Annotated in this window: 55 protein-coding genes (2 of these 55 cut by a window edge); 17 read left to right on the top strand and 38 right to left on the bottom strand. The window is 42.2% G+C overall.

All coding sequences use genetic code 11. From position 1 onward, the window contains the following. The 14 genes from rpsM to OIZ54_RS18185 all read right to left on the bottom strand — a co-directional run. On the bottom strand, positions 1 to 144 hold the 5' end (the start) of the coding sequence (gene rpsM / locus OIZ54_RS18250; protein ID WP_004589200.1) for a 30S ribosomal protein S13. It extends 213 nt beyond the left edge of the window; 144 of the gene's 357 nt are visible here — the first part of the coding sequence; its start codon is at positions 142 to 144; its stop codon lies off the left edge, out of view. A gap of 125 nt (positions 145 to 269) precedes the next feature. Further along, the gene (gene rpmJ, locus OIZ54_RS18245) at positions 270 to 383 is read right to left on the bottom strand and encodes a 50S ribosomal protein L36 (protein ID WP_002959476.1); all 114 of its coding nucleotides are present in this window, start codon (positions 381 to 383) and stop codon (positions 270 to 272) included. Between the two features lie 22 nt (positions 384 to 405). Then, positions 406 to 1,734, bottom strand: a complete 1,329-nt coding sequence (gene secY / locus OIZ54_RS18240; protein WP_004589201.1) for a preprotein translocase subunit SecY — start codon at positions 1,732 to 1,734, stop codon at positions 406 to 408. A gap of 10 nt (positions 1,735 to 1,744) precedes the next feature. Further along, positions 1,745 to 2,179, bottom strand: coding sequence for a 50S ribosomal protein L15 (rplO, locus tag OIZ54_RS18235; protein WP_004589202.1), 435 nt, complete (start codon positions 2,177 to 2,179; stop codon positions 1,745 to 1,747). Positions 2,180 to 2,183: 4 nt separating this feature from the next. Then, positions 2,184 to 2,366, bottom strand: coding sequence for a 50S ribosomal protein L30 (gene rpmD / locus OIZ54_RS18230; RefSeq protein WP_004589203.1), 183 nt, complete (start codon positions 2,364 to 2,366; stop codon positions 2,184 to 2,186). A 2-nt stretch (positions 2,367 to 2,368) separates the two neighbouring features. Further along, positions 2,369 to 2,875 (bottom strand): 30S ribosomal protein S5, encoded by a 507-nt coding sequence (gene rpsE, locus OIZ54_RS18225; RefSeq protein WP_004589204.1) that lies wholly within the window; start codon positions 2,873 to 2,875, stop codon positions 2,369 to 2,371. A gap of 9 nt (positions 2,876 to 2,884) precedes the next feature. Continuing rightward, positions 2,885 to 3,235, bottom strand: coding sequence for a 50S ribosomal protein L18 (gene rplR / locus OIZ54_RS18220; protein ID WP_004589205.1), 351 nt, complete (start codon positions 3,233 to 3,235; stop codon positions 2,885 to 2,887). Between the two features lie 9 nt (positions 3,236 to 3,244). Then, positions 3,245 to 3,778 (bottom strand): 50S ribosomal protein L6, encoded by a 534-nt coding sequence (gene rplF, locus OIZ54_RS18215; RefSeq protein ID WP_004589206.1) that lies wholly within the window; start codon positions 3,776 to 3,778, stop codon positions 3,245 to 3,247. Positions 3,779 to 3,791: 13 nt separating this feature from the next. Next, positions 3,792 to 4,184 carry a 30S ribosomal protein S8 gene (gene rpsH / locus OIZ54_RS18210; RefSeq protein ID WP_004589207.1) on the bottom strand — a complete coding sequence of 131 codons (393 nt, stop codon included), beginning with the start codon at positions 4,182 to 4,184 and terminating at the stop codon, positions 3,792 to 3,794. A gap of 21 nt (positions 4,185 to 4,205) precedes the next feature. Continuing rightward, the gene (rpsN, locus tag OIZ54_RS18205) at positions 4,206 to 4,511 is read right to left on the bottom strand and encodes a 30S ribosomal protein S14 (RefSeq protein ID WP_004589208.1); all 306 of its coding nucleotides are present in this window, start codon (positions 4,509 to 4,511) and stop codon (positions 4,206 to 4,208) included. 10 nt (positions 4,512 to 4,521) lie between these two features. Next, positions 4,522 to 5,061, bottom strand: coding sequence for a 50S ribosomal protein L5 (rplE, locus tag OIZ54_RS18200; RefSeq protein WP_004589209.1), 540 nt, complete (start codon positions 5,059 to 5,061; stop codon positions 4,522 to 4,524). Between the two features lie 16 nt (positions 5,062 to 5,077). Then, positions 5,078 to 5,392 (bottom strand): 50S ribosomal protein L24, encoded by a 315-nt coding sequence (rplX, locus tag OIZ54_RS18195; RefSeq protein ID WP_004589210.1) that lies wholly within the window; start codon positions 5,390 to 5,392, stop codon positions 5,078 to 5,080. A gap of 10 nt (positions 5,393 to 5,402) precedes the next feature. Next, on the bottom strand, positions 5,403 to 5,771 hold the full coding sequence (gene rplN / locus OIZ54_RS18190; RefSeq protein ID WP_004589211.1) for a 50S ribosomal protein L14: 369 nt from the start codon (positions 5,769 to 5,771) through the stop codon (positions 5,403 to 5,405). 278 nt (positions 5,772 to 6,049) lie between these two features. Then, positions 6,050 to 8,020, bottom strand: coding sequence for an AsmA family protein (locus OIZ54_RS18185; RefSeq protein WP_264391006.1), 1,971 nt, complete (start codon positions 8,018 to 8,020; stop codon positions 6,050 to 6,052). Positions 8,021 to 8,330: 310 nt separating this feature from the next. On the opposite strand from OIZ54_RS18185, the gene OIZ54_RS18180 reads away from it, so the two are divergent. Further along, a complete protein-coding gene (locus tag OIZ54_RS18180) occupies positions 8,331 to 9,494 on the top strand; it encodes a hypothetical protein (RefSeq protein ID WP_024033871.1) in 1,164 nt (387 codons plus the stop codon). 277 nt (positions 9,495 to 9,771) lie between these two features. Further along, complete coding sequence (locus OIZ54_RS18175) at positions 9,772 to 10,458, top strand: TorF family putative porin (RefSeq protein WP_264391005.1); 687 nt, start codon at positions 9,772 to 9,774, stop codon at positions 10,456 to 10,458. A 272-nt stretch (positions 10,459 to 10,730) separates the two neighbouring features. Here the strand turns inward: OIZ54_RS18175 and OIZ54_RS18170 are convergent, their stop codons facing one another. Both OIZ54_RS18170 and OIZ54_RS18165 read right to left on the bottom strand, forming a co-directional pair. Next, positions 10,731 to 14,309, bottom strand: coding sequence for an ABC transporter permease/M1 family aminopeptidase (locus tag OIZ54_RS18170; RefSeq protein ID WP_264391004.1), 3,579 nt, complete (start codon positions 14,307 to 14,309; stop codon positions 10,731 to 10,733). Positions 14,310 to 14,318: 9 nt separating this feature from the next. Then, positions 14,319 to 15,200, bottom strand: a complete 882-nt coding sequence (locus OIZ54_RS18165; RefSeq protein WP_104643598.1) for an ABC transporter ATP-binding protein — start codon at positions 15,198 to 15,200, stop codon at positions 14,319 to 14,321. A gap of 185 nt (positions 15,201 to 15,385) precedes the next feature. On the opposite strand from OIZ54_RS18165, the gene OIZ54_RS18160 reads away from it, so the two are divergent. After that, positions 15,386 to 16,063, top strand: coding sequence for a nitroreductase family protein (locus OIZ54_RS18160; RefSeq protein WP_029773143.1), 678 nt, complete (start codon positions 15,386 to 15,388; stop codon positions 16,061 to 16,063). Between the two features lie 6 nt (positions 16,064 to 16,069). On the opposite strand, the gene OIZ54_RS18155 is transcribed toward OIZ54_RS18160, so the two are convergent. Beyond that, positions 16,070 to 16,378 carry an ArsR/SmtB family transcription factor gene (locus OIZ54_RS18155; protein ID WP_024033876.1) on the bottom strand — a complete coding sequence of 103 codons (309 nt, stop codon included), beginning with the start codon at positions 16,376 to 16,378 and terminating at the stop codon, positions 16,070 to 16,072. A gap of 99 nt (positions 16,379 to 16,477) precedes the next feature. Between OIZ54_RS18155 and OIZ54_RS18150 the strand changes: the two genes are divergently transcribed. The 3 genes from OIZ54_RS18150 (at position 16,478) to OIZ54_RS18140 (ending at position 18,855) form a co-directional block, all read left to right on the top strand. Continuing rightward, positions 16,478 to 16,666 (top strand): DUF2892 domain-containing protein, encoded by a 189-nt coding sequence (locus OIZ54_RS18150; protein WP_004589221.1) that lies wholly within the window; start codon positions 16,478 to 16,480, stop codon positions 16,664 to 16,666. Further along, positions 16,666 to 17,010 carry a rhodanese-like domain-containing protein gene (locus OIZ54_RS18145; protein ID WP_004589222.1) on the top strand — a complete coding sequence of 115 codons (345 nt, stop codon included), beginning with the start codon at positions 16,666 to 16,668 and terminating at the stop codon, positions 17,008 to 17,010. Before OIZ54_RS18150 ends, OIZ54_RS18145 begins: the two co-directional genes overlap by 1 nt. A 66-nt stretch (positions 17,011 to 17,076) precedes the next feature. Continuing rightward, positions 17,077 to 18,855 (top strand): alkaline phosphatase D family protein, encoded by a 1,779-nt coding sequence (locus tag OIZ54_RS18140; RefSeq protein WP_264391003.1) that lies wholly within the window; start codon positions 17,077 to 17,079, stop codon positions 18,853 to 18,855. Here the strand turns inward: OIZ54_RS18140 and OIZ54_RS18135 are convergent. Then, positions 18,852 to 19,391 carry a PH domain-containing protein gene (locus OIZ54_RS18135; protein WP_055255299.1) on the bottom strand — a complete coding sequence of 180 codons (540 nt, stop codon included), beginning with the start codon at positions 19,389 to 19,391 and terminating at the stop codon, positions 18,852 to 18,854. The genes OIZ54_RS18140 and OIZ54_RS18135 overlap by 4 nt on opposite strands. 227 nt (positions 19,392 to 19,618) lie before the next feature. On the opposite strand from OIZ54_RS18135, the gene OIZ54_RS18130 reads away from it, so the two are divergent. Then, positions 19,619 to 20,368: a MipA/OmpV family protein gene (locus OIZ54_RS18130; protein WP_264391002.1), complete on the top strand. Its 750-nt coding sequence runs from the start codon at positions 19,619 to 19,621 to the stop codon at positions 20,366 to 20,368. An 86-nt stretch (positions 20,369 to 20,454) separates the two neighbouring features. Here the strand turns inward: OIZ54_RS18130 and OIZ54_RS18125 are convergent, their stop codons facing one another. The 5 genes from OIZ54_RS18125 to OIZ54_RS18105 all read right to left on the bottom strand — a co-directional run bounded on the left by OIZ54_RS18125 (position 20,455) and on the right by OIZ54_RS18105 (position 29,201). Further along, positions 20,455 to 24,759, bottom strand: a complete 4,305-nt coding sequence (locus OIZ54_RS18125) for an alpha-1,6-glucosidase domain-containing protein (RefSeq protein ID WP_264391001.1) — start codon at positions 24,757 to 24,759, stop codon at positions 20,455 to 20,457. Positions 24,760 to 24,781: 22 nt separating this feature from the next. Continuing rightward, the gene (locus tag OIZ54_RS18120) at positions 24,782 to 27,655 is read right to left on the bottom strand and encodes a TonB-dependent receptor (protein ID WP_264391000.1); all 2,874 of its coding nucleotides are present in this window, start codon (positions 27,653 to 27,655) and stop codon (positions 24,782 to 24,784) included. A gap of 166 nt (positions 27,656 to 27,821) precedes the next feature. After that, the gene (locus tag OIZ54_RS18115; RefSeq protein ID WP_004589230.1) at positions 27,822 to 28,439 is read right to left on the bottom strand and encodes a LysE family translocator; all 618 of its coding nucleotides are present in this window, start codon (positions 28,437 to 28,439) and stop codon (positions 27,822 to 27,824) included. Further along, positions 28,440 to 28,622: a hypothetical protein gene (locus OIZ54_RS18110; protein WP_126008475.1), complete on the bottom strand. Its 183-nt coding sequence runs from the start codon at positions 28,620 to 28,622 to the stop codon at positions 28,440 to 28,442. Positions 28,623 to 28,802: 180 nt separating this feature from the next. Beyond that, entirely contained in the window at positions 28,803 to 29,201 is a 399-nt protein-coding gene (locus tag OIZ54_RS18105) for a DUF3224 domain-containing protein (RefSeq protein WP_029773150.1), read from the bottom strand. Between the two features lie 91 nt (positions 29,202 to 29,292). Here OIZ54_RS18105 and OIZ54_RS18100 point away from each other — a divergent pair, with 91 nt between their 5' ends. Then, on the top strand, positions 29,293 to 31,071 hold the full coding sequence (locus tag OIZ54_RS18100; protein ID WP_264390999.1) for an ABC transporter transmembrane domain-containing protein: 1,779 nt from the start codon (positions 29,293 to 29,295) through the stop codon (positions 31,069 to 31,071). On the opposite strand, the gene OIZ54_RS18095 is transcribed toward OIZ54_RS18100, so the two are convergent. From OIZ54_RS18095 to OIZ54_RS18085, 3 genes are all read right to left on the bottom strand, one after another. Further along, entirely contained in the window at positions 31,068 to 31,700 is a 633-nt protein-coding gene (locus OIZ54_RS18095) for an OmpA family protein (protein WP_004587548.1), read from the bottom strand. The genes OIZ54_RS18100 and OIZ54_RS18095 overlap by 4 nt on opposite strands. A gap of 219 nt (positions 31,701 to 31,919) precedes the next feature. Further along, positions 31,920 to 32,477 (bottom strand): hypothetical protein, encoded by a 558-nt coding sequence (locus tag OIZ54_RS18090; RefSeq protein ID WP_264390998.1) that lies wholly within the window; start codon positions 32,475 to 32,477, stop codon positions 31,920 to 31,922. Beyond that, entirely contained in the window at positions 32,470 to 33,534 is a 1,065-nt protein-coding gene (locus OIZ54_RS18085; RefSeq protein ID WP_264390997.1) for a hypothetical protein, read from the bottom strand. Before OIZ54_RS18085 ends, OIZ54_RS18090 begins: the two co-directional genes overlap by 8 nt. Positions 33,535 to 33,901: 367 nt before the next feature. Here OIZ54_RS18085 and chrA point away from each other — a divergent pair, with 367 nt between their 5' ends. Next, positions 33,902 to 35,056: a chromate efflux transporter gene (gene chrA / locus OIZ54_RS18080; RefSeq protein ID WP_264390996.1), complete on the top strand. Its 1,155-nt coding sequence runs from the start codon at positions 33,902 to 33,904 to the stop codon at positions 35,054 to 35,056. On the opposite strand, the gene OIZ54_RS18075 is transcribed toward chrA, so the two are convergent. From OIZ54_RS18075 to speA, 4 genes are all read right to left on the bottom strand, one after another. Further along, complete coding sequence (locus OIZ54_RS18075; protein WP_004587546.1) at positions 35,016 to 36,272, bottom strand: mechanosensitive ion channel family protein; 1,257 nt, start codon at positions 36,270 to 36,272, stop codon at positions 35,016 to 35,018. The genes chrA and OIZ54_RS18075 overlap by 41 nt on opposite strands. Continuing rightward, entirely contained in the window at positions 36,269 to 37,189 is a 921-nt protein-coding gene (locus OIZ54_RS18070) for an acetyltransferase (protein WP_264390994.1), read from the bottom strand. Before OIZ54_RS18070 ends, OIZ54_RS18075 begins: the two co-directional genes overlap by 4 nt. A 28-nt stretch (positions 37,190 to 37,217) precedes the next feature. Further along, on the bottom strand, positions 37,218 to 38,096 hold the full coding sequence (locus OIZ54_RS18065) for an acyltransferase (RefSeq protein WP_054983342.1): 879 nt from the start codon (positions 38,094 to 38,096) through the stop codon (positions 37,218 to 37,220). Positions 38,097 to 38,160: 64 nt separating this feature from the next. Further along, a complete protein-coding gene (gene speA / locus OIZ54_RS18060) occupies positions 38,161 to 40,041 on the bottom strand; it encodes a biosynthetic arginine decarboxylase (RefSeq protein ID WP_029773672.1) in 1,881 nt (626 codons plus the stop codon). 197 nt (positions 40,042 to 40,238) lie between these two features. Here speA and speE point away from each other — a divergent pair, with 197 nt between their 5' ends. Beyond that, on the top strand, positions 40,239 to 41,102 hold the full coding sequence (speE, locus tag OIZ54_RS18055; RefSeq protein ID WP_054983340.1) for a polyamine aminopropyltransferase: 864 nt from the start codon (positions 40,239 to 40,241) through the stop codon (positions 41,100 to 41,102). 54 nt (positions 41,103 to 41,156) lie between these two features. Here the strand turns inward: speE and OIZ54_RS18050 are convergent, their stop codons facing one another. Together OIZ54_RS18050 and OIZ54_RS18045 are read right to left on the bottom strand one after the other, a co-directional pair. After that, positions 41,157 to 42,383: a hypothetical protein gene (locus OIZ54_RS18050; RefSeq protein WP_264390993.1), complete on the bottom strand. Its 1,227-nt coding sequence runs from the start codon at positions 42,381 to 42,383 to the stop codon at positions 41,157 to 41,159. After that, entirely contained in the window at positions 42,373 to 42,996 is a 624-nt protein-coding gene (locus tag OIZ54_RS18045) for a methylamine utilization protein (protein WP_264390992.1), read from the bottom strand. The genes OIZ54_RS18050 and OIZ54_RS18045 overlap by 11 nt, the downstream gene beginning before the upstream one ends. A 159-nt stretch (positions 42,997 to 43,155) precedes the next feature. Between OIZ54_RS18045 and OIZ54_RS18040 the strand changes: the two genes are divergently transcribed. Next, the gene (locus tag OIZ54_RS18040) at positions 43,156 to 45,198 is read left to right on the top strand and encodes a glycoside hydrolase family 97 protein (RefSeq protein ID WP_264390991.1); all 2,043 of its coding nucleotides are present in this window, start codon (positions 43,156 to 43,158) and stop codon (positions 45,196 to 45,198) included. Positions 45,199 to 45,243: 45 nt separating this feature from the next. On the opposite strand, the gene envZ is transcribed toward OIZ54_RS18040, so the two are convergent. Together envZ and ompR are read right to left on the bottom strand one after the other, a co-directional pair. Then, the gene (envZ, locus tag OIZ54_RS18035) at positions 45,244 to 46,560 is read right to left on the bottom strand and encodes a two-component system sensor histidine kinase EnvZ (RefSeq protein ID WP_024033891.1); all 1,317 of its coding nucleotides are present in this window, start codon (positions 46,558 to 46,560) and stop codon (positions 45,244 to 45,246) included. 5 nt (positions 46,561 to 46,565) lie between these two features. After that, the gene (gene ompR / locus OIZ54_RS18030; protein WP_004587537.1) at positions 46,566 to 47,285 is read right to left on the bottom strand and encodes a two-component system response regulator OmpR; all 720 of its coding nucleotides are present in this window, start codon (positions 47,283 to 47,285) and stop codon (positions 46,566 to 46,568) included. A gap of 450 nt (positions 47,286 to 47,735) precedes the next feature. Between ompR and greB the strand changes: the two genes are divergently transcribed. From greB to OIZ54_RS18010, 4 genes are all read left to right on the top strand, one after another. After that, the gene (gene greB, locus OIZ54_RS18025) at positions 47,736 to 48,209 is read left to right on the top strand and encodes a transcription elongation factor GreB (RefSeq protein ID WP_024033892.1); all 474 of its coding nucleotides are present in this window, start codon (positions 47,736 to 47,738) and stop codon (positions 48,207 to 48,209) included. A 132-nt stretch (positions 48,210 to 48,341) separates the two neighbouring features. Further along, positions 48,342 to 48,653, top strand: coding sequence for a hypothetical protein (locus OIZ54_RS18020; protein ID WP_029774183.1), 312 nt, complete (start codon positions 48,342 to 48,344; stop codon positions 48,651 to 48,653). A gap of 50 nt (positions 48,654 to 48,703) precedes the next feature. Next, complete coding sequence (locus OIZ54_RS18015; protein ID WP_264390990.1) at positions 48,704 to 49,285, top strand: CBS domain-containing protein; 582 nt, start codon at positions 48,704 to 48,706, stop codon at positions 49,283 to 49,285. Positions 49,286 to 49,496: 211 nt separating this feature from the next. Then, positions 49,497 to 51,818, top strand: a complete 2,322-nt coding sequence (locus OIZ54_RS18010; protein WP_054983335.1) for a Tex family protein — start codon at positions 49,497 to 49,499, stop codon at positions 51,816 to 51,818. Positions 51,819 to 51,901: 83 nt separating this feature from the next. Here OIZ54_RS18010 and OIZ54_RS18005 read toward each other — a convergent pair whose 3' ends face one another. From OIZ54_RS18005 to bioH, 3 genes are all read right to left on the bottom strand, one after another. Continuing rightward, complete coding sequence (locus OIZ54_RS18005) at positions 51,902 to 52,762, bottom strand: putative metalloprotease CJM1_0395 family protein (RefSeq protein WP_054983334.1); 861 nt, start codon at positions 52,760 to 52,762, stop codon at positions 51,902 to 51,904. 5 nt (positions 52,763 to 52,767) lie between these two features. Further along, a complete protein-coding gene (locus tag OIZ54_RS18000; protein WP_004588240.1) occupies positions 52,768 to 53,076 on the bottom strand; it encodes a hypothetical protein in 309 nt (102 codons plus the stop codon). Between the two features lie 89 nt (positions 53,077 to 53,165). Then, entirely contained in the window at positions 53,166 to 53,903 is a 738-nt protein-coding gene (gene bioH / locus OIZ54_RS17995; RefSeq protein WP_264390989.1) for a pimeloyl-ACP methyl ester esterase BioH, read from the bottom strand. Positions 53,904 to 53,976: 73 nt separating this feature from the next. On the opposite strand from bioH, the gene OIZ54_RS17990 reads away from it, so the two are divergent. Continuing rightward, a complete protein-coding gene (locus OIZ54_RS17990) occupies positions 53,977 to 54,654 on the top strand; it encodes a ComF family protein (RefSeq protein ID WP_264390988.1) in 678 nt (225 codons plus the stop codon). 8 nt (positions 54,655 to 54,662) lie between these two features. Here the strand turns inward: OIZ54_RS17990 and OIZ54_RS17985 are convergent, their stop codons facing one another. Beyond that, on the bottom strand, positions 54,663 to 57,218 hold the full coding sequence (locus OIZ54_RS17985; protein ID WP_264391007.1) for a M14 metallopeptidase family protein: 2,556 nt from the start codon (positions 57,216 to 57,218) through the stop codon (positions 54,663 to 54,665). A gap of 146 nt (positions 57,219 to 57,364) precedes the next feature. On the opposite strand from OIZ54_RS17985, the gene nfuA reads away from it, so the two are divergent. Continuing rightward, on the top strand, positions 57,365 to 57,411 hold the 5' end (the start) of the coding sequence (gene nfuA, locus OIZ54_RS17980) for a Fe-S biogenesis protein NfuA (RefSeq protein ID WP_096042447.1). It continues 529 nt past the right edge of the window; 47 of the gene's 576 nt are visible here — the first part of the coding sequence; it begins with the start codon at positions 57,365 to 57,367; its stop codon lies off the right edge, out of view.

Genomic DNA, 57,411 nt, shown 5'->3' with positions numbered 1-57,411 from the left:
AAGTTCACCGATTTTTGTGGTCTCGGCGATACCAGTCGCTTCTAAGATAGCCTTAGAGCGAGTCTTACCTATGCCATAAATAGCTGTTAAACCAATAACTGCATGTTTATGATCAGGGACGTTAATGCCAGCGATACGGGCCACTAACACATCTCCTATATTTGAATTTGGTAATCAAAAGTTTGAAAAGCCCGTAAGGATACTCAAACGAAGACCAAATCACAACTAAAAACACAGGCCGAGAAATCTCAGCCTGCACGACTGTTTACTTAGCCTTGCCTTTGCTTATGCTTAGGCTCACTGCAAATTACGCGTACTACACCAGCACGTTTAATAACTTTACAGTTACGGCATATTTTCTTAACGGAAGCACGTACTTTCATTGCTCAACTCCGTAAACTGACCTTATCGGCCGTAGCCTTTAAGGTTCGCTTTTTTCAGCACAGAATCATACTGATGTGACATCAGGTGAGTCTGTACTTGTGCCATAAAGTCCATGATTACTACAACGATAATCAAAATTGATGTACCGCCGAAATAGAATGGCGTTTGCCATGCCATAGTCATGAATTCGGGCACCAGACAGATAAAGGTTATATACAAAGCACCTGCCAATGTCAGGCGTGTCATCACTTTATCAATGTATTTAGATGTCTGCTCACCTGGACGAATACCTGGGATAAATGCGCCAGATTTCTTCAGGTTGTCTGCTGTCTCACGCGGGTTAAAAACCAACGCTGTGTAGAAAAAGCAGAAGAAGATGATAGCTGCTGCTAGCACCATCGCATACAAAGGCTGACCTGGAGTCAACGTTGTTGCAATAGCTTGTAGCACATCAGCGACCGGACCTTCACCCTGGCCGAACCAGCTTGCAATTGTACCAGGGAACAGAATTATACTGCTAGCGAAGATTGGTGGAATAACACCCGCCATGTTTACTTTTAGTGGTAAATGCGTGCTTTGAGCAGCAAATACTTGACGACCTTGTTGGCGTTTAGCGTAGTTAACAACGATACGACGTTGTCCACGTTCGAAAAACACTACAAGATAAGTAACAGCGAATACTATAACCGCAACCATCAACAGTACAAAAACATTCAAATCACCTTGGCGCGCCATTTCGGCTGTCGAACCAATAGCAGACGGCAGGTTAGCTACAATACCAACAAATATAAGAACTGAGATACCGTTACCGATACCGCGTTCTGTTATTTGTTCGCCCAACCACATTAGGAACATAGTACCAGTTACTAAACTCACCACTGCGGTGAAATAGAAACCGAGACCCGGGTTAACAACTAACCCTTCCATCATGCCCGGTAAGCTAGTTGCAATACCGATTGATTGGATAGTAGCAAGCACAAGCGTGCCATAGCGTGTGTACTGGCTAATTTTTTTACGCCCTTGCTCACCTTCTTTCTTAAGCTCTATAAACGGAGGATACATATGCGTTAATAGTTGCGTAATAATCGAAGCCGAGATATACGGCATAATACCCAGTGCTAACACTGAAGCTCGCTCAAGCGCACCACCGCTAAACATGTTGAACATCTCAACAATGGTGCCCTTTTGTTGCTCGAAGAAATCGGCAAGTACAGCGGCGTCAATCCCAGGGATTGGCACAAATGAACCTAGACGGTAAATAATGATAGCACCTAAAACAAATAGTAATCGACGCTTCAATTCCGAAAGTCCACTTTGTGCACTTTGTGTATCTTGACCTGGTTTAGCCATTAGTACTTCCTTAGTCTTCTACCTTGCCTCCGGCAGCTTCAATAGCTTCGCGAGCACCTTTAGAAGCCTTAAGGCCTTTAACGGTAACAGCGCGTGAAACTTCGCCAGATTTAACAACTTTAACGAACAGAACGTTCTTTTTAACTAGACCAGCTGCTTGTAACGCGTTTAGGTCTACCACATCGCCTTCAACTTTAGCGATTTCAAAAAGGTTTACTTCTGCAGATACTAACGATTTGCGTGAAGTGAAACCAAATTTAGGTAGACGACGTTGCATAGGCATTTGACCGCCTTCAAAACCAACGCGTACTTTACCGCCAGAACGTGATTTTTGACCTTTGTGACCACGGCCACCAGTCTTACCAAGACCAGAACCGATACCACGACCAACACGTTTTGGAGCAGTTTTAGAACCTGCAGCAGGTGAAAGTGTATTCAAATGCATGAAATTAACCCTCTACCTTAACCATGTAAGAAACTCGGTTGATCATACCACGTACACATGCTGTGTCTTCTAACTCAACAGTGTGGTTGATACGACGTAAACCAAGACCGCGTAATGTAGCTTTATGCTTCGGTAAACGACCGATAGAGCTCTTTACTTGTGTTACTTTTACAGTTTTATTTGCCATGGTTACCCCAGAATTTCGTCTACGCGCAGACCACGTTTAGCAGCGATTGACTCAGGAGAGTTCATGTTCTCTAGAGCTTGAATCGTTGCACGTACTACGTTGATCGGGTTGGTAGAACCGTAACATTTAGAAAGTACGTTCTGCACACCAGTAACTTCTAGTACTGCACGCATAGCACCACCTGCGATGATACCAGTACCTTCAGATGCTGGTTTCATGAACACTTGTGAGCCAGCATGACGTCCTTTAACAGGATGCTGTAATGTGTTGCCATTTAGGTCTACATTGATCATGTTGCGACGTGCTTTTTCCATTGCTTTTTGAATAGCAGCTGGAACTTCACGAGCTTTACCATAACCAAAACCTACTTTACCTGCGCCATCACCAACTACAGTTAGTGCAGTGAAGCTAAAGATACGACCACCTTTAACTACTTTAGACACACGGTTTACCGCGATTAGCTTTTCAGCTAAATCAGGCTGTTGTTGCTTTGCTTCTACGTTAGCCATTGTCTACTCCTAGAATTGCAAACCGGCTTCACGCGCAGCATCAGCTAGCGCCTTCACACGGCCGTGATATTTAAAGCCACTGCGATCAAAAGCAATCTTTTCGATGCCTTTGTCAGCCGCACGTTCTGCAACCGCTTTACCAACTGCTTGTGCAGCTGAAACGTTGCCTGTGCCTTTAACTGTTTCGCTAATAGCTTTCTCAACAGTAGAAGCAGCAGCCAGTACAGTACCCTCAGCATTAACTACTTGAGCGTAAATGTGACGTGGCGTGCGGTGGATAACAAGACGCGTTGTGCCTTGTTCAATATAATTTCTACGAGTGCGTTTAGCACGACGTAGACGAGCTGTTTTTTTATCCATCGTCTTACCTTACTTCTTCTTAGCCTCTTTACGGCGTACATTCTCATCTGAATAACGAACACCTTTACCTTTATAAGGCTCAGGTTTACGGTATGCACGAATGTTAGCAGCTGTTTGACCAACTAACTGCTTATCTACGCCCTTAACTAGAACTTCTGTTTGGCTTGGAGTTTCAATCGTAATTCCCTCAGGAACTTCGAAATTAACTGGGTGCGAGAAACCAAGTGTTAAGTCTAAAACTTTACCCTTAGCTGCAGCACGGTAACCAACACCTACTAACTGAAGTTTCTTCTCGTAACCTTCATGCGTACCAACAACCATGTTGTTGATTAGAGCGCGAGCAGTACCTGCTTGAGCCCATGCATTAGCTACGCCTTCACGAGGTAAAGTTGTAATAACGTTGTCGTTAACTTGTACTTCAACAGCGTTGTTGATAGTACGAGTAAGTTCACCGTTTTTGCCTTTAACTGTGATGTCCTGGCCTTTTAATGTAACTTCTACACCGGCAGGAACATTGATTGGTGCCTTTGCTATGCGAGACATAGTTCCCCTCCGATTAAGCTACAAAGCCAATGATTTCACCACCAACACCAGCACTACGTGCTGCGCGGTCTGTCATTAGGCCTTTAGAAGTTGATACGATAGCGATACCAAGACCACCCATTACCTTCGGTAATTCGTCACGTTTCTTATAGATACGTAGACCAGGGCGGCTAACACGCTGGATATTTTCAATTACAGCTTTGCCTTCGAAGTATTTCAACTCGATAGAAAGCTCAGGTTTCGCTTCGCTGTTTACAGCGAAATCTGCGATGTAACCTTCGTCTTTTAATACTTTAGCTACTGCTACTTTCAGCTTTGAAGTTGGCATCGTTACAGATACTTTCTTCGCTGATTGACCGTTACGGATACGTGTAAACAAATCCGCGATAGGATCTTGCAAGCTCATAGTCTTACTCCCGTGATACTATTACCAGCTAGCCTTTTTAAGGCCAGGAATTTCACCGCGCATAGCTGCTTCGCGAACTTTAATACGGCTCATGCCGAATTTGCGAAGGAAACCATGTGGGCGGCCCGTAATGTTACAACGATTACGTTGACGTGCAGGGCTAGAATCACGTGGTAAAGCTTGAAGCTTAAGTACCGCGTCCCAACGATCATCTTCAGATGCGTTAACATCGCTGATGATAGCTTTTAGTGCTGCACGCTTTTCAGCGTACTGAGCAACTAGTTTAGTGCGCTTTGCTTCGCGCGCTTTCATAGAATTCTTTGCCATAACCCTACCCTTATTTCTTGAATGGGAAGTTAAACGCTTCTAACAACGCACGGCCTTCCTCATCAGATTTCGCAGAAGTTGTGATTGTGATATCCATACCGCGTACACGGTCTACTTTATCGTAATCAATTTCTGGGAAGATGATTTGTTCACGTACGCCCATGCTGTAGTTACCACGTCCATCAAAAGACTTAGCACTCACACCACGGAAGTCACGGATACGTGGGATAGCGATTGATACCAAACGCTCAAAAAAGTCCCACATACGCTCGCCGCGTAAGGTTACTTTACAGCCTATTGGGTAGCCTTCACGCACTTTGAAGCCAGCAACAGATTTGCGTGCTTTAGTGATTAAAGGTTTCTGACCAGCGATAGCTTCTAGATCCGCAACAGCGTTATCTAAAATCTTCTTGTCAGCTAGGGCTTCGCCCACGCCCATATTTAATGTGATCTTTTCGATCTGAGGGACTTGCATGACAGAGCTGAAACCAAACTTCTCTTGAAGCTCAGCAACTACTTTGTCTTTATATACTTCATGCAGTTTCGCCATCATTCTACTCCAACTATTAGATAGTTTTACCAGTAGATTTAAAGATACGTAATTTCTTACCATCTTCAATCTTGAAACCTACACGATCTGCTTTACTCGTTTCCGAGTTGTAGATCGCAACGTTTGATACGTCGATAGACGCTTCTTTCTCAACAATGCCGCCAGCTTGGTTCAATTGTGGAACCGGCTTTTGGTGTTTCTTGATTAAGTTAATGCCTTCGACAAATACTCGACCAGACTCGGTAACAACTGAAAGCACTTTGCCGCGCTTACCTTTGTCTTTACCTGCTAGTACGATTACTTCGTCATCACGACGGATTTTTGCTGCCATGATAGACTCCTTACAGTACTTCTGGGGCTAGTGAAACAATTTTCATGAACTTATCATTACGAAGTTCACGAGTCACAGGGCCGAAGATACGAGTACCAATTGGCTGCAAGTTATCATTTAAGATAACAGCCGCATTGCTATCGAAACGGATCAGAGAACCGTCCGGACGACGAACGCCTTTTTTGGTACGCACAACTACCGCGTTTTTAACATCACCTTTCTTCACTTTACCGCGAGGAATAGCTTCTTTCACAGAAACTTTAATGATATCGCCAACTGCCGCATAGCGACGGTGTGAACCACCAAGGACTTTTATACACTGCACTTTGCGAGCGCCGCTGTTATCAGCAACTTCCAGCTGAGTTTGCATTTGGATCATGTTAATGACCTCCGGTGTAGTAATTACAACTTGCCTTAAATTTGTTTAAAATCAAGGCACTTCGATTAAATCCCACTCAAAAAACAACAGAGTTGTCTCTTAAGGGCGGGCAATTGTACCAGCATTGGCTAGTGAGTGGTAGGTTATTTTTTAATTAATTTAAGGGAAGGACAGATTAAAACTGAGTAAAAACCGCTATGTAGCTATTTTACAAGTGGTTATAAAACAATCAAGACGCAAATAGCGCCTTAATTATTTATTTGTGGGGTTTAATAGTATTAGCCAAATAAGCCTTTTAGTTTATCTTTGACTTTGTCCTTGGCTTTTTCTTTTGCTTTCTCTTTGGCGTCATCGAGCTTTTGCTTTGCTTCATCTTTAAGCGCGTTGCTTACATCTAGCTTAAAGCCAACGTCATGAAATGGGCCTTCTATACGCAGTGGGATTTTAAAGCCTGTACTATCGTCTGTAGTGCCTTGCCCTTCAATCGAATCAACGATGCCGGTCACTAAGCGATAATCAACATTGGTTTGAGGCAAATCTACATCGCCTTCACCTGTAATACGAATAAGTGGGCTCATCAGCGATAGGTCGTTATTACGGCCCACGCCATTAGTAAAGTTAAAGCTACCTGTGAGCGCAGAAAAATCTGTTTGCTCTGATTCTTCAAAGCCTGTATCTAGCCCTTCACTCACAGCTCCAAGATTACCCGTAATAAGCTCTTTGCCTTTGCGAACCATTTCAGCCACGTTTGCGCCTTTAACAGCACCATCGGCAAATTCAAAGCTAACATTGCCATTTAATGCATTAATAAAGGTTTTTTGACTTTGCCCAGTTGTGGTTAAATTCCAATTTAATGACCCTTTACCCATGAGCTTATCAAAGCCAGCCGCATCAGTGAGTAACGGTTGTGCGTCTATGTCGGCTAAATCAAAATTTGTGCTTATTTTATACGGCGTTTGCTGCGCATTTATGTTGATAACCCCTTTACCAGTGCCCTCATATGCTTTAAAGCTATCTAAGCTTAATTTAGCAACGCTGTTATTTAAATCGACTGTAAATTGATTAGCACCTAGCTCAATATCGTTAGCTTTTAAACCGCTTGAGCGAATAACTACATTAGCATTAAGTGCATTTAATGCGCTTAAATCAATTTTAGTATCGTCCCAAACAATCGGCTGCGCGGCTTTAGGTTCTTCGCTTTGCGGTGCTTGCTGCTTAGCGACTACCTCCGGTAAGTAGGGGTTCAAATCAAGCATACCTAGGTCTATATCAGCATTAACCGCTAGTTTATTTCCTAAGTTTACTTCACTTTTTCCTTTAATCTCTAATTCATCTAGGGTAGCAATCAGCTCTTCTAAGTTAAACGTATCATCTATAAGATGCATTTTACCGTTTACACTAAACGCATTAAATGCATTTTCTTTAGCGTTTAAGTCTACCCCTTGCCAAGTTGCTAGCTCCTTAACAGAGTCGCCACTTAGCGCTAACTCACCTTTTATATCTTTACCTTGGCGAGCAATACTGCCGTTAAAAGTAAGATCGACCAAGCGAGAGTCTACGCTTTGAGTAACCTCAAATGTCGCCCCTTCAATTGCCTTTGCCGGCGTATCAAGCTTTACATCTAGCTCAAAGCGCTCTTGCATATATGTAATGCCGCCTTTGATCTCTAGTGTTTTACGTAGTGAAGGAAGTAAAATAGCCAATTCCAAGTCACTAATTTGTTGTTTAGCGCCTGTTTGCCCATCTAGGTAAGTAAACGTACCACCGTAAATAGCCACTTCACCTAACTCTATATCAAAGTTCTCTGGTAGTTTAACAGCCTCACCTGATTGAGTTTGCTCTTGCGGCTGCTCTGCTACAGCATCAAATAACTGCCAGTTAGCTTTACCGTTTTTATCAGTTTCTAATAAAATATTGGGCTCGTTAATAACAAACTTATCAAGTTTGAATTCGCCGCCAAATAACGATAACCATGGTATGTGCACAGCTAATTGCTCCATACTTGCCATGTCGTCGCGCGAGCCTGTCTGCATGTTTGCAAAGTGCACATCGTTAAGCTCTAACTTTAATGCAGGAAATACACTAAGCGTTTTATCACCTTTAATAGTAAGTGTGCGCCCTGTTGTTTTTTCAACCTGTTCAGATACTTTATTAAAAATAGTATCTGTTGGGATTAAAAACGGAGCGGCAATAATTAACGCAATACAAAGTAAGAGTATTACACCAACAATTTTGAGTAAGGTCTTCATGATCATCCTTTCAAACGTGCAAATAATGTTCTTATCATAGCGAGTGTTAGCTTTAAAATCATTGTCGTTGTGACAAAAAAGCACTTTATTGTAATTTATTTAATTTGAAATGAATTTATGCTTAAAAGTAAACGTTGCGAAATTGGTACTAAAAGTAAAGCTCATCAAGTTTAAATCTAACCAAGTATTAAACCCTACAACATTGCATCCCTTGAATTGTTAGGTATGATGCACGGCCCTGTTGCTATTGGCGTATTTGCGCTAAAATAAAGCAGCTAAAAAATGTATCTACTCGGAGACTCTACAAGGCATGAAAAAACTGCTAATTTCACCGTCAAAAATGGCGCTAGGCGAACAAGAAAGTCAAATTTACCAAAACATCTTGAAGCAAGCTTCAGAACTAAGCCTAAACCTAATGGCCGTGAAAGTAGAAAACCACCCAGAGGATTTTTTAGGCTGGTGTTATGAGCTGCTAAGTGCAAGTAAAGACCGTATAAATTACGATTTACTAGAGCCACAGCAACTACCAGTTTTAAAAAAGCTGCACGACCAGCTAACCTCAGCAATTAGCTTTTTACAGCTTAAAACACTACGTGTAGCACCTTGGCCTGTTATTAGTATGTTTGTAGAGCAACATAAAAAACTTATTGCACTGGACGAACAGCTTCGCCTTACCACGTATTTGCACAGCATTCGTGAGCAAGCACTAAAAGATATGATCCCAGAGGATTTACTGGCATTTAGTGGTAAACACACTGCCACGCTCGACCCAAGCACCTATAACTTTGATGTTGAATGGTTCGCATCAACAAAAAGTGCAAAGGGTTTTCATCAAATGCTAGCCGACTTGCCTGGCGCGTTTGACGATGCACTTGCTAACATCCCGCTTGAAGGTGATGTGAGCGAAGCTGATTACCAACAGTTTGTTGTTGCTTATTTACTTGCCTTTAACGGTAGCGATGAAAAACCAACCCTTGCCCCTGCTACACGTTTATTAGCAATGCGCCGCCCAGATGTATTTACGCCAATTAGTAATAGCCGTCTTGATGCATTATGTGCAGCTTTAGGTATTACTAAATTAAACAATCGCGACTTTGAGCGCTACTGGCAAGATATAGTACAAAGCATTCATGCTATGTCGTGGTTTAAAATGGCTAATGGCAGCAATGAACTAGAAGAGCAACTAGTTAGTATAAAAGCGTTATTACCGTGCTTTTTTTACTATGCAGATGCCAGCACGGCCGACAACTCAAATTATATTAAGCTATTAAATAAACCTAAACGCAGCACAACAAGTGCAGGAAAACCACAGCGTAGAGGTAAAGAGTCAGCCGAAATACTTGTAGACCGTGCACTTGCAGCCGATGACATTCCCGAGCATATTCGTAGCAAACGCGACTCTATTATTAGCGAAGTACAAAAAGGCCGCGGAGTAAACGAAACAATTAGTCTTATGCGCACTATATTTGGCTAAATCTACCTAACCTAACTGTATTTTTCTGGTGCAGTTAGGTTAATTTATGCACCAGCAGTGTGCGTTTTTTAATTAACCTCCTCAATCATTCCCTCTTCTAGAACTTCTCAACATATTGTTTTATAAAAGTAAAAAAACAGTTTTATAGAAATTATTTTAAGCTGGCACATACAGTGCAATTGCATTCCCAGTTAAACAATAAAACACCGCCAGTCAAAGGGTTGCCAATAAGAGAATAAAAACCTAGGCGATAAAAATCATATAACGGGAAATGGACATGCTAAAACTAAAAAAAACCATCGCAATTAGCGCAATAGCTTTATTCGGTGCTACATCTTTAACATCAACAGCCGTACATGCAGAAGTAACAGCAAACGCAGCGGCTACGTCTAACTACTTATGGCGTGGTCAAGAGCAAACTGGGGGCGATGCTGCTATTTCTGGCGGTATTGATTACGCTGACGAGTCAGGCTTTTATGTAGGTACCTGGGCATCAAATGCTTCATGGGCCGATGAAATGACTTATGAGCTTGATGTTTACGCGGGTTTTGGTGGCGATATTAACGACACATTTAGCTACGATGTAGGTTACATTTATTACGCTTACCCAGATGCAGCTTCTGAGGCAGATGCTGATTTCTCTGAAATTTACGGTAGCATCAGCGCAGAAGGCTTCACCTTTGGCGCTGCAATCCTTGCCACTTCAGCGGCAGATGGCGATGGCACCGACTTTGGCGATTCATTATACCTAAATGCCGATTACAGCTTTGCTGTTGGCAGCAATGGTACTGAGGTTGCGCTGCACTTAGGTCACTACTCTGGCGACTTTATAGGCGATGATAATATTATTGATTACGGTATCTCTGTATCAAAAGATGGTTTTACTTTTGGCGTATCTGACACCGACATGGATGAGTCAGATGTTAAAGTTTACGTAGGCTACGCTGTAGACTTTACGCTTTAAAACAAAATGTGTTACTTGCTGCAACACTAAGGGCCTTTTGGCCCTTTTCTCGTTTAGGGCACCCTAAATACTCACAGCGCCTTTTAATTTTAGCGACTAAAGCACCTTACTATATAACCCACTTCGGTTAATCGCCGAGCTCCTCGCTGCTATTACCTCTTTTTACCAATATGCTAATTCGCTTTATTAAGCTTTATTGCGCATTGGTATTAGCAATTCGCTAAAACAAAAAAGGCCGCATTAAAGGCGGCCTTTCCGTTAATCGTTAATCATTAAAACTTAGCTAGGTTGTTTTTACTGTCTTTATCTACAAGCTTAATGTACGGGTCAACCCCTGCGTACACTGGTTTTTCTTTTACTTTTAGCTCAATAGTATTAGTACCAGAGACTATTTGATGCTTTTGCGAGTAAATAACAAAGTCTTCAGCAAGTAGGTTTTCAGGGTCATCGCTAAACAATGCAATATCAATTAGCTCATCGAGTGGTTGCTCAGTTTCTTCACCTTGTCCATCGGCATGCTGCTTAGTTGCTTCAACGCTCAGTGTTACTGTATAAAAACCTTCGCTATCAACATCATCTGTAACCGACACTGCTTTCATTTCAAGCTCATAAAGCGTTATATATTTAAACTGATCATCAATAAAACGTTGTTCAGCTTGTGTTGCATCTCGCTTTAAATAACTGAGTAAATCAAGTGTGGTTGGGTATGGCGTTGCTTGGTATTTAAACTCATTCAAAAACGCTTTAAGTGCGGCATTTAAGCGCTCTTCACCTAATAGGTCATACAAAGCCATCATCGCAACCGAGCCTTTATTGTAATGAAGATATTGTTGAGACTGCGTTTTATACAGCGGCATTTCTTCAAAGGCTTCGCCTGTGCGGCCCATTAAGTATCTATCTAACTCGTACTTTAAGAATTTACGAAGCTTCTCGGCGCCAAAGCGTTTTTTTAGCACCATAAGCGCACTGTATTGGGAGAGCGATTCAGAAATAACGGCACTGCCCTCTACATTAGCCCCAGATACTTGATGCCCCCACCATTGGTGTGCAACTTCATGTGCGGTTACATAGTAAGGTAGGTCAACTTTACTCTCATCTCTTAAGTCTGTGATAAAGCCAATACTTTCTGAGTAAGGCACCGTATTAGCAAAACTTTGCGCAAACGAGCGATACTTAGGAAACTCAATAATACGTAACTGCTTATGCTGATATGGCCCAAATGCTTGTGTGTAGTAATCTATTGAGTCTTGTACTGACTCAATCATACGGTCAACATTCCATGCATGATCTTTGTGGTAGTACACCTCAATATTTACACCGTTATGTTCAACCTTTTTGCTTTCAAGCTCCGCCGAAAGAACAGAATAAAAGTTTATAATTGGAGCATCCATTTCATAAACAAAAGTACGTCGTCCGTCTTTTACACTTTCACTTTTTAAATAACCGGGTGTAATTGCAAATTGTGACTCATCGGTGGTTACTGTTGCCTTGTAGTTTATAAAGCCATTAGCAGGCCCAAACTCATTTTGCGTATAATAGCGGCTGTCTTCTAGTTTATGTGCACGTTCAAGCTCGGGTAAATCGTGCTTACGGCGCTCATACTTATCCGCAATTTGAAAATACTTTTGATAACCAAAATTTGGTAATAATTCTCTATTATTTACAAATGTACCATTGTGCACGAGTTGAGTATCAGATCCTCTATCAACAAAACCGTCGTGTTCACGAGAAACAGAAAGCTCACCTTCGCGTACTTCATTAGGCATTAGCGGTTGTTCAAACTCAAACCATACCATGCCAAAATCGGTTAAACGCTCAACTATTTCCCCGCCCGCCATTTTTACATCCCAGCTTTTAGATTGGCTAGGCTCGATAATTAACACACGGGTTATTGGCTCGTTTGCGGTATTGGTAAACTTAATTTTAGCCACGGCGTTTAAAGCACGCTTTTTAGGATAAATATCAATGTGTAAATCAACATCAGTTATTATAGGCAGCGGTAAGTCTTTGTATTGTGAGAACTCTTGCTCATACCTTACTTGTAGCGCTTCGTTATCATCACTTGTTACAAACTCGTTGATTACACGAGTGTTGTAATAAATGTTATAACCCGCGCCCACAAATACCAATAAACTTATAACGGCTGCAATCTGGCCTTTTAAAGACATGTTGTAACGCACTAAAGATAAACGAGTACGCAATGTTTGCGATGGACCACGGTGCCATAAAGCAAAGCCTACAATAGCTAAAAACACACTCAATGCACCCCAATATAGGGTATACCAATGCGCGCCTTGTAAAAAATGCCCGTAACCGTTTATGTCTGAATACGGTACGCTACTGCTTTGCGAAAAATGATACATATGATGCTCAAACCCGTAAGCACCCATTACCATTTGAGCAATGTAATACAGAATAAACAAACCCATACCTATGTATTTATTAGGGCTAATTATTTGTAAAAAGAACGCCAAAATAGCCATCATAATTAAAGGCAGTAATGTAAGGTAACCCAACCTAAATAAGTACTGGCCAAGCTCTAGGTTAAATTGCCCCTTAAATAGCTGCACCGCAATGGTAAACATTATGCCTACTAAATAAAGGCCACAAACTGCAGTGATTAGCGCAATAATTTTAGATACCCAAAACACACTGTTATGCACCGGGTAGCTGTCAACAATATCGCCCATACCACTGTGGCGTTCTCGCCAAACCAGCTCTGCGCTGTAATAAGCAATAATAATAAACATAAATATAGCGGAGGCGTTTTGAATAATGCCCACCATGTTTTGTGTGAGCGGCCAATCTGTTGTGCCATATGCGCCAATAGGCGCAAAAAGTGGTGCGAGTAACGTAATAATACTGACACCCGCTAAAATCATAAAAGGAGCACTTAATATAACCTGCTTAAGCTCAAATAAGCTGCGCATTACTAATTGCGATTGCGTATTGACCCCTTTTGACTTGTAGTTTTTAGCGCTGCTAATAAGTGCTGCTTGTTTATTTTTTACAAACGTAGAGACAGCAAATTGCTTTTTCTGTTTTTTAGTGACTACGCGATTAGCTAACTTTCCGAGGCCAAAAAACATCGCTAAACTTAGTGCTACCCATAAAATACGGTTAATTAAAAAATCGCCCGAAAGCGTTAACACTTCAGTATTTTTATCACTTACAGTCCAGTAACGGGTTAAGTCAATTAACGACCCTGTGCCAAATGGATCTGCGTAAACAACAATATTTCTAAACGCTAAATCGTCAAAATAGATACTCGCCAATTGGTAGCTTATATAGATCACCACGGCCGTTACATATACCGCCATTATGGTTTTAAAATAAACCGCCACACTATTAAAAATAGCACTGAGGACCAATAAACTTGGCACTGCTAAATATAAGAAAGGCGCAGCGTAATATATAAACTTATTAGGGCCTACTAGCTCACTATCGAGCCAGCCAACCAACAAGCCAAACTGAGATCCCAAAAACACGCCTAGTGGCACAGTTAAAAAAACAACGAGCACAACCAAGTAAGCACCAAAAAAACGCCCTGATTGATAAGCAAGCGGGTTAACGGGCTTACTAAACACCAGCTCATCCATTTTGGTCTCGCTGTTGCGAATCGCTGAGCTTGCAACAAAGTTAACCACTAAAAACATAGCAAGCGTACAAAAGGTAACCGTTAAAACCATAATGGTATAAGGCGAGTTCATATGAACATTAGCCCCACCTAGCGGAAACTTACTACTGGAGCTTATAAAAAACGCCATAAAAAAGAAGATTAATGAGGTCACATAAAACGAAGGCTGGCGCACAAAATAGCGCAGCTCAAACGCGAGCATATTAAAAAACATAGCGCCCCCTTATACTACTTGGCTGTTACGATGATTAAGCAACGTAGAAAAATACACATCTTCTAGGTTTGCACTGCTGAGCTCAAAACCTTCAGGGGCTTCATTGGCTAATACATGTAATATGGTTTGCCCAGCAAATAAGCGTTTTGAAATAACAGGCAGTTGCGGCTCAAGCTCTAGTGCTTCTTCTTGGCTCATGGCTTTGCGCCAAATTTGGCCTTGGAGTTTATCGGTAAGGGCAATGGGGTTACCCTCTAATAATATTTTTCCGCCTGCCAGTACGGCCATGTTTGGGCACAGCTCTGCTACATCTTCAACAATGTGGGTCGATAATATAACGACTTTTTGCTCGCCTAAGCTTACTAGCAAGTTATGAAAACGATTTCGCTCTTCAGGATCTAACCCTGCTGTTGGTTCATCAACAATTAGTAAATCAGGGTCACCTAGTAAGGCTTGTGCAATACCAAAACGCTGGCGCATACCGCCCGAAAAGCCACTTACCGCTTTTGAGCGATGTTGATATAAATTAGTATGTGCAAGCAAGCCTTCTACCGACTCTTTACGCTCGCCTTTATTATGAATGCCCTTTAAAACAGCCATATGGTCTAGCAAGTCGTAAGCACTTACGCGAGGGTATACACCAAAATCTTGCGGTAGGTAACCTAAACGTTGGCGCAGAGCCTGTGGGTCTTTAAAAACATCAATACCATCAAAAGTAATTGAACCCGAATCGGCAGATTGCAACGTAGAAATAGTACGCATTAGTGATGATTTACCGGCCCCATTTGGCCCAAGCAGCCCAAACATTCCTTTTCCTATTGATAAATCAACACCTTGTAGTGCATGTACGCCATTATCGTAGGTTTTAGATAACCCTGTTATTGATAGCATTTTTACTTCCTTGAATTTTAATAGTTTTTTTATTGCGCTTTTTATATCACATTAAAAAAAGGAACATAAGTTACGCAGCGGTTAATTTTGTAACAATAAATAAACACAATAGGTAATAATACTTGCCTCGCATTTATTCAGTCGGTATAAAAACCACACACACACTTTATAAGAAGCGTAAAGCCATGCAAAAACATCAAAGCCAACCACTAAACGACTTTATAGAATACCCTCACGATGAAATGCTAAAACGCGCAACCGAATTTTTACAAACCAGCCAGCGCCGCCATAGTATTCGCAGCTTTAGCGACCGACCTGTGCCTAAAAATATAATTGAAGCCTGTATAAAAGCAGCAGGTACCGCGCCAAGCGGAGCGAATCATCAACCGTGGCATTTTGTAGCTATAAACAGTAGCGATGTAAAAAAACAAATAAGAGAGGCCGCCGAAAAACTAGAGCGCTCTTTTTATGAAGGCAGAGCAGGAGAAGAGTGGCTTGATGCGCTAAAACCATTAGGTACCGACGCCAATAAACCCTATTTAGAGCATGCGCCTTGGCTTATTGCAGTGTTTAGTCAAAAAAAAGGCGGTGTGAATACGGATGATAAAAACACCAATTATTATGTGCACGAATCAGTAGGGCTGGCTACTGGGTTTTTAATACAAGCCCTGCACCGCTGTGGCTTAGCTACGCTTACCCATACACCTAAACCAATGAGTTTTTTAACCGACATTTGTAAGCGCGACAAAGACAACGAACGTCCTTACATGTTACTTATTGCGGGCTACCCAAGTGACGATGCAACTGTACCTGCCCATGCACTTGATAAAAAGTCGCTTGATGAGATTGCCACTTTTATTTAAAGCAAATTACTCAGCCGTACTTTGCTTACAAAACCATTCGTAAAGTAACGTAATAATCGACTCAACCTTTGGGTCGATTAACGAATAATAAATTGTGTGTCCCTCACGGCGAGTTGCCACTAGCTGGGCTTTACGTAAACTCGCCAAATGCTGAGACAAAGCAGACTGCGCCAACGGAACATTTTGATTTAACTCACCCACACTTTGTTCACCTTGCAATAAACTACATAAAATCATTAAACGGTTTTTATTTGCCATTAATTTTAAAAATTGCTCTGCCTGCTGAGCGTTTTCTGCAAGTTGTTCAATATTCATAGTGATACTTAATTATTTTGCGTGTTTTAATTATAGACTTTTACATTAGCAAGTTCTAATATAATTAACATTAGAAAAAACTAATGTTAAGGTCAATTCATGAAAATAAGTGACGCCATACTCTTAATTGGCGGAAGTGCCGTTACAATTTCTGTGCTTTTAAGCTACTTTGTTGATAGTAACTTTCAATTTTTAACGTTATTTATTGGTATTAACTTAGTGCAATCCGCCTACACTAAATGGTGCCCATTAATGACTTTTTTGCGCAAAAGAGGATTTACAGACTAATGCTTACTTCAATTCCTGATTTACTAAAAATTATCACACCTAACCAACGCCGTATTGATGCAGCGCAAGCAAAGCAAGAGCTAGAACAAAATAAAGGTTTACTTATTGATGTACGCGAACCCGCCGAGCATGCCAATGTAGCTGCGGTAGGGGCAATAAATATTCCACGCGGATTACTCGAAATGAAGCTAATGGAAATAGAAAAAGACGCTGCACGCCCTATTTACTTACATTGTGCCAGCGGTGCCCGCGCCACCTTAGGTGCAGAAGCGCTAACCCGCGTAGGCTACGAAAACGTTACCGTTATTACGTGTAATGCAACGCAAGTAAGTGAAGTTTTTTAATTGCTTCACAAAAAAGTAACCTAAATTGCCTACACTTTGCTTTTTACACTTTACAGGTACAAAGCAATGGCATTTACACGGAGAAGTTTTTTAAAAGCATCGGCAGCAGGATTTGGCGCTGCCGTATTATCACTTGGTTTAACAGGTTGTCGTTTTGACGATGATGACGACACTCCCGTTAGCTTTGACCACGGCGTTGCCAGCGGCGACCCGCTAAGCGATAGCTTAATTATTTGGACCCGTGTAACCCCACTCGATGTAACAACTAAATCGTTAAAAGTACAATGGCAAGCCGCCACCGACCAAAGCTTTACAAATATTGTTCACGATGGTGAAACACATATCAGTGATACCACCGACTTTACTCTTAAAGTTGATTTACAAGGGCTTGATGCCAACACCGTTTATTACTATCGCTTTAATGCACATGGAAAAACCTCCCCTATCGGACAAGGAAAAACGCTTCCTGTCGGTGCGGTTGATCAGGTGAAATTAGCCGTTGTATCGTGCGCAAATTACCCTGCAGGGTATTTTCATGTGTATGGCGAAATTGCTAAGCAAAGCGATTTAGATGCGGTACTGCACTTAGGTGATTACATATACGAATACAGCAATACGGGTTATGCAACCGAAGACGCCGCACAGTTAGACCGACTGCTACCATTAGATAACAGCAGCGAAATTATCGCACTGACCGATTATAGAAAACGCTATGCAAATTATCGCCTCGATGCCGACTTACAAGCAGCCCATAGCCACTGTGCATTTATAACAGTGTGGGACGACCACGAAATCACCAATGACACATGGCGCGAAGGCGCAGAAAATCATAACGAAGGTGAAGGCGAATTTAGCCAACGTAAACTCAATGCACTACAAGCCTACTTTGAGTGGATGCCAATTCGTAATGTAGCCGACAAAGAACGTATTTACCGACGCTTTGAGTTTGGTAATTTAGTCTCTTTATATATGCTAGATACCCGTGTATTAGCGCGTGATGAGCAGCTTAAATATAGTGATTTTGACCTTACCTCCCCTGCAGGGCAAAGCGCATTTGCTGCAGCAATAGGCGCAACAGACCGTGCATTATTAGGCAGCGAACAACTTACATGGCTTAGCGATGCAATCACTACCTCAAGCACACAGTGGCAAGTGTTAGGGCAACAAGTGCTAATGACAAAAATGCACTTACCAGTAGAGGTCATGTTACTACTTGCTAGCTTACAAAGTGCTCAGGCAAACGGAGGCGATCCAAGTGAATTGCTCGCACAGGCCAATGTATTATTTGCAGAGCTGGCGCAAATTAAAGGCCGTGTATTAGCGGGCGACCCAAGTGTAACCGAGGCAGAGCTTGCCCGTGTTCAAACCACCATACCGTATAACCTTGATGCGTGGGATGGCTATGCCTACGAGCGAGAAGTATTATTAGGTACCGCTATTGCAGCACAAAAAAACTTAGTAGTTTTAGCCGGAGATACTCATAACGGGTGGGCGGGACAGCTTAAAACTGATGCCAGTAACCCTATTGTAGCCTCACAAAATGCTGGGGTGGAATTTGCAACGGCATCGGTTTCATCACCAGGGCTTGAAGAATATTTAGCGCTAAACACACAAGATGCGCAAACCGTAGCGCAAATAGAGCAAGTAATTGCCTTATTAGTTGATGACCTTGCTTATAATAATTTAGTGGAGCGCGGCTATTTAACCGTTACATTTACACCTGCAAAAGCCAGTGCTAAGTGGAATTATATAAGTACAATTAAAGCGCGCGAATATCAGGTTGTTGAAAGCCGTACCAAAGAGCTAAGCATGCTTGCAGGTCAGGCTCAATTACAAAACGCTTAACGCTTCGCCTCTAAAGCTGCCAAACGCGTATCTATGCGCTCTACTACCTCAACTAAGCGAGCAAGTAATGCTTGGTTAAGGTGATCTTCAGCAAGCTCCTGTGTTTTAGGGGCTTGCGCAGCTAAGTTATCTTTTTGCTCAAGTATGGCTTCTCTAAACTCACTGGCATTTTCAACACCAAGTAATGACACCAATGCACCATGACCCGACTGCCCTGCAGTTTCAAAGCTTAACCGGTATAACCCAAAAAAGCGCATAAGCGGCCCTTGGTTCAGCCCCACATCGGTTATTTTTTCAAGTGGTATAGATTTTTCTTCTTTAAATAAAATGCCGCGTTTAACAACCAGCTTTTGCGTGAGTAATTGCGCCGACATAGCTGCCAATATTTTACCTGCCACCAGCCATACAACAAATAACACCACAGGTATAAGTGGAATGGTCACTAATGCAACGGCACTAAAAAAGCATGCCATGGTCATCCAGTATTGCTTCACTTTGGGATCAAAGCTGGCACTTTTTAAAATAGAGTTGCTCATTGGTTTATCCTCATTCCCATTTTATTAATCTAATCAAACGTATGCCTTTATTCAACTTATGTGATCAATGTCTTCAATGCAATTTAGCCACTTACATTCAGATAAACTTTCATACACTCTCTTACAAACGCCAATCAAAAATATAGCTACACTAAAGCCTAATAGCGTTGCGGCACACTTTACTTATCGCAAACAATTTTCACTTTTTACTTAACACCAAGGCTCCTATGAACACTTATATACAAAACTCACTCCGGTTATTAGTTAGCACACTTGCACTTGGCAGTATTACTGCGCAAGCTGAGTCGCAGTTTTCATTAGGGGGCGGTGTCATTTCTACCAGCTCACCTTATGCAGGTACCGACAGTGAAACGCTATTTTTACCTATCATTACTTACGAAGGCGAAAGGCTTAGTTTTAAAGGTTTGTCGCTTGATTATAAATTAGTGGAGCAGCAAGGTTTTAATTGGTCATTAGTTTTAGAGCCAGGTGATAACTTTGATACCTCAGATTCAGACCTTGCAGCCATAAAAGCCTTAGACGATAGAAAGCTATCACTCTACGCAGGCACGCAGGTTAGCTACACTGCAAGCTTTGGTAAAATAAGCGCCAGTGCTACCCATGATGTAATAGGCCACGGCGATGGCGCTAAATTTAAAACCAATTACAGTTACCCTATTAAGTTATCTAAACAACTAATGCTCGTTCCTTCTGTAGGCGTTGAGCTAAATAGCAGTGATGTATCTAACTATTATTATGGTGTAGCACAGGGCGAATCTACCACCTATGCGCCTTACGAACTTAGTTCTACGGTTAACTACAATGCGGGTTTATTTTTAATGTATTACATTAATAAAAACTGGAACGTAAATGCCATGGTTAACTATAAGCAGCTCGATTCTGATATTGAAGACTCACCCATTATTGATACCGATAACACCACGACTGTGATGATGTCGGTTAACTATCGTTTTTAATGCCCCTTTTGTTAGGCATTAATTAAGCATTAAAAAAGCCGAGCATACAGGGCTATGCTCGGCTTAGGTTTGGGAAAATATAACTGCTACTGCTTATTAATAAGTATGCTTACATTTTCTCTATCTGGGCCTATTACATTAAACGTGTAGGTACCTTGTTCGGTAATATTCAGTGCTATGTTGGCGCCTACCGCTTCAAGTGGTGTTAGTTCATCAATTACCACTACCGGCGTATCGCCTGCTCCACCGTAATCCACTGTGCTCCAATCTTCAGACGCTACTTTAAATTCGTAGTCGCCTACCTCTAATTCAATAGAAGCAGAGTAAATTGCATCACCCTCGTACATAAGCGGGTTATCAGTACTCCAGTCATTTAAGCTGCCGCGAATAAATACCGGTGTTTGTGCAAACATTTCGCCGTTGAGCACTTTTAGCGTTACGTTATTTAAATCACTGGCGTCAAATATAAACTGGTATTCACCTTGCTCGGCAATGTCTATGGTCATATTCGCGCCCGCAACCGACAACTGCTCAGCAGTGCCAACCATTACGCTGGCATCACCCTCAGCCGAGCCATAATCAACCGTGCTCCAATCTTCTGACGCTACTTTAAATTCATAGCTTGCAGCGCTCAGTGTTTTAGTAAAGGTGTAAATGCCTTTACCTTTATAACTTAGCTCATCGGTTACTCCCCAATCATTAAGCGTACCGCGCACATAAATAGCCGTGCCTACAAATGGCTCTTCGTTGTATAAAGTAAGCGTTGGATTTTCTGGGTTTGAAGCATCAAGCGAAAATACATAGGTTGCATCAATAGCAGCGCTAAAGGTCATGTTTGCACCTGAGCGCGTTAATGGCTCACTTTGATTTTCAACTACCTCTTTATCAGCGTCAGTAAGCGCACCAAAATCAACTGTAGACCAATCTTCTGAGGCAATTTTAAATTCGTAGTCGCCAGCGCTTAGTGCAATTGCTATACGGTATTCTCCCTCGCCAATATATTCAAATACATCACGTGTGCCCCAGTCGTTTAAAGTTCCGCGCACAAACACAGCGGTGCTGCCATAAGGTACTACATCAGGCGCGCCTACGGTCGCATTTGCACTTAAACCAACACCTTGGCTCTCACCTTGGTTTTTAGTAAAAACAGCTAGTGTGTAAGGCGGTACAGTAAATGTGCCTTCGTTATCGCCTTGGGCAAAATTGGCGCTGGCCATGCTTGCATCAACACTGTTTTTTAATACGTCGTGTAATTCAAAACCCGCTGCGGTGGCAATAGTATGGCTAAGGGTTTGCTCGGTTGCGTTAATCATCACTACAAGCGCATCAAATGCAGGGTCTAAATCTGTTAATCCTTCGCCATCATCAATGCTCATTACAATTAAGCCATGTTGCTGCGCTTTACCTACGTTATGAAAACCCACTCGCTCAATGACATCTTGCTCTGTGGTTAATCTAAATAGTGGGCTGCTGCTACGTATTTGTAAAAACTCGTTAAATACATCACCTGCATAAGCTATGTCTTGCGGCATTGCCTGTGCATCTGGATTAGCAGAGATAGGCATAATTTCAGACCATTTTTCTTGGTTCTTCTCTGCGTTTGGTAAACCAATGTTCCAGTTATTATTCTCTTTGGTTAAATCAACAGCATTAAACCAATCACCGGCATTATAGCTATCACGATCCATTGACTTAGAACGCAGTAAATCAGCGCCTAATTGCATAAATGGAATGCCTTGGCTCATAAGTGGAATAGACAATGCCATGTTGTGCGCGCGCACACGTTGCTCAATACTCATGCTTGATGCATGTTTGTATTGCAACTGATCCCACAGTGTTTCGTTATCGTGTTTTGATACGTAATGAATGCTATCTGCTGGGTCTAGTGCATACGCCGTTGGCTGAGTATTCCAAGTAAAGCTATTACCTTTAGATGAATTACCTTTAAAGTCTTTTAAAATGTAATTTTGTAAGTTGCCCGCCAGCGATAACCGTAACGTGTCTTGTTCGGCTAGGTTGCCATCTGTCGGGTTATTGCTAAACATTGCACCACCACGCACGGCTTCACGAATACGGTCGTTAAATGTACCCACCTCTGAGCCTGCCATATCAGCCTGTTTAGCTTGTGTGAATAAACGATTGTTAGCTACTTCACCAAAATCCCAGCCTTCACCGTAAAAATAGTTATCTGGGTCAACTGCTTGCACGGCTTCACGCGCAGCTAATATTGATGATTTAGGCATATGCCCCATAACATCAAATCTAAAACTGTCGTAGCCAAATTCACGCGCTAAAATAACTAATGAATCAGTAACAAACTTATCCATCATTACATGCTCTGTAGCTGTATTTTCACAACACGTTGAGCGCTCTATTTCACCACTTACTTCGTTATAGCGATGGTAGTAACCCGGTACTAGCTTATCAAATACCGACTTATCCCAAATACCCGACGACGTTGTATGGTTATAAACCACATCCAGTACAACACGAAGTCCTACTTCTTGCAGTGATTGCACCATGGCGCGGGTTTCTTTAACGCGGGCAATGCCCTCTGGACTTGAGGCATACGAGCCTTCAGGCGCTATAAAGTAATGCGGATCGTAACCCCAGTTAAAGCCGTCTAAATCACGCATCGCACTGGCTAATGCTTGTGCATCGTCTGAGCCAGGGAGGTAACTTTGCATAATATCGACAATGGTGCTGCTTTTATCTTCGATTTTACATGCATCAGCTTCATCGTTAATACGCTCACATAATTTACCTAAGGTGTCTGTAATTTCCACACGCTGCGAGGCATCCTCTTCAATGGTGCCAATATCAGTCACTGGCAGTAAATGAAAGTGTGTTAAGCCTTTATCTGCTAATTGCTTAAGGTGCTGCATTGGCACGCTTTCAAGCTCAGTGAATGCAAGGTATTTACCACGGTTTGCTTCGCTTACTGACTGATCACGCACACTAAAATCACGTACATGGCCTTCATAAATAACCGCATCTTCTGGGTTAGTAATAGTAGGCACAATACGCTCATCCCAGCCTTCTGGCTTAGTGTCATCATCGGCTAAATTAATCAGCTGGCTGTATAAACCATTGGTAGATACATTGAGTGAGTAAGGGTCTGTACTCCAAAGCGACTCTATTTGCTGAGTCAGTGGGTGGTAAACATCAAAATTAAAGCGGTAGTAGTGGCGGTCGTATTGCATATCTAAACTTGCTTGCCAAATACCTGTCTGTGTATTTAATGTCATTGGTATAGAGTGCACTTGTGTTTTTGCATCATCAAACACGTTTAGCACCATGTTATTAGCAGTGGGTGCCCACACAGTTACATCAATCGCGTTATTGCCATAAGTTACGCCAAGTACAGCTTCGTTAGCATCGTCTTCGCCTTGTGTGTAAAGGGCATCGAGTGCTTTAGCGGTTTGCACATAGCTTGCTTCTAGCAGCTTACCTTCACTATCGTAACCGGCAATAACAAGCTGCGATTTTATAAGCGCTTTAGCCGTGTTTGTATCCCAACTTCCTTCGTATGCGTTCCAAGTGGTTAAATGCGGTACTTTTGCCGCTTGCTCATCAGTTAAACTGCTTGATTGCAGCGTAACAGTATCGCCGTTTAAACCAGTATCAATATCCACTTCAAGCTCAGCCGTAGCTGATGAATGCAACTTAATTAGGCTTGTAAGCTCGTTACTTGGTTTATACAAAATAGTATTTAAATCAATCCAATGCGCTGAAGCACCTGTTATAGCAACTGCGCGTTCGCCCAAACTTAAAATAGGGTATTCAAACACCGAAGGCTCACCATGAATGGTAAAGTTCATACGTTGAAAGGTTTCATCGTCTTGCATCAGCGGCATGGTTAAATCCACATCACCAAACGCTTTACCTGACCCTTCTGTACCAATATGAATAATAAAATTGGCACATTCGTTATAACCCTCTTTAAGGTTAATTATCCAGTACGCACCATAGTTAGGGTCAATACCATCGTACTCGTGGCCGTTAGCCCAATCGCTGGTATCAAATGGCGGTGCATAAGCATCGCATACCTCGTTATTCCACGAATGTAATCGGTAGCCTTCGTAGTTATCATCGGCTAGGCGGTTATAAAATAAAACCGCCTCTCCTTCCCCTGCAAATACCACAGGGTCTGGCAGGGTTGGGTCGGCGCCAACCACACAGCTTTCGTTATTTTCATCAGGTACTGTCGGTGCAGGACACGATATAGGTTCGGGATCGACACATTGTGTCCCCGCTTCATTAGGCACTTGTGGCACATTACAGGTAAGTAATGGTTCACCAGATTCAACATCATCTGTTCCACCACACGCTGCTAATAGCATTAACGCTAACGTTATTAGCAAATATTTAGGCATAGTTATAATTTTCATTTTTAAACGCTCCGTTTGCTAATTAATGACTGTATGTAAAACCAAGGTAGAACTGACGACCAAAGTACTGAGTCGTCCCTGTTCGTTGCTCTGAGCCAAAGTAACTTTGGGTTGGTTCATCGGTTAAGTTATTAACTTGCAAAAGCATTGTTAGCGAGTCGCTAAAGCGATAAGAGGTTTGAAAGTCGACTACGGTTTCGGCATCAAAATTAACTACTTGCTCGTTAATGGCAACCTGCTCCGATACAAATTCATCGCGGTAACGCACATTAAGGCGGGTTTCAAAATCATCCATTGAGTAAAACACCGTGGCATTAAGCACGTTATTAGAGAGCCCAGGTAAAGATTGCGCTAATGTATCGCCCCCTAAACTGGTAATCGATTCAATTTCACTTTCGGTGTATGAGTAACTTGCGTTAGCGCCTAAGCCATTAAATGGCGAAGGTAAAAAGGTAAACACTTGCGTATACGCAAGCTCTAGCCCTCTAATGTAGCCACCTTCACCGTTATTAACTGCCGTGGTGTAAATACCGTTAGTTGTGGCAACTTGCTCGCTACTGACAGGGTCTTCTATAAAGTCAGGGACATTAAAGCCATTGCCTTTAAAGTCGAAGTTTTCGATTGATAAGATTTCAACAAACGAGTCTATATTTTTATAAAATAACGCCGCAGCGACAGTGCCGTTACCTTCTTCAAAATAATATTCGTAAGATAAGTCGTACTGGTCAGCATAGAAGGGTTTTAAAAATGGGTTGTTATTACTTGAACCGTTAATAACACCATCATCACTTACGTTTGCGCTGGCATCGCCCGCTAAGCGGTTAATTGGCGCACGCGACATTACTTTAGCCGCAGCAAAGCGTACAAGTGAATTGTCGTTAAGTTGCAGGTTTAAATTTAATGATGGTAAGTAGTCGGTGTATTTAGTGCCTAATACATTAGGTGCGTATAAATTATTTACAATGCCGTTCTCATCAACAATATTTTGTGCACCTAAGCGCGCATCGCCTGCTACGTTTTCTAGTACGGTTGCCGATTGGTCGGTTTCAACGCGGCGCACACCCACATTACCCGATAAGTCGAGCCCGGCAATTTGCGTGTTAATGTTTACCATAACGTACGCAGCTAACACATCTTCAAACACCGAGCCGCTTTGCAGCACTGACCACGAATAGTTAGTTGTGTAACCTTGCGCGTCGTCTACGCCATCGGCGTTGCCCCATGTTTGAACAGGCTCTGGCGTGCCATCTGGAAACCATGCGTTAAGTGCTTTGTCTAAATCAATGGCTAAATACGACGGTAAGTAACTAAACTCGCCCTGCCAGTCAACCACTGACGCCATATCGTCGGTTAAACGCAAAGGGGGTTGCGTTGCTGAAAACGCCCCGTCGTTACCGTACTCAAATACCGAGCGTTTACGGCTGTACTCTCTATCTGAGTAGCGCGCCCCAAACTCTACTGAGCTAAATATGTCGCTTTCTAGCTCGTATTTAAAGTCGAGCCTAAATGCAGTTACTTCATCTTCTGTTTGATCTGGGTAAATACCATATTTGCTGACCATTACACGGTCTATATCACTAAAGGCGGCCGCCTGATTAAACCCAACGTCAGGTAAATTTAAGCCATTTAATTGATAGTTAATTGCTACGTTGTTATCAAATACTGGCGTTTCTGCATTGGCATCTTCTGCTACTAAGCTCCACAGTAAGCCATTTCTAAAATTACTTTTTGCGCGAGAAAGCGACACATCGGCATTTACGTTTAGTCTATCGGTTACCTGCCAATCGGCATTAACGCCAAAGCTGTCTACTTCGTCAAAGTCTTGGTTATCGTCGTTCACTATTTCAACACGGGTATAGCTTTGCGAAGTACGGTTAACCGCGGCGCCTATTACGGCATTACCATCGAGCTGAGCGTTAGCATATGCAGCTGTTGGCCCGCCTAATTTAACCCTCAGGCCGCGAGCAAACGACTCTTTATCAAAGCGCGATAAAAACGCATCACCTTTTAATTTAAAGTTATCTACCGGCGCCCACTCTATAGCTGCTAAGTAACCATTACGGGTTTCTTCGCCGCCTAAATGCTGTAGCTCAAAACCTTCGCTAATGTATTCGTTTTCTGGGTTAGCTAAAGGGCCATTGGTATCGTTAGCTGCGCCATCAACGTCTTTTGTGTCGTTGTACGCAAGACCAATAAACTGCGTTGCTACACTTGGCTGAAACAAACGCGCATAGCCCAGCGCTACGCCTAATGTGTCGTCTAGGTATTTGCCTTGATACGAAAAACTAATTCGGTCGCCAAATTCAGTGGCATCCGATACCTCTGAGGCGCGGTCGTTATACATACCGCGCACATTAGCTACAAATTTATGCGTTTGATCATTATTAAGTGGACTGGCGGTTTCAAGCTCTACCGTACCGGCCACGCCACCTTCAATAAGCGATGCCTTTGGCGATTTGTATACCGCCGCAGAGCTAATTAATTCTGACGGATATTGGTCAAACTCAATACTGCGGCTGCCACTTGTAGATACTTGCTCGCGGCCATTAAGTGTTGAAAATACAAACCCGCCCGACAGCCCGCGTATATTAATTTGCGCCGCTTGCCCACCCGTTCGTACCGCTGAAATACCGGGTAATCGTGTCAGTGCATCGGCCATTGAAATATCAGGCAGTGCCCCTAAATCATCGGCAGAAATTTGTTCTGACACCGTATCGCTAAAACGCTTTTGATTTAAAGATTGAATTAAACTGCGACTAAAGCCTCGCACTTCAATAACTTCTAAATCTTCAGCTTGTGTGCTGGGTGATTGATTTGTTGAGTCTTCGTTTGCAGCCAATGCACTATTAGCGGCAAATAAAGCCAGCATAAGTGCACTTAGTTTAAACTTGTCCATGTGTGTGAACCTTTGAGTTATTGTTGTCAGGTGTTGCTGTGTTGTTTAAAACACAACCAACAAATTGTAACTAAAAGGTAAAACTAATGTGATGAATACGTATGCAGGGCATGAGGGTTAGGCTGCAGGGGCATATAGGCACGCGCCCCTGTATCGGGAACGCAATTTAAAGGCTTAGTACCACTTTTATCGCAAGGGCAATAAATACGACTCCCAGTATTTTATCAAGCCACGGACTTTGCTTGGTAAAACCAAAGCGATTTTTTGAAACCTCTGTCAGCAACGCCACCAGCAAATACCAGCCGGTATCAATTACAAACACGGTTAAACACATAATTATGCCCACGCTTAAAGTAAGTAGCTGAGGATCAATAAACTGCGAGAACAAGGCTAAAAAGAAAATAGCGAGCTTGGGGTTCAAAAAGGCAATAGCAAAGCCATCTTGTAAAGCTTGGCCAGCACTTACTTCACTTTTTTGTACTTCAAGTTCGTTATTGCTCGGTTTTGCTAGCAATATTTTTATACCTAAATACGCCAAATAAGCTGCGCCTAAATACACCAGTATTTGATAAACAGTCGGAAACTGCATCATTAAAGCGCCTAGCCCTAATAACGATGCACCTGCGTATAACCCAACACCAGTACCATGGCTGAGCGCGGCAAGCATTCCGTTTTTCATACTGCCGTTAAGTGAGTGCTTTAAAACTACCGCTAAACTTGGCCCTGGCGACATTGCGCCCATCATACAAATAGCCGCTAGGCTTAACCATACTGTAAATGTCATTTAAAGCTCGTCAGTTTCAATAAGTAATGTATAACCGTGCACTTGGCCATAAAAACCTGTCAATGGCACTGCGTTTATTACTTTCCAGCCATCTTGATTTAATTCCTGTATGCGGTCATTCAATGCGGCTATATCTACGCCACCCAAAAAACGAGTCTTTCTAAATTCGATTACTTTTTGCATTTTAATCCTTGTGTATCTTATACCAATTCGCTTATTTAAGTGATCTTTTTTGAGGACGGAAAAACGTGTTGATAGCTAGGCAAAAAATTCGCTATTTAGTTGTTCTAAATTAGAATTTTTTAACGCAGGTAGCGACACGTTTAGGCCCGCAAAATGATTAAGTAATATTGCGGATTGGTATTATAAGGTGTATTCAAAATCGTAGTAGTGAATCCCTTGTTCAATACGTATTTTCATACTGCCCGTTAACCCTTCTAGCTCATGAGTGCCTGAATCGGGAATTACATTTAAAATTAGGCTGTCTTGGCCTTTATCCATAGTACCAAAATGCTGTAATACAAAGCTGCCTTGCTTACCTTCAAGCTCGCCTATTACTTGCTCTATGGCAACATAACCGGCACTGCCTTGTGTAGGAGTCATGGCGCTTAACATTTCGCCTTGGCTGGTGGCATTTAAGCTGCCTTTAAATGTTTTATCTATCGACATACGCCCTAAATTAACGCCGTTTTGGCCGCTTGCGTAGCCTTCTATTGGGGCCAGGTTTACATTAAATTCTCCACTTACGGTTGCAGTAGTCATAACGTTTCCTTATTGATGCTAATGTTTAAAAGTATTGATTTTTATTATCTTAGTGCCATATCTATACCTTAACCTTTAAAAAGAATCCACTATGTCAAAAACAAGCCCTAAGCCCGAAAAAGCCGCTTTTAGTAGTTTATTACCTATTTTTGCGTTTATTAAACCGTATAAATGGATGGTAGTGGCGGCACTTGGCGCCCTTTTAGTCACCGCTGGTGTTAACTTATCATTAGGTCAAGGGGTAAAGTTTGTCATAGATCATGGCTTTATTGCTGGCTCCCAAGCGCAGCTACAACAAGCTGTATTAGTGCTTATTGGTTTAATTAGTTTATTGGCTGTGGGCACCTTTAGCCGCTTTTATTTAATGTCGTGGATTGGCGAACGAGTTAGTAACGATATTCGCAAAGCCGTGTTTAATCGCATTGTTACCTTGCACCCAAGTTACTTTGAAGAAAACCGCAGTGGCGAGCTTATGTCGCGTTTAACAACCGACACCACCTTGCTGCAATCGATTATTGGCTCTTCCTTTTCTATGGCGCTGCGCAGTGCATTAATGTTAGTGGGTGGCTTGGTAATGCTGTTAGTGACTAACTTAAAGCTTACGCTCGTAGTGGTTGCGTGTGTGCCGCTAGTATTAGTGCCGATGATGGTATTTGGCAAAAAGGTTCGCAAACTTGCAAGTTCTAGCCAAGATGCAATAGCCGATATAAGCACCTATGCCGGCGAGATCATTCAAAATATTAAAGTAGTACAAAGCTATAGCCACGAACAGCGTGAGCAACACGCCTTTGCACTTGAAACCGAAAAAGCCTTTAACGTTGCCAAAAGCCGTATTAAACAGCGCTCTTTTTTAATTGCTGCGGTAATATTTTTAACCTTTAGTGCGATTAGCGTAATGCTCTGGGTAGGCGGTAGTGATGTACTGGCAGGCACCATGACAGGTGGCGAGCTAGGTGCATTTGTGTTTTACGCCATTATGGTGGCCATGTCGGTGGCTACCGTAGCCGAGGTTTACGGCGAGCTACAACGAGCTGCAGGGGCGGCAGCGCGCCTACTTGAATTACTGGCCGTTAAAAGTGAAATAGAAAACCCTGTCACTCCACAAGACGAAAAGCTATTAATAAAGACTGACAGCCCCGCCATTGCACTTGAAAATATTAGCTTTAACTACCCATCTCGCCCCGATGTAAGCGCACTTAACAAAATAAGTTTAACAATAGAGCAAGGTAAAACAGTGGCTATTGTAGGCCCCTCTGGCGCAGGTAAAACGACGTTATTTGAATTACTACAGCGCTTTTACGACCCTGCTCTCGGCGCAATTAAGTTTCATGATGTAAATATTAAAGACATATCGCTTACCACCCTGAGGAACAAAATGGGCATGGTGGCACAAAACCCTATTTTATTTAGCTCAGATGTAATGCATAACATTCGTTACGGCAACCCAAACGCCACTGACGAGCAAGTATATGCGGCCGCAAAACATGCTCATGCCGATGAATTTATTAAGCAATTACCGCAAGGTTATAACAGCTTTTTAGGTGAGCAAGGCGTAAGGCTATCGGGTGGGCAAAAGCAGCGTATTGTATTGGCACGCGCTATTTTAAAAGACCCTGAAATACTGCTTTTAGATGAGGCAACCAGTGCACTCGATGCGCAAAGTGAGCACCATGTACAAGCGGCGCTTGAGCACTTAATGCAAAATCGCACCACGTTAATTATTGCCCATAGGCTGGCCACGGTTAAACATGCCGATGTGATTGTAGTAATGGAAAATGGGGAAATAAAAGCAACAGGGAGCCACCAGCAATTGCTAGCAAGCTCCCCTTTGTATCAGCGTCTTTGTGAATTGCAGTTCAACAAAAACTAACCTTCTGTGTTTGGCACTATTTGAATTTCTACACGGCGGTTTTGAGCTCGGCCGTTAGCGCTATCGTTAGTGGCTATTGGGCGGGTTTCGCCGTAGCCTGTAGTGCTAATACGTGCAGCCATAATTTGCTGGTTTACTAAGTAATTTTTAACGCTTTGCGCGCGCTCACGCGATAGGTTCATATTGTAGCTGTCTTTACCTGTGCTATCTGTGTGACCTTCCACGCTTAGGTAGGTTTTTTCGTATTTGTTCATTACTTTAGCAATGGCGTTTAGGGTATCGTTAAAACCTGATGAAATATAAGATTGGTCTGTCGCAAAGGTAATGTTAGATGGCATAACTAAACGTAAGTTATCGCCCTCACGTACAACTTCAACCCCTGAGCCTGCTAGTTCATCACGAAACGCTTCTTCTTGCTTATCCATGTAATCACCTACAGCAGCACCAGCTAGTGCGCCAATAGCAGCACCAATAAAGATGCGCTTGTCTTTATGATTACCCGTTGCTTTACCTAATACGCCACCTGCGGCTGCGCCAATTGCGGCGCCTTTGCCTGTGTTGTTCATTTCGCAACCACTTAGTAATACAGCTACTACGGTTACGCTTAAAAGTGATTTAGTTAAAGTCATGTGATGTCCTATTCATTAAGAATTATAAAGCGAGTATGCAAATACATGTATGAACAAACTATGAAGTGTCTGTTAATTTTTAAGTAAAATTAATTTTAACTCGCTATACAACTCAAAGCTAAGCAATGTAATTGCACCCTATAATAGAACTTCCTAAAGGTTTTATGGGAGGAAACTTGAAAACAATAAAGAAGAAGAGATCTAAGGTCATAATAGAACTTACTTTCTTTTTGATTTACTGATGTTTTTTAAACTGGCTAGGTCATTTTTTAATTCAATAGTGTAATTAACATTTTTGATTACTACTAGATATATTGCAGCGCCTTGGATTAAGACCAATCCGTATAAAATATATGTACAAATGAACTTTATAAATGGCTTTGATGCATAAAGAGCATAATCGCTACTCAAGAGTATTGATTTTAGGAATACACCAAACAACAAGACACCTAAAACTATTGCAGATAAAGTCAAAGCAAATAAAAGTAATGAAAGTTCTTTGTACTTATCTTCAAATTCACTGATCAACAATTTCTCGTTTATATTTTTATCTGGAACTTCTTGTTTTATTAACTCCTTTAATTCTTTACCTTCGGACTTGGTTTTAGGGTATGCATACGCGATCCAGAGGCCTAGTACAGTAAAAATCATTAAGGAGGTATTTTGCAGCAATGTGATTAAGTCTTTCTGACTTTCATAGCTTACATTTTCAGATGTGATATACGTTAATAAAGTAATGAGCAAAGCAGCTATGAATAAAAAAAATTTTTTATTCATTTGCTGCTGCCTTTGTTTGATTGGTAGTTGTTATGAAGGGAGCTAATAATTCTCCTCTTTGCTCATTTAAATGCGTAAAAATAGTCTCATGACTAAAATGAGACTCCTCTTCTCCACCTGGGACTTCTAATATCAATTTAACTACAAACTCATCTAACCAGTAGGTCTGACTACCTGTACCTTCTTTTCTAAAGCCAAGATTAGATTTTTTATTTTTACTAGTACCATAATCTTGATGATATTTTTCCATCATAGCTTTTAATTGTTCGCCAGTTGGCTCTGCATCAACAACGATACTTACTGTTCTTGTCTTGCGTGACTTTGCTTTGGAGACATATGGAAGATCTCTAAAATAGCGTGTCCAATCTTCGTCTTGCCCAGAACTAGTAATTATTTCTTCTTTTTTAACGAAATGAGTTATATCTTGGGCTATTAAGTTTAGATCCGCATTTTCAGTAACTTTAGTATACCTTCTACTATCAATCCTAAGCCATAAATTACCGTGTGGACCGTCCCAATGAACTGTCTCGTATTCTATACCCTCTTTACTGGTTTTTCTTTCAATCGTGGGTGAATTAATGTTGCTTCTAAATTGAACATAGTCTTTAAGGTATTTATTAAGCACATCAGAGTCAGTAATGCTTTCGTTAAATTTAATAGAAGCGAAGACGCCAACAGACGGAATAAACCAGTAATAGGCTGGCTTTCCCCAAATAACTTCTTCTTCTGCGGCTTCATCTGCGTTAATAAATTTACTATCACTAGGTGATTTATTAGCCCTTAAACCATATACACTACCGTCATTTGCATTAATGCTCTTCCATAACGTAACTAAATAATCTCCAGTTTTTTCGTTTTTGGAAATGTCTTTTAAGTAAACCGTTTTTATTTTTTTGCTCTTATAAGGGGCTGTTTCGGATAATAAATCTCTTTCTTTAAACCAATTTGTAAGTGAACATAATACGTCCTCTATTTTTAAGGCCTCATGATAGTCAGCTCCAATTTGATAAAAACCCAAATTAGTGTGTTTAAAAAAAGTCACAATTCCTTCGCTCATAGTCCCTTCTTTGTGAACAGCTTAATGGAATAATAAATATACTAATCGAATTAAATAATGTCTATCAAATACTTAAAACCGTACATCTGTCACACTTAACTTTCACAGATTTTATAAACATTTTATTATTTTTAAAAAATTCATATGGGTATATTAATTTTAGATTTCAGACGGAAGGGCTATTTCGTTAAAGCCATCAAGAAAAGTTATATTATTATCGCGCAGAGCAACGATGAATTATTAATGGTAGATATAGTAAAGTTATTTAGCTAAAAAATTTATAGATTACGAATTAATGTATGCATTTAATAAAAGTGTCATACTCCTTTGTGACAATTTAATGAACTTTTAAAAGGATATGAGCTCAATGTTAGTCGCTATTTTTAGACAGTTTTTTTTACTTGGCTGCATGAGTTTTGGTGGCCCTGCTGCCCATTTAGGCTATTTTAAACGCCACTTTGTAGACACATTAAACTGGTTAAGCGACACCCGCTACGCGCAGCTTATTAGTTTAAGCCAAGCACTGCCCGGGCCTGGTTCAAGCCAAGTGGGCTTTGCAATTGGTGTTGAGCGCGCGGGGGTTATTGGTGGCATTACCGCATTTATAGCCTTTACCTTACCGTCTTTTTTAATCATGTTGTTATTAGCGGTAAGCGCGCATCAGTTTGATGCTGTTTACTTTGCTATTATTGCGGGCTTAAAACTGTTTGCGGTTGTTATTGTGGCCGATGCAACTCTTACTATGGCAAAAAGCTTTTGTACCAGCGCTGCGCTCAAGCTTATCGCAGTAATGAGTACCTTGGCTTTATTACTATTTCCTTTACTTGGCACGCAAATAGCTATTTTATTGAGTGCCGCTGCTATAGGCGCAATTTGGCCTCTGTTACAACTCAACACCCATACTGCTCCTAAAGCAGATACTAAAAGCGCGTTTAGGTGGCTCCCTTTAGGCTTATTTGTATTACTACTCGCTATTAGCTTTATACCTTTAGGTGATGACCTTGCTTTGTTTGCTCCTTTTTACCAAGCGGGCGCTATGGTATTTGGTGGCGGGCACGTGGTATTGCCTGTATTGCAAGCTGGCGTACCGGCGCTAAGTAACGATCAATTTTTAAGTGCGTATGCCAGTGCTCAAGCTATCCCTGGCCCCATGTTTACAATAGCTACTTACTTAGGCGCGCAACTCACTTCAGAGCAACCCTTAATAGGGGCCATAGCTGCAACCCTACTTATTTTTACACCGGGTTTTTTATTAATGCTGGCGTTTCAAAAAAGCTGGTTAAACCTGGCAAGTAAACCTCGCTTTGCAAGCTCTATTGCGGCGCTTAACGCTGCCGTAGTGGGCTTTTTAGCGGCGGCTTTGTACTCACCTATTTGGACATCGGCCGTTCACAACCTATGGCAGGTTGCACTGGTTATTGCTGTTTTTGCATGGCTAAGAATGAAAAAGCCACCTATTTGGTGGCTATTAGCTTTATTTATTAGTGTGGGTCTTGTTCAGCACTATTTGCCATTACTTTAAAGGTCGGCTTATCGGTTTGCTGTGCATTAGGCGGGCTTAATTGCCCGCTAACACTTTGATACGCTCTAAGGCCAAATACTGGCAACACTGCCAATAAGTGATCCATAATTTCGGCTTGTAAATGCTCGTAAGATATCCAACGCTTGTCTTCACTAAAGCAATAAAACTCAATCGGTAATCCGTGGTTCATTGGTTGTAGCTCACGCACCATGAGCGTCAATGAGGTATTTATTCTGTTATGCTGCTTTAAATAGCCCTCAGCGTAGCGGCGAAACAAGCCTAAGTTAGAGACCGGATCAGGCAGCGAGGCAACACGTATATATTCATGCAGTGGTATAGCTGCATCTATTTGTTTTCTAAATTCGTCACTTACTAAGCATATGCTGTGCATATCAATATTAAGTGAGCGCTTAATACGTCGGCCGCCAGACTCTTGCATTCCTCGCCAGTTTTTGAACGACCCTGCTACTAGCATATAAGTAGGAATAGTCGTAATGGTGTTATCCCAGTTACGCACTTTTACGGTGTTTAGCCCTAAGTCTATTACTTCACCGTCGGCGCCGTAGTTTTCTACTTGAATCCAATCGCCGTAAGTAACTAATCGGTTTGCCGCAATTTGAATACTGGCTACAAAGCCTAAAATAGTGTCTTTAAAAACCAATAAAGTAACAGCGGCTATCGCACCAAAACCCGACAAAATATAGGTAGGCGATTTTTCAAGCACAATGCTGACTATTAAAATTGCACACACAATAAAGGTGATCAGCTTAACAACTTGTAATAAGCCCTGAATTGGCACTTCGCGGGCAAAATCTAGCTGGTTATAAATAGCGCCGGCAATGCTTACAATGCTGCTAAAAATAAAGCCTACATGAATAATTAATATACCTTGGCCAATGGTTTTTAGTATTTCGGCACTGAGCTCATTAACAGGGTAAACGCTGTCGAAGGTTGCTAAAAAAAGCACGCTACATAACATACCGGCTATGCGCTTATTAAGTTTTGTGAGCAACGGAGAAAGTAACCCTATTCGCTCTGGAGATAACTTAGTCACCACTTTTTGAATGCCTGGCAGCATTAATCGGCGTGTAAATAAATACACTACTAACAACGAAAACACACCAATAGAGGCTGCAGTAATTGCACTTAAAAAATCTGCGTCGGGTACTTTTTCAAACCAAGGAGCGATTAGCTCCTGCAGGTGGGTATTGGTCATAGTGTTTCTATTTCCTTACAAATGGGTGGCTCAGGTAAATCGTGTTGGGCATAAATGCTGGAAAGTTGCGCGTCTTTAGCAACCCATAGCTCATTAACGTACTTTTGAAAGTGGCTTCTAAATGCTTTGTCGTGTTGGTAACTACCTAACATTTGCTGGTTTATAGCAACCACGTCAATAGAAACATAAATTGAATCAAGCTCGCCCTTTAAAATATTACGACAAACATGGCTTGTGCTGCCGCTGTACACCACACTGGTATTTAGCATGGCGTCAAATTGCTCGCCAAGTACCTCAAGTGCAAAGGCAATCCCGCCCGCTTTGGGCTTGAGTAAATGTTTAAACGGGCTTTGCTGGCTTGCATGCTTTGCGTGCGTGTAGCGGGTGCCTTCAACAAAATTAATTATGGTGGTGGGATTATTCCTAAAATTACGACAGCTTTGCTTGGTACGCTCAACATCTAGCCCTTTAAGCTTGGGGTTTTTAGCAAGCTGCGCTTTAGTTACGCGCTTCATAAAAGGCATGCCCATAGCCCATGCACCAGAGCCAATAAATGGCACATACTTTAATTCGTCTTTTAAAAAAAACTTTGGTGCTGGTAATACATTAATTGAGCTAAGTACCACAATATCTAACCAGCTCATGTGGTTACAAATTAGTAAGTACCAACTTTTTGAATTTACATCGCCGTTTATGTTTACTTTTATGTTGGCGCAGCCCAGCCACAAGCCAAACCGATTGCCATTACACCAGCCTCGGTACACGCTATGCAGTATGGTGTTAATTATAGAAAAAGGCAGGACAAGCTTTATTAACCCTAGCAGTAATACTAAGGTGCCAAAAATGATTACATTTGAAAAAATCACGCAGCCTACAATTAAGCCGTTGAGCCAATTTGGTAACCACTTTTTTAGCATAATTGTAAGCCCATTTTTTATTACCTTATTATTTATGGTTTTGTTCGAGCTGCAAAAGCGTGTGCTCTTTTTCTTCCCATAAACGGTTTAATTCACTTTGAAAGCCGACTCTAAACTCAGAGTCGCCAGTGTAATCACCAATCAACTCCTCGCTTACTGGGCGAATGTCTACATGCACATTAATTTGCTTCACTTTGCCGCCGGCAAAGTCCATAAACGTAGGGATGCCATCGGGGTAATGAATGGTCACATTAACCACTTTAGAGATTTGCTCACCCATGGCTTGCATTACGAATGCGATCCCGCCTGCTTTTGGCTTTAATAAATGCGGAAAAGGGCTATTTTGGCGAGCATGTTTTTGTGTTGTAAAACGTGTACCTTCTACAAAATTAACAATGCTTACTGGCATTTCTTTAAATTTTTCACAGGCTTTGCGGGTTGTTTCTATGTCTTTACCACGTAGCTTGGGGTTCTTTTTTAGCTGCGCTTTGCTGGTGCGGGTCATAAACGGAAAGTCGAGCGCCCACCAGCACACACCTAAAATTGGCACGTAAATAAGCTCTTTTTTTAAAAAAAAGTTTAAAAAAGGTATTTTTCGATTAAATACACGTTGCAGTACTAATATATCTACCCAGCTTTGGTGATTAGCAATCACTAAGTACCAGTCTTTTAATTTGGTTTCTTCAAGGCCGGTAACGTTAATTTTTGTTGGCGTGAATAAGCGTTGGTTAATGCTATTAACCGTCACCCAAATAGTGGCACACTGTTTAGCAACCCAGCTTAAAAGCTTTTGCATAGGCTTGATAGGGATTAATTTTAATAGCCCACAAACAAAAATAGGCACAAACCAAATAAGTGTGTTTATTGTATAAAGCATAATACTTAATACACTGCGGATTACTGACATTTATTTACTTTCCTTTAAACAATGCGCGCCAAACAGCGACGCTTTTAATTCTGAGAGTGTACGGTTAATCTTCGAAGTAAGTATAACCTTCAAGCCCGGCATTAAGCTCGGCTAAATACCCAGCTTTACACTGCTCAGACACTGCTAGCTTGTTGACCAATAATTCAAAGTTTTGTGCCAAAATGGCGCTATCATAGTCAACAAACTTTAATACATCCTTAACGCTATCACCTTTAATGGCATTGGTTAATACATAACCGTCGTCGTTAAGCTCTACATGCACTGAGTCGGTGTCGCCAAATAAGTTATGTAAATCACCTAAAATTTCTTGGTAAGCCCCTACCATAAACATGGCTATATGGTATTGCTCGCCATGTTGGTACTCTGGTATAGGTAAACTGGTTTCTATGCCCGCGCCTTCTACGTACTCACGAATTTGCCCATCTGAGTCACAGGTAATATCTTGAATAATAGCGCGCTGGGTAAGCGGTTTATCTAAATTTTCGATTGGCATAACCGGAAACAACTGCTCAATGCCCCATACATCAGGTAACGACTGAAACAGTGAAAAGTTAACAAATAGCTTATCGGCTAGCTTTTCGTGTAAATCGTCAAGTACCTCACGGTGCGCACGCGCGTTATTGCTAAGTGATGCGCGTACTCGGTGCAAAATAGTAAAGTATAATTGCTCTATTTTCGCCCACTCTAGCATGCTTACTAACCCATGCACGTATTGGTCGTGCGCTTCGCTAAATAAGTGCATCGCATCATGGTAAATCTCTAGCGCCATACGCGGGTTTAAACGCTGTAAACACTGCCACATTTCATCAAGCACTAACGCACTGTTTTTAAGTGGCGGTTCTGGATTTGGATGATTTGGCGCTTTTTCTACGTCTATTACATCGGTAATTAACACCGCGTGGTGCGCTGTTAAAGCACGCCCTGATTCGGTGATAATGGCTGGGTGCGTAAGTTGATGTTGGTCGCATACCTCAGCAAAAGCATTAACCACATTACGTGCGTATTCTTCAACGGTGTAGTTCATCGAGCACGCACTGCGTGAGCCTGAGCCTTCGTAATCTACCCCTAAGCCACCGCCTACATCAACGGTATTAAGCGGCACTCCTAGCTGGGTAAGTTCAGCAAAGTGGCGCGCGCATTCACGCAGGGCGCGGTGTATATCGCGTATGTTGGCAATTTGAGAGCCAATATGAAAATGCACCATTTGCATTAAATGCAATTTATTATGCTTTTTAAGCACCTCAACAGCACTAAGTACTTGGCCTGCAGTTAAGCCAAATTTGCCTTTTTCGCCGCCGGTATTTTGCCACTTACCTTTGCCTACTGAGTTTAAGCGAATACGTATACCAATGGCAGGCTCTATGCCTAGGTTATCTATTTCTTCTAGTAAGGTCGTCAGCTCTGAGAGCTTTTCGACGACTATTTTAACGCTGTGCCCCATGGCTTGACCAATACAGGCTAAACGTAAAAACTCACTGTCTTTATAGCCATTGCACACAATAGTAATGGGTTTATCGGCTACCCCTAAAATTGCCATAAGCTCAGGCTTTGAACCGGCCTCTAGGCCAACTAAACCACTTGGGTGCGCCAATAGTTTACTGACCACCGAGCGTTGCTGATTAACTTTTATAGGGTATACACACGTGTACTTGCCTTGGTACTCGCGGCTGCTGCGCGCTAAGGTAAATGCATGGGTGAGTGTATCTACTCTATTTTTTAAAATATCGGTAAAGCGCACCAACACCGGCAATGTTAAACCTTGCTGCTTAAATTGCTCTGTGAGCTGCGTTAAAGAAATCGCATTTTTAGATTGGTCACCATCTGGGTAGGCAACCAGCTCGCCTTGTGCGTTAATATCAAAATAGCCATCGCTCCAATGAGCAACATTATATGTAGCGCGTGCTGTTTCTAAACCCCAAGTCATGGCAACTCTTCTTTAATCAATTAGCTATAAAGGCGCATTTTAATACGTCACTACCCCCTACGCTAACAAAAATTGAACTTTAACTCGATACTGGCTAACTTTATTGGCAAAGCAGTTAAAATTTCATTGAGCAAAACGCGAAGCACTGGCAGAATTGCCCCTTTTTCATACTCAACTTAAAAAGTGTAAAAGCAACTATGGCAAATTTAGATCAAAGTAAGTGGTTTACAGAAATTAGCGACCGCGATGGCAGCGCATTTTCATTACGTATTAACAAAAAGTTGGATGAAAAACAGTCTCCTTTTCAAAAGGTAGAAATGTTCGAAACCACAGACTTTGGTAATTTAATGATCATCGATGGCTGTACTATGGTAACTACCCGCGAAAACTTTTTTTACCATGAGATGATTAGCCACCCTGCACTTTTAGCGCACCCAAATCCTAAAAACGTGGTAATTATTGGCGGCGGCGATTGCGGTACATTACGTGAAGTTTTAAAACACCCAGGTGTAGAAACCGTAACGCAAATAGATATAGACGAAGTAGTCACGCAAATGTCGTTAAAATACTTCCCAGAGCTTTGTGAGTCTAACAACGATGCACGCGCAACGGTTATGTTTGATGATGGTATAAAATACATGCGTGACGCTGCGGGCGAGTCTATTGATGTTGTTATTGTTGATGGTACAGACCCAGTAGGCCCAGGCGAGGGATTATTTAACCACGCGTTTTACACTAGCTGCTTAAATGCATTACGCCCTGGTGGTATTTTAGTGCAGCAAAGCGAATCGCCATTAATGCATATGCCACTGCTAGTAGAAATGCGCGAGGCCATGCTAAGTGTGGGCTTTAACGACTTGCAAACACTGCCATTTCCACAGCCAATTTACCCAAGCGGTTTATGGTCAGTAACGCTTGCTCGTAAATCACAAGCATTTAATGGCTTTAGAGAAGCCGATGCCGAGCAAGTTGCACAGCAAAGCGAATACTACAACAGCGGTATTCATCACGGCGCACTTGCTACACCAAACTTTATGAAACGCGCATTTGATAAAAAATAATTCACACTTTTTTTGAAACTAAAAGGGAGCTTTAAAAGCTCCCTTTTTGGTACTTTAAAAACGCCATTGAGCGTTAGCCATAAGTTGCTGCTGCGATATTCGCTGAGCAAACCCACTACCCGGCCTATTTTGTACAAAGCTATGCAGCGCCGAGCCTTCAACACCTATTTGTAGCGTATCGGTTAATTGGTAACGCCACGTAGCTGTTAAGCCTTCGCCGTGGCTGGCGTTAGGGTCAAACGCGGTGGTGTCATCGTCATCTACTTTAAAATAATCATACCTAAGCGATAACCTATGCTTACCCGCTTTATGGCTGAGCATTAAATAATGGCTATAAAAACGGTTATAAATAAGCTTATTAGCCCCCATTTCGGTTTTACCATCGAGTAGCTGGGCAATCAAACGGGTTTTACCTGTAAATTTATATAACCACGCTAAGCTGCTAAAGCGAGTATGCCAAGCATACTGCCCTGTTGTGCGATTAAAAATGCTGGGATCGGCGTTATTATCGTAATAATAAAACCTAAACTGCGAGCGTTTTAAATAATCCCAATGCACACCGGCATAGTAGCCAAAGCGGCCATCTACTTCTTCAAAAGGCAGCACTTGGTTAGCTTGCCAACGTAATTCGTCACTATTTAATGCCGCAATAGGTGCAAATTGTACACTTTCGTTAAATGTTGTTTGCCTGTCGTGCAGCGCAAAGCCGCGCCAAGATAGCAACGTCCCTGTTGGGTCGTTCCCTTTATAAATAGCAGCGCTCACACTAAAGCTATGCTTAGAATTAAAACGTTTACCTGGGCGCTTAATGCTAAGCTCACCACCTATGGTGCGAAGCTCTTCGCCAAGCCAACTGTTTATGGCCGAATTAGTATAATTGTAAGGCGAGGTCCAGCCTATATCGGGGTTTTCTAGCGACATACTAGGGTAAAACCCACCAAACTTTACATGCCATTTATAACGGCTGTTTACTAACGGCTGATACTGTAAATACGCTTGGCTTAAACCTAATGTGGTTTTCGGCTCTTGATTAGCATTAACAACGGCATGTGCGCTCCACGCACTACTTAAATCGGCCTTAAAGTCTATAACTCCTTGCGATAACAAAATGCTATCACTGCTATCTCCATGGCGATATAAACCAATACCGCCATCTTGAAAGCTTTGTGTATCATCGCTTGCAGCCGCACGTACCTGAATAAGCCCTTTAACTTGCGAAAAAGCCGGTAGGCTCATAAAAAGTAAGCCAAGTAATACTGTATTTTTGCGCTTAATAGTCATCAAATTCATCCGTAGCAAAGTCTATTTGCTCGGCTATGGCCTGCTTTACGGTGTAGTCTATAGGTGACTCGCTTACATTAACGCTGTGGGTTTCTACGTTGCTTATATCGCTAAAGCCAGAATGCCATACACTCATGCTGTATTGCCCATTAGGGGCAGTTAAATTAACCATACCGTTGTCGTCGGTAATTGCAAAAACGGTGCTATCAACCACCACAATATAGCCCAGCATCCAGTCATGAATATTACAGCCAAGCTCAACCACCCCAGTTTGATCAAACGTTATGGGGGCTTTAGGTTGCTCTTTGTAAAGTTTCAACTCAAAGGTTTTAGCTTTAGAAAACGAATAAACGTGGTGCATGATAGAGTCGGCATTAGGAAACTCTACCTTTGCATTTTGCGGAACAACTAACGTACGCGGCGTAAACTCGCGGTTTTGTTGGCTCATTGCGTAGGTTTTACTTTCTTGATTGCCGGCCTGAATCGATGCCCCGCTTAGCCACACAACCGCATTTGCTAAAGGCTGATTATTGGCATTTTTTATAGTTATTGTTGTTGCTGCTGCGCAAGTACTCATACATAGCAGTAACACACTTAGTAAGGGTTTTATCATGGGGCTAATCGCTATCATCAATTTGTTTACATTATAGACCGATTAAACCATTAAATTCTTTCTATTTTTTAAAACATTGAATACGTATGTAGACAGTCGTATTAACAACTCACTGCCATTATCCTTAAAGGTCACCACCGACTCATCAAAGGACACACAATGAGAACATCCGCACTTTTACTACTGGCGTTTGCTGGCAATAGCTTTGCACAAACCGCTGTAGTTGAATCACCAAACTCACAAATAAAAGTGACTATTTCAGATGAAAATAGCACACCCAGCTACGCTATTAGCTTTAAAAACAAACCAGCCATAAACGCATCGCGCCTGGGTTTTGAATTTAAAACCCAAGCCGCATTTAGGGATGGCTTTAAAATTACCCATGTTAAGCAGCAAAGCGTAAATACCCAGTGGCAACAGCCTTGGGGCGAGCGACAAACGGTTACTGATAAACACAACGAAGTTGCGGTTACGTTTACAAAAAACGAGCCTAATGGTGCAACCTATACAGTGCGCTTTAGAGCTTTTGATAGTGGCGTTGGGTTTAGATACGAAGTACCAAAACAAGCAGGCTTTGAGCAAACACACATTACCAAAGAGCTCACCGAATTTGCCATTAACAATAACAACAATGCCACCGCCTGGTGGATACCCGCCCGCGGCTGGAACCGATACGAATACGTTTACAACACCACCACATTAAATGACGTCCCCCTTGCACACACGCCGTTTACCTTAAAAACCAATGACGGTACCCATATAAGCATTCATGAAGCAGCCTTAGTTGATTACGCAGGCATGGTGCTTAATCAACGCCGCCCAGGCACTTTTAATGCCGATTTAACACCCTGGTCAGACGGCATTGCCGTTAAAAAACAAGGTGCGTTTAATACCCCTTGGCGCACCATTCAAATTGCCGACAGCGCGGTAGGCTTAGTCAATTCAGACATAATATTAAATTTAAATGAGCCTAATAAACTAGCCGATGTGTCGTGGGTAAAACCTGGCAAATACGTGGGTATTTGGTGGGGCATGCATATAAACACACAAACCTGGGGTAGCGGCGAAAAACACGGTGCCACTACACAAACCACTAAGTACTACATGGATTTTGCCGCAGAATATGGCTTTGATGGTGTACTAGTAGAAGGCTGGAACATAGGCTGGGACGGTGACTGGTTTTTTAATGGCGATGTATTTAGTTTTACACAACCCTACGACGACTTTGATATAGCGGCCCTTACTCAATACGGCAAACAAAAAGGCGTGCAGTTAATTGGCCACCACGAAACATCGGGTAATGTAAGTAACTATCGCGACCAAATGGAGGATGCCTTTGCCCTTTACGAAAAATCAAACGTAAGCCAAGTTAAAACGGGCTATGTAGCGGATGGCGGTAACATAAAACGCATAGACGAAAACGGCATTGCCCGTCATGAGTGGCACGACGGCCAATTTATGGTTAACGAGTACCTTTACAACGTAAAGCTGGCTGCTAAACATAAAATTAGTATTAACACCCACGAGCCAATAAAAGACACCGGCCTGCGCCGTACCTACCCAAACTGGATTGCGCGCGAAGGGGCACGCGGCCAAGAGTTTAATGCATGGGGCACGCCGCCTAACCCACCAGAGCACATTCCTATGCTGGCGTTTACCCGAATGCTGGCAGGGCCTATGGACTTTACCCCTGGTATTTTTGATATGGGCTTTAATGGCTTAGGCGATGATACAAACCGCCCACAAACAACGCTTGCCAAGCAGCTTGCACTTTATGTTGTGCTGTATAGCCCGATTCAAATGGCCGCCGACTTACCTAAAAACTATTTAGCCAAGCCTGATGCATTTCAATTTATTCAAGACGTACCAACCGATTGGCAGCAAAGTATTGCGCTTGATGGCGAAGTGGGCGACTTTATTGTTTTTGCCCGTAAAGAGCGCAAACGCGATAAATACTCAGGAAACGATTGGTACTTAGGCGCCGTAACCGACGAGAAAGCCCGAACTATTGAGGTAAAACTCGACTTTTTAGAAAAGGGTAAAAAGTTTGAAGCGCACATATACCAAGACGGTAAAAACGCTGAATGGAAAAACAATCCGTACGATTTAGATATCAAAAAGCGCGTAGTTAGCGCAAATGACAAGCTAACTTTAAAACTAGCAACAAGTGGTGGTACAGCAATCCGCTTTAAAGCACTCTAAGTTTTAGCACTATTAACGTTATGGAAATAGCCAACTCTGCACAGCTTACTGTGCAGAGTTTTGTATTTTTATAGGTAAATAAATTTGTGCACTTAGGCCGCCTTCTGGGCGGTTTTCTAGCTTAACTTTACCATCGTGCATATCAATAATACGCTTAATAATGGCAAGGCCTAAACCACTCCCCTCACTACCACGCGCGGTATCACCTTGTTTAAAAGGCTCAAAAACCGATTCTAGTTCGCTTTCTGGTATACCGGGGCCGTTATCGTTTACCGCTATCACAACGTATTTTTTGTTTGAATTAAAGTAGCTTAATACTTCTATATCGCCGTCTGAATAGCGCAGCGCGTTTTCAATCATGTTAGTAATTACACGCTTAATAGCCACACTACTTAACGGAACAAGCCCTACGCTGGGGTTGCCTTTAAAGGTAATAACGCGTTGCTGTTTAAGCTCACAATTAACCACTTCAGTTACTAGCGCATTTATATCTTCGCAAGCAAGCTCATCTGTTTTGTGGTGGCGTAAATACTCAATAAATTGATCGATAATGCCGTTCATATCTTCAATATCGTAAATAATGCCTTCGCGAAGGTAGTCATCTTCATCGTTCATCATTTCGGTGGCAAGGCGGATACGAGTAAGCGGGGTGCGTAAATCGTGAGAAACACCAGCCATGAGTAAACGGCGGTCGTTTTCAAGAGCGGCTATACCGCGCGACATTTGGTTAAATGCACGGGTAACTTCTATTACTTCACTGGAGCCTTCTTCTTCAAGCTTGCTACTAAAATCGCCCTTACCCACTTTCACGGCTGCTTGCTGCAACGCCTTTAATGGGCGGTTTAAGTGCCGGGCAAATAGCCAACCGCCTAACACACTTAAAAAACCAATACTTGATAAGTAAAACGTTAAAAATTCAAGGTTATTTTCTTGATACCCGCTAAGCGGTACTTTTACCCAGTAACCGGGTGCTTGCGGCGCTTCTACCCAATAAATCAGCGGGTCGGTTTGACTAATACGCACCCGAGCAGAACCATTTAATTGCTCAGACATACTACGCGACAGCATCGAGTATTCTCGGGTTTGACCAAGCCCTTGGCGCATTGCCTCGCGCTGCGTCATCACTTCTATACCTGTAATTTCAAAAAACTTTTCAGACACTTCGTCGTTTATTTCTACGCCGTCTTCCCAGTCTATAAATACCGTTTTAATTTGCTTTGCGAGCATTAAATTTACTTGCTCTATGGTTGGTTTTACAACGTAAAAACTCACCGTTACATACGACACTATTTGGTTAATTAGCAGTAAAGCGGCCACTAAAAATACAGTTTGGCCAAACGCACTACGCGGAAAAAATCCCATATAAACTACTTATCACCGTCAGGAACAAACACATAACCCAAACCCCATACAGTTTGAATATAGCGCGGGTTGGCAGCATCTACTTCTATCATGCGGCGCAGTCGCGATACTTGCACATCAATACTGCGCTCAAGCGCACTATAATCTCGCCCACGAGCAAGGTTCATTAGTTTATCGCGGCTCAGTGGCTCGCGCGGGTGCGATACAAGCGCTTTAAGTACGGCAAATTCACCGCTGGTGAGTGAAATGGTTTTATCGCCCTCGCTCATTTCGCGCGTGGCTAAATTAAGCGTAAATTGCCCAAAGGCTATTAAGTTTTCTTCTGCTGCGGGTGCGCCCGGCACTTCTTTGGCGCGGCGGCGTAAAATAGCTTTTATGCGAGCCAGTAATTCGCGTGGGTTAAACGGTTTTGGGATGTAGTCATCTGCGCCTAGTTCAAGGCCTATAATACGGTCGACCTCATCGCCTTTTGCTGTCAGCATCACAATAGGGATTTCGTTTTCTTTTTGGCGTAGCCGACGGCAAATAGATAAACCATCTTCGCCTGGTAGCATTAAATCAAGCACCATTAAGTGAAAGTTTTCTCGCTCAATGAGTCTATCCATTTGCTCTGAGTTTGCGGCGGTTCTAACAATAAAGCCTTGCTCTACTAAATAACGCTCTAGTAAGCTGCGCAGGCGCATATCGTCATCTACAACTAATACTTTTGTGGTTTCGTGTCCCATTGCGTGTTTCTTATTTTTATTTCCAATTAATAGTTAATATAAATGAAAAACTTAATAATCAAAATCTAATTGCGCGCTTAGATTGTTACTGAACATTTCAAAGTTATAATATTAGGGCGTGTTGACCTTTGCGGATTGAAATTTGTTCAATCTAGGGGCGATTAAATCGCGGCGCGAGGTTTGTAACCTAGTGGGCTAAGTAAAAACCGAGTAACAAAGAGTTTATCGCCCCTAGGCAGAACCCGAAGGGCAGCGCATGTTTGGCATTTATGCTGCGTTATCACCTATTTATGGGGAATAACCACACTTCATAGGCTCTGCCTTGCCTAAAAACCAAACATACTGCTGCAAATTCGACCATCAAAGAACAACACGCCCTAAAGTTTACACTCGACAAATTTTAGCAATTTTAATAACGTGCACAGCATTAGAGTTAATGAATAAAAGCCCATGAAAACAAATTTAATAACCCGCGAAGGTTACTTACAATTACAGCAAGAGCACGACCATTTATGGAACGTTAAACGCCCTGAAGTCACTAAAATAGTGAGTTGGGCGGCAAGCCTTGGCGATCGCTCAGAAAATGCAGACTATCAATATAATAAACGCTTACTGCGCCAAATTGATCGTCGTGTTCGGTATTTGCGCAAACGCCTACCCGATTTAAAAGTTATTGATTACTCGCCGCAGCAAGACGGTAAAGTATTTTTTGGCGCATGGGTAGAAATAGAAAACGAGCAAGGCGAGGTTAAAAAATTTAGAATTGTAGGGCCTGATGAAATATACGACCGTAAAGACTACATATCAATTGACTCACCTATGGCGCGCGCCCTGATAAAAAAACAAGTAGATGATGAGTTTGAGGTACCTACACCGCAAGGTAAAAAGGAATGGTATGTAAATAGTATTGAATATCAAAAATAGTCCCCCATAACATTATTAATAAATAACTACTTTGATTCAGATCAGGTAAATTTTTTATTGTGTAATATATCTCATTAGGATATATATTGGTTTAGCAGGTTTATCTTTAACCTGATTTTTAAGGTAGTGGCTATGTCAAACTTAGTACAGCGCATATGTAGTAATGCCGTATTGTTTGCACTTTTAATGAGTGTGAGTTTGACTCTGCATGCCAATACCACCGAAGTAAGTATAGATAACGCCAGTGTATCTAATCATTTTATCGCTTGTGAATTTCCTGACCAAGCAACCCCCGACATTGACTTAGATTCTCATGTTAATGCATTTGCTATTAGGTTGTTTCAACCGCTACCTAATGCTGTTTCATCTTTTTACCAAAGTACAAACCTATACCGTCCTTTTAGTACGGCATATCAACGTGGTCCACCTAGCTATTTAATTTAATTCACAATTTTACTTTTTGATTAAATTTTATAACTAATAAGGTGACTACTATGACTAACTTTAAAGAATTACGTACCCAAAATATTTCTCATGGCGTTATTGCAAGCACGTTTGAAGATCAACAAGCCACTATTGATTTAACATCTCCGGCTTTAACCGTAATCAATAACTTTACCCAAAAAACGCCAATTCGCGCTCAATACGACACTCCTATCAGCGAGGCGCTTAAACAAGTACTAGCAGAGCATTCTGACTATGTATTGGTGACTGATGATGCGCAAAAATTAATTGGTATTGTTTCAAGTGCCGACCTACAAAGCGCTAAAATTACGGCCATTGCACAGCGTTTAAATACCAGCCGCAATGAAGTGAGCTTACGCTACATTATGACACCTATTAGCCAACTTAATGGCGTAAGTATGCAAAGCCTAAGCTATGCAAGTATTGGCGATGCACTACAAACAATGGAACATCAAGGCAGCATGTTTTTATTAGCAACAACCACTAATAACGAAATATGCGGGTTAATTTCGGCGCGTCAAATAGCTAAAACATTGCATATTCCAGTGCATATTACCCCTATTGCTCTCACGTTTAGTGATGTTTTAGAAAGCGTAGAGCACCCTCACTAAAGGGCGCTTTTACGCTTTGTAAGCTCAGCCAAGCCAACCATCTTAAAGCAAGCAAAATTGCTTGCTTTAAGAGCTTTTTATTACAACCTGCTGTGATATTATTCAACTAATAAATACCTGCCAAACTCATTAAATAGCAACTTTAATAAGCTGGGTATAACAGTACCAGAGGGATTTTCTGGTTTTATTTTTTGTATTAAAAGGTTTATGCATGAGCGATATCTCTGCACGTTTAGCCACTGAGCTAAATGCACAACAGCAACAAGTTGTTGCTGCTACAAAATTACTTGATGAAGGCGCAACGGTTCCTTTTATTGCGCGTTACCGTAAAGAAATTACCGGTGGATTAGACGACACGCAATTACGCCTTTTAGAGCAACGTTTGTCGTACTTGCGCGAGCTGGAAGAGCGCCGCAGCTTTATTTTATCAACCATCGAATCACAAAATAAATTAACGCCAGCACTTAGTGCCGATATAACAAGCGCACAAAGTAAAACTGAGCTTGAAGATTTATACCTTCCTTATAAAGCTAAGCGTCGTACCAAAGGGCAAATAGCCATTGAAGCAGGCCTTGAGCCACTTGCCGATGCGCTATTTAACGACGCAAACTTAGAGCCAGAGCAACAAGCGCAGCAGTTTATAAATGCCGACAAAGGTATTGCTGATACCAAAGCAGCCCTGGATGGCGCTAAATTTATTTTAATGGAACGCTTTGCAGAAGATGCCAAGTTATTAGCTAAATTTAGAAGCCACATTAGCCAACACGGCGCTATACAAAGCACACTTATTGACGGCCAAGAGCAAGCCGGTAGCAAATACCGCGACTACTTTGACCATCAAGAACCTCTTAAAAAGGTCCCTTCTCACCGCGCACTTGCTATGTTGCGCGCGCGTAACGAAGGTATTTTGCAGCTGAGTATTAACCCAGAGCCAAGCAGCGAAAATGCAGCCCAGCTATGCGCGCAAATGATTGCTGATCACTACCGTTTAGATGTGAAATATAAAGCAGCTAGCGCATGGCTATTAAGTGTTGTGCAATGGGCATGGAAAATAAAGCTTGGCCTACACCTAGAAAATGAATTTTTAGCAGCCATGCGAGAAAAAGCCGAAACCGGCGCTATAGATGTATTTGCTAAAAACTTAAAAGACTTACTTATGGCCGCCCCTGCTGGGCCGCGTACCACGCTTGGTCTAGATCCTGGTTTGCGAACTGGCTGTAAAATTGCCGTAGTTGATGGCACAGGTAAGTTGCTTACAACCCAAACTATTTTCCCCCACGCACCACAAAATCACTGGGAAAAATCGTTACGTACATTAGAGCAACTATGTCGCCAGCATAAAGTAGAACTTATTGCGATTGGTAACGGAACCGCATCACGCGAGTCTGACAAGCTAGTAGGCGAACTTATTAAGGCCAATGCTGAGCTTAAATTAAACAAAATTATGGTAAGCGAAGCCGGCGCGTCTGTTTACTCTGCGTCTGAATTTGCAGCGAATGAATTTCCTAACTTAGATGTGTCTTTGCGTGGCGCGGTCTCTATTGCGCGTCGCCTGCAGGACCCACTTGCCGAGCTTGTTAAAATTGAGCCAAAATCAATTGGTGTAGGCCAATACCAACACGATGTCTCGCAAAGCCAATTAGGCCAAACACTGACCGCAGTGGTAGAAGACTGTGTAAACTCTGTGGGTGTTGATTTAAATATGGCCTCGGTGCCGCTTCTTACTCGCGTATCGGGGTTAAATAAAACCTTAGCGCAAAATATAGTAAATTACCGCGACACTAACGGCACGTTTACTAAGCGTAGCGAACTTAAAAAAGTTGAGCGTTTAGGACCAAAGGCGTTTGAACAAGCAGCAGGCTTTTTGCGTATTAATCAGGGTAAAGACCCACTTGATAACTCATCAGTTCACCCCGAGGCTTACCCTGTTGTTAAACTTATTTGTGAGCGTAACAACCTTGATGTAAATAGCTTAATAGGCAATAGCGAGTTTTTAAATAAGCTGGTTGCTAATGACTACACCGACGAGAAGTTTGGTTTACCTACCGTAACCGACATCATTAAAGAGCTAGATAAGCCTGGGCGCGATCCTCGTCCTGAGTTTAAAACTGCTGAATTTAAAGCCGGTGTAGAAAAAATCACAGACCTAAAACCCGGTATGATTTTAGAAGGTGTGGTTTCTAACGTTGCTAACTTTGGTGCGTTTGTTGATGTAGGTGTTCACCAAGATGGCCTAGTGCATATTTCGGCAATTACTAATAAGTTTATCTCTGATCCGCGCGAAGTAGTAAAAGCCGGTGACATTGTAAAAGTAAAAGTGGTTGAGGTAGATGCCCCACGTAAACGCATTAGCTTTACTATGCGCTTAGATGATGAAATAGACACAAGCAATAAACCCGCTGCCGCGCCGCAAAAGCAACGCAGTAATCAGGGCCAGCAACCGCGTGCAGCAAAACCAAAGCGCGATAACGGTAACGCCATGATGGGTAATGCCTTTGCCGATGCATTTGCTAATGCAAAAGTAAAAAAATAATACCCTTTTGCTTCATTAAGTGATGTCTCCTCAAACTAAAAAGCCGCTCATTGAGCGGCTTTTTTAATAATGCTTAGCTGGTGTTAACCAAACGCAGAAAAACCACTCTCGTTTTGGGGTGAGCTAGTCATTTGATAAAAATTAGCAATACGACCAGCTCGTGCGTCTACTTCTGGGTCGCGTGATTGCTCGGTATTAGTATCGCTTTGAGACTCAGCGGTACTGGTTTCGTTTATTGATAACGCACTTTGTGGCTCTTGTGCTTGCGCTTCATCGTCAGCAGGGGCTGATAATTCAGCTTGCGCTGCGGCCATTTTTTGGGTTGCATCAGCGGCAATGGCTCTATCGGCACTAGAAGGTTCAGCAGGGGCAAGTGCGGCTGCACGTACCGTTTGCATTTTATCTATAGTGGCTTGCGGATCGCCGGGGATTTCAGATACATCAATTTGTACCTCACCGCCAACAGCGTAATTAGTGCCATCTGGTCCACGTTGGTATTCATAACTTGGTGAGCCTGCATACTGCCCACCCACCGATGCATGAGCTTGTTCGTGCACACGCACTTCAGTATCGCGCGCTTTAAGCTCTTCAATTTGCTGTTGTTCTAATTCTAGCTGTTGCTGATCTTGCTCTTCTTCGGGGGTATCTTCGCTTGCTTGTTGGTTTTGTTGCTGTTCGCTATCTGAATCTTCGCTGCCTTGCTGGCGCTGCTCAACAGCTTGCTCATCACTGAGTTTACCGGTTGCATCATAGGTGGCGGCTTCTGCACTGCTTGGCAGTTTTGCTTTATCAGCATCGCTTTGCGCTTTGGTTTCGGTATTACTGGCGCTATTGGGTGCAGGGGCAGGAATAACTTCGCGCAGTTGGTTGTCACGCCGAGCGGTTTCCGTATAAACATTGGCGGTGTTTATATTGATAGACGGAAATGGCGTGACAATATTCATAACGTTTAAACTTTAATATCGATTAGCGTACCAAGCACTTCATCTGCAGTTTGAATAGATTGCGTGTTTGCCTTGGCATTAAACTCTTCAACTTTTAAATTAACAAGCGCTTCGTCAACCCGAGCTGGTTGTGCAACAGGCGCTGTTACAGCCTCTTCAGGTCGCGCAGCTGTTAACTGGCGCTGTTGGGCTAGTTGCGTATCGTCTTGCTCTTCAATGGTGGCACGGTTTATCTCTGCGCTTGCTCGTTCTATACCTTGGCTTGCACGATTAAACCCTTCTACACCACTATTAAATACTGAACCAATAGCCATGCTGTACCTCCAAAAAATAAATATTGTTTAATTATCGCTCACTTCATGGGCAAAATAAAGCTTTAAACAGTACCTTTCTTTAGGCTATTTTAAAGCATTGATTTAACGGCAGATAAAAACTCTTTTTTATGAGAAATAAACGGTGCATGGGAGGCTTTGTCTAGTACTTCGTATTCAAACTCAGTATTTAGTGCTGCCATTTTATTAATTGCTTTGTAAGGTACCAGCGCATCTAAACGGCCAAATATCGCTTTTACAGGCACTGGGCAATGCGAAAATACGTTGCGTAAATCATCATTTTGTAAAATATTTAAACCCGCACTTAATGCCTCACTTTTAGGGGCGCTGTACTGATTTAGCAAGTGCTTTAGCTGCTTTATATCATCGCGTGCCGACTCACTACCCATGGCCTGAATAGCTAAAAAGCGCTCTATGGTTTTTTCTCGGTGATTAACTAATTGCTCTTTAAATTGCTCAAGCACGCTGGTTTTTATTCCGGGCCAATCATCTGCCTCGGCAAAAAAAGGGCTTGAGGCAACTAAAATTACTTTTGCTACTTTATTTGGCCAATGTTTAGCAATATAAAGTGCAAACAATCCTCCTAGCGACCAGCCCATTACAATAGAGCCAGGGCTAAGTTGCTCGCTTACGATTTCAGCTGCATCGTGTAAATTATAAGGGCTTGGGCAGCTATTGCTGTTGCCAAAGCCAGGCAGGTCAACACTGCGCACCGAGCCACTGTATAAAAACGTCAACTCTGGCTGCACTAATTGCCATACGCCTTGGTTCATGCCCCAACCATGTAATAAAACTAACTCGCTTTGCATATTTGCCTAACCTTAACCAAACTTAGCCACATCATAACGCTTACATTGACGAAAGCAACGCAAGGAGCAGCCAATGCAACACTCATTTTTTAATTGGTTATTTCCCTCTTATTGCGTGCAATGTCAGGGAGTTATTAGTGCTCAAGAGGGATTATGCGACTATTGCTTAACGGATTTAAGCGTGTTTGATTTAAATAAACACAGTAATTTATTGCACCGCCCGGATATTGTAGAAATGTTTCCGCATTGCGAATTTGATAAGCTCTTTGCCTGTGCTTTTTATCAGCCCCCTTTTGAGCATTGGCTTAAACGGCTCAAATTTAATAATCAAATTCACTATAAAAAAGCACTGCAACAAGTAATTAAACGCCAGCTAACGGTGTTTTTTGAAAATTTAACTACCCAGCCCGACATAGCTATTATTTTACCTTTGCACCGAGGGCGCTTTTTAACGCGCGGGTTTAATCAGGTAAGCCAAGTGTGGCAACCGTGTTTGGCAAAACATATTTGTATAAGTAATGCGCTAATACGCAATAAAGCCACGCAAGCACAGTCACAATTATCTAGATCCAAGCGGATTAAAAATGTAAAAAATGCCTTTGTATGTACACAAGATATGAGCGGTAAAACGGTGGTTATTGTAGATGATGTAATGACCACAGGCGCCACGCTCAACGCGGCTACCCGGGTATTAAAGCAAGCGGGCGCTAAACAAGTCTGGGCTTTTGCTACGTGTTTAACGCCACTTTAAAGGTGTAGTTAATCACCTCTTACTCTAAATGTGTGGCCAAAAAATAAAGCATTACTGAGTAATCGGCTTGTGCCGTACCAGTATCCTCTAAATACAGGGTTATCTGTCATCGCAATAACACTGCCACGCCCGTATGAGTGGGCCATCATGGCTGCTGCACCGGCAATTTGCTGCTCATTTACGCCATCGGTAAACCCTGCTAATAGTGGTTTTTGCGGGTAAGTGAGTATGTTTACAAACGGGGCGGATGATTTTTCTAATAACCAGGTACTATTTTTAAATACAGGCAGCGTTTCACGATTAAGCGAAAACGTTAGTGGATGCGTGGTGTCTACATCGGTATTAAAAATAGCGCCGGCTATACGTTGTCGCCCAGCTAAATGATCTTTATCTGCGTAATTTAGCCCTTGAGTATTAAAAGCGCTGGCTACATCTTGCCTAGATAAATAATTAGCCTTAAGTAATTGCTGATCAGCTAAAAATTTAGCGCCGCCTTTGTGGCCCCAAATTACGCCGCCTTTTCTTACCCAGCTTTTAATGGCAACTTTATCACTATCGGGTAAGCCCGAATAATTACCATTAGCTAGTACAATGTGGCTGTAATTATTTAAATTTAGGCTACCTAAACGCTCCATTTCTACTATGGTCGGAGAAATACCGACAAAGCGGTCAAGGTAATACCATACTTCACCCGCTTCGTATTGGCTTACGCCTTTACCGCCCACAAGCAGTACTTTTGGCTCGTTTAATACCGCCATAGTGCGCGACCCTAAATCGGCGCCTTTCCCTGTAAGGCCAGTGGTAATAGGCTTTATCGCAATACCAAATTGCGTTTGAGCATCGTTTAAAATAGCCACCCAATCAGGGTTTGTTTGCAGCCCTGCGGGGACAATAATGCTGCCAGGTGCAAAGTCTATTTCGGTGGTGCTGCTTTTAGCTGTTAAGGCGCTTAACGCGACACGCGCTTTAATGCCTTGCTTTAGCAAGCTATTTAACATTTTAGGCGCTAAGTAATCGTCCCAGGCAAAGCCAAATGCATAACTTTGCTTTAACGCAGCAAATGATGGTTTAACTGCTTTTTGCCACGCAGTGCTGGCTACTTCTAAGCCCCAACTACTTTTTACTTGTGCAAACTCTAAATTAAAAGCATGGGCGAGTGTCCAACCCGACACATCATAAAATGTGTTATCGGCAAAACTTTTTTGCTCACTAAAAATAGCTTTTACTAAACGAAACTGTGGCTGAGCTAACGGCACAAAATAACTCTGGGTGCTAAAGTTTTTGCCATTGGCTTTTAGTGCCTTTGTAAGTGGATAGGCGTTAATTTGATGCTGCTTTAACAGGTTTAAAAATAGTTTAATCCGGGTGTTGTCTTTAGCGCCCTCAACCACATAGCCTTCAAAACTTTCATCATGTGCTAAATCAACTGCTTGGTTATAAAATTTTGCCTGATAGGTTAATAGCGCCTCACGGTTATCTACCGCTGCTTTAAAGGTTGATAGGCTTGTTAATAACTGATTTTTAATAGTAAAAGGAAACGTAAGCGTACCATTTATGGTTTCTTGTACATGCCCACGTGAGCTGGCTTGCTCAAATAAAATACCTATACCGCCGTTTACATCGGGGTAGGTTGAACCCTTGCCGTAATAAAAGTCGTCAAAGCTTTCTTCGGTAAAATAAAGGGTATTATTTTTATCTAAAGTTTTAGCATGGTAATTGGCTATGGCTTTAGTAAGCGTTACGTTTTCATCTGGGGTAATTGGGTGCTTGCGACTGGCAATGCCAGGTTGAAAAAAGTAGCTGCTGTTTGGCCCCATTTCATGAAAGTCGGTAAGAATATTTGGCTTCCATTGATGAAACTTAGCAATGCGTGCACGCGACTCTGGGTGTTGTAGTAATAACCAATCGCGGTTTAAATCAAACCAATAGTGATTTGTACGGCTACTTGGCCAGCTTTCTACGTGTTCACGCGTTTTAGGGTCGCTTGATAAGTTCATCCCCCGATTACTATTAGCCCAATTAGCAAAGCGAGCCAAGCCATCGGGGTTAAGTGAAGGGTCGAGCAAAATAACGGTATTATTTAATAGTTTTTCTATTTCTGGGCCTTGCGCTGCAGCAAGGTAATACGCAACCAATAAAGCGGCATTGCTGCCTGATGACTCATTGCCATGCACACTGTACCCCATCCAAACTACAGCAGGCTCATTTTGTGTGTTTTTAGCTTGCTCACTGTTTGTTAAACGGGCTAAGTGCGCTTGGCGAATTTGCTCTAAGTTAGCTAGTTTTTCAGCGCTGCTAATACTTAGCATCACAAGCGGACGTTGCTCGTGTGTGCGCCCTATTACTTCAAAATTTATACGATTACTTTTTTGCGCTAGAATTTCCATGTAACGCACCAGTTGGTCGTGCCTTACATGCCACTCACCTACTTCGTAACCAAGTACGTCTTGTGGGGTGGGTATTGTTTTATCAAACTCTACATCTTGTTCAAAATAATACGAAAGTGGTTTTGCCATACTTGAAAAGCTAAGCATTGCCACCATTATAGTTACTATCCAGCGCATATAAATCACTCTAAAAATGTTTGTTATTTGCACGCTAGCATTGCTTAAAATAGATGCCAACTTTTTACGCTCAACACTAGCCGCAACACGATGAGCGGAGTATGATATGCAGTATCCGAGTAATTTAGTCAAGTATAGACGGTTTTATGATTTCTATTTCCGAAACAGCACAAGCGCATTTTGCTAAACTTTT

This window comes from Pseudoalteromonas sp. A3, assembly GCF_025942345.1.
GTDB classification, from domain to species: Bacteria; Pseudomonadota; Gammaproteobacteria; order Enterobacterales; family Alteromonadaceae; genus Pseudoalteromonas; species Pseudoalteromonas atlantica.
Note: the sequence above shows the minus strand (reverse complement) of the source record. Positions and strands in the feature narration are given on the sequence as shown.

What these genes read in the sequence shown, in the direction of transcription:
- OIZ54_RS18105 (WP_029773150.1), bottom strand. Translation starts at nt 29,201, where the DNA reads ATGACTACTGCAACCGTAAGTGGAGAATTTAATGTAAACCTGGCCCCA.
- rplE (WP_004589209.1), bottom strand. Translation starts at nt 5,061, where the DNA reads ATGGCGAAACTGCATGAAGTATATAAAGACAAAGTAGTTGCTGAGCTT.
- OIZ54_RS18065 (WP_054983342.1), bottom strand. Translation starts at nt 38,096, where the DNA reads ATGTCAGTAATCCGCAGTGTATTAAGTATTATGCTTTATACAATAAAC.
- OIZ54_RS18090 (WP_264390998.1), bottom strand. Translation starts at nt 32,477, where the DNA reads ATGAATAAAAAATTTTTTTTATTCATAGCTGCTTTGCTCATTACTTTA.
- OIZ54_RS18095 (WP_004587548.1), bottom strand. Translation starts at nt 31,700, where the DNA reads ATGACTTTAACTAAATCACTTTTAAGCGTAACCGTAGTAGCTGTATTA.
- OIZ54_RS18180 (WP_024033871.1), top strand. Translation starts at nt 8,331, where the DNA reads ATGAAAAAACTGCTAATTTCACCGTCAAAAATGGCGCTAGGCGAACAA.
- OIZ54_RS18165 (WP_104643598.1), bottom strand. Translation starts at nt 15,200, where the DNA reads ATGCTATCAATAACAGGGTTATCTAAAACCTACGATAATGGCGTACAT.
- OIZ54_RS18185 (WP_264391006.1), bottom strand. Translation starts at nt 8,020, where the DNA reads ATGAAGACCTTACTCAAAATTGTTGGTGTAATACTCTTACTTTGTATT.
- rplN (WP_004589211.1), bottom strand. Translation starts at nt 5,771, where the DNA reads ATGATCCAAATGCAAACTCAGCTGGAAGTTGCTGATAACAGCGGCGCT.
- envZ (WP_024033891.1), bottom strand. Translation starts at nt 46,560, where the DNA reads ATGGGATTTTTTCCGCGTAGTGCGTTTGGCCAAACTGTATTTTTAGTG.
- OIZ54_RS18115 (WP_004589230.1), bottom strand. Translation starts at nt 28,439, where the DNA reads ATGACATTTACAGTATGGTTAAGCCTAGCGGCTATTTGTATGATGGGC.
- speA (WP_029773672.1), bottom strand. Translation starts at nt 40,041, where the DNA reads ATGACTTGGGGTTTAGAAACAGCACGCGCTACATATAATGTTGCTCAT.
- OIZ54_RS18110 (WP_126008475.1), bottom strand. Translation starts at nt 28,622, where the DNA reads ATGCAAAAAGTAATCGAATTTAGAAAGACTCGTTTTTTGGGTGGCGTA.
- rplF (WP_004589206.1), bottom strand. Translation starts at nt 3,778, where the DNA reads ATGTCTCGCATAGCAAAGGCACCAATCAATGTTCCTGCCGGTGTAGAA.
- rpmJ (WP_002959476.1), bottom strand. Translation starts at nt 383, where the DNA reads ATGAAAGTACGTGCTTCCGTTAAGAAAATATGCCGTAACTGTAAAGTT.
- greB (WP_024033892.1), top strand. Translation starts at nt 47,736, where the DNA reads ATGAAAACAAATTTAATAACCCGCGAAGGTTACTTACAATTACAGCAA.
- OIZ54_RS18125 (WP_264391001.1), bottom strand. Translation starts at nt 24,759, where the DNA reads ATGAAAATTATAACTATGCCTAAATATTTGCTAATAACGTTAGCGTTA.
- OIZ54_RS18075 (WP_004587546.1), bottom strand. Translation starts at nt 36,272, where the DNA reads ATGACCAATACCCACCTGCAGGAGCTAATCGCTCCTTGGTTTGAAAAA.
- OIZ54_RS18000 (WP_004588240.1), bottom strand. Translation starts at nt 53,076, where the DNA reads ATGGCTATTGGTTCAGTATTTAATAGTGGTGTAGAAGGGTTTAATCGT.
- OIZ54_RS18020 (WP_029774183.1), top strand. Translation starts at nt 48,342, where the DNA reads ATGTCAAACTTAGTACAGCGCATATGTAGTAATGCCGTATTGTTTGCA.
- OIZ54_RS18150 (WP_004589221.1), top strand. Translation starts at nt 16,478, where the DNA reads ATGAAAATAAGTGACGCCATACTCTTAATTGGCGGAAGTGCCGTTACA.
- OIZ54_RS18130 (WP_264391002.1), top strand. Translation starts at nt 19,619, where the DNA reads ATGAACACTTATATACAAAACTCACTCCGGTTATTAGTTAGCACACTT.
- OIZ54_RS18120 (WP_264391000.1), bottom strand. Translation starts at nt 27,655, where the DNA reads ATGGACAAGTTTAAACTAAGTGCACTTATGCTGGCTTTATTTGCCGCT.
- OIZ54_RS18140 (WP_264391003.1), top strand. Translation starts at nt 17,077, where the DNA reads ATGGCATTTACACGGAGAAGTTTTTTAAAAGCATCGGCAGCAGGATTT.
- rplO (WP_004589202.1), bottom strand. Translation starts at nt 2,179, where the DNA reads ATGCATTTGAATACACTTTCACCTGCTGCAGGTTCTAAAACTGCTCCA.
- OIZ54_RS18050 (WP_264390993.1), bottom strand. Translation starts at nt 42,383, where the DNA reads ATGACTATTAAGCGCAAAAATACAGTATTACTTGGCTTACTTTTTATG.
- OIZ54_RS18135 (WP_055255299.1), bottom strand. Translation starts at nt 19,391, where the DNA reads ATGAGCAACTCTATTTTAAAAAGTGCCAGCTTTGATCCCAAAGTGAAG.
- OIZ54_RS18175 (WP_264391005.1), top strand. Translation starts at nt 9,772, where the DNA reads ATGCTAAAACTAAAAAAAACCATCGCAATTAGCGCAATAGCTTTATTC.
- OIZ54_RS18100 (WP_264390999.1), top strand. Translation starts at nt 29,293, where the DNA reads ATGTCAAAAACAAGCCCTAAGCCCGAAAAAGCCGCTTTTAGTAGTTTA.
- OIZ54_RS18170 (WP_264391004.1), bottom strand. Translation starts at nt 14,309, where the DNA reads ATGTTTTTTAATATGCTCGCGTTTGAGCTGCGCTATTTTGTGCGCCAG.
- secY (WP_004589201.1), bottom strand. Translation starts at nt 1,734, where the DNA reads ATGGCTAAACCAGGTCAAGATACACAAAGTGCACAAAGTGGACTTTCG.
- ompR (WP_004587537.1), bottom strand. Translation starts at nt 47,285, where the DNA reads ATGGGACACGAAACCACAAAAGTATTAGTTGTAGATGACGATATGCGC.
- rpmD (WP_004589203.1), bottom strand. Translation starts at nt 2,366, where the DNA reads ATGGCAAATAAAACTGTAAAAGTAACACAAGTAAAGAGCTCTATCGGT.
- speE (WP_054983340.1), top strand. Translation starts at nt 40,239, where the DNA reads ATGGCAAATTTAGATCAAAGTAAGTGGTTTACAGAAATTAGCGACCGC.
- OIZ54_RS17985 (WP_264391007.1), bottom strand. Translation starts at nt 57,218, where the DNA reads ATGCGCTGGATAGTAACTATAATGGTGGCAATGCTTAGCTTTTCAAGT.
- OIZ54_RS18085 (WP_264390997.1), bottom strand. Translation starts at nt 33,534, where the DNA reads ATGAGCGAAGGAATTGTGACTTTTTTTAAACACACTAATTTGGGTTTT.
- rplR (WP_004589205.1), bottom strand. Translation starts at nt 3,235, where the DNA reads ATGGATAAAAAAACAGCTCGTCTACGTCGTGCTAAACGCACTCGTAGA.
- OIZ54_RS18040 (WP_264390991.1), top strand. Translation starts at nt 43,156, where the DNA reads ATGAGAACATCCGCACTTTTACTACTGGCGTTTGCTGGCAATAGCTTT.
- OIZ54_RS18070 (WP_264390994.1), bottom strand. Translation starts at nt 37,189, where the DNA reads ATGCTAAAAAAGTGGTTACCAAATTGGCTCAACGGCTTAATTGTAGGC.
- OIZ54_RS18155 (WP_024033876.1), bottom strand. Translation starts at nt 16,378, where the DNA reads ATGAATATTGAACAACTTGCAGAAAACGCTCAGCAGGCAGAGCAATTT.
- rpsE (WP_004589204.1), bottom strand. Translation starts at nt 2,875, where the DNA reads ATGGCTAACGTAGAAGCAAAGCAACAACAGCCTGATTTAGCTGAAAAG.
- OIZ54_RS17990 (WP_264390988.1), top strand. Translation starts at nt 53,977, where the DNA reads ATGCAACACTCATTTTTTAATTGGTTATTTCCCTCTTATTGCGTGCAA.
- chrA (WP_264390996.1), top strand. Translation starts at nt 33,902, where the DNA reads ATGTTAGTCGCTATTTTTAGACAGTTTTTTTTACTTGGCTGCATGAGT.
- OIZ54_RS18160 (WP_029773143.1), top strand. Translation starts at nt 15,386, where the DNA reads ATGCAAAAACATCAAAGCCAACCACTAAACGACTTTATAGAATACCCT.
- OIZ54_RS18045 (WP_264390992.1), bottom strand. Translation starts at nt 42,996, where the DNA reads ATGATAAAACCCTTACTAAGTGTGTTACTGCTATGTATGAGTACTTGC.
- OIZ54_RS18005 (WP_054983334.1), bottom strand. Translation starts at nt 52,762, where the DNA reads ATGAATATTGTCACGCCATTTCCGTCTATCAATATAAACACCGCCAAT.
- rplX (WP_004589210.1), bottom strand. Translation starts at nt 5,392, where the DNA reads ATGGCAGCAAAAATCCGTCGTGATGACGAAGTAATCGTACTAGCAGGT.
- rpsN (WP_004589208.1), bottom strand. Translation starts at nt 4,511, where the DNA reads ATGGCAAAGAATTCTATGAAAGCGCGCGAAGCAAAGCGCACTAAACTA.
- rpsH (WP_004589207.1), bottom strand. Translation starts at nt 4,184, where the DNA reads ATGAGCTTGCAAGATCCTATCGCGGATTTGTTTACACGTATCCGTAAC.
- OIZ54_RS18010 (WP_054983335.1), top strand. Translation starts at nt 49,497, where the DNA reads ATGAGCGATATCTCTGCACGTTTAGCCACTGAGCTAAATGCACAACAG.
- OIZ54_RS18145 (WP_004589222.1), top strand. Translation starts at nt 16,666, where the DNA reads ATGCTTACTTCAATTCCTGATTTACTAAAAATTATCACACCTAACCAA.
- OIZ54_RS18015 (WP_264390990.1), top strand. Translation starts at nt 48,704, where the DNA reads ATGACTAACTTTAAAGAATTACGTACCCAAAATATTTCTCATGGCGTT.
- bioH (WP_264390989.1), bottom strand. Translation starts at nt 53,903, where the DNA reads ATGCAAAGCGAGTTAGTTTTATTACATGGTTGGGGCATGAACCAAGGC.